The organism is Reyranella sp. CPCC 100927, assembly GCF_007859315.1.
In the GTDB taxonomy this organism is placed as follows: domain Bacteria; phylum Pseudomonadota; class Alphaproteobacteria; order Reyranellales; family Reyranellaceae; genus Vineibacter.
Window position 1 is genome coordinate 1 of sequence record NZ_VOHA01000036.1, and the last position, 53,965, is coordinate 53,965.

43 protein-coding genes are annotated in these 53,965 nt (G+C 67.2%); 11 read left to right on the forward strand and 32 right to left on the reverse strand.

The window, feature by feature from the left end:
* The first annotated feature begins 205 nt into the window (after positions 1-205).
* A complete protein-coding gene (locus FQU96_RS40020; RefSeq protein WP_146547036.1) occupies positions 206-1,342 on the forward strand; it encodes a M20/M25/M40 family metallo-hydrolase in 1,137 nt (378 codons plus the stop codon).
* Between the two features lie 176 nt (positions 1,343-1,518).
* Here the strand turns inward: FQU96_RS40020 and FQU96_RS40025 are convergent, their stop codons facing one another.
* Positions 1,519-7,650: an autotransporter-associated beta strand repeat-containing protein gene (locus tag FQU96_RS40025; protein ID WP_146547037.1), complete on the reverse strand. Its 6,132-nt coding sequence runs from the start codon at positions 7,648-7,650 to the stop codon at positions 1,519-1,521.
* Between the two features lie 201 nt (positions 7,651-7,851).
* Between FQU96_RS40025 and FQU96_RS40030 the strand changes: the two genes are divergently transcribed.
* A complete protein-coding gene (locus FQU96_RS40030) occupies positions 7,852-8,382 on the forward strand; it encodes an RNA 2'-phosphotransferase (RefSeq protein ID WP_146547038.1) in 531 nt (176 codons plus the stop codon).
* 389 nt (positions 8,383-8,771) lie between these two features.
* A complete protein-coding gene (locus tag FQU96_RS40035) occupies positions 8,772-10,409 on the forward strand; it encodes a PAS domain-containing sensor histidine kinase (RefSeq protein ID WP_146547039.1) in 1,638 nt (545 codons plus the stop codon).
* Between the two features lie 181 nt (positions 10,410-10,590).
* Here FQU96_RS40035 and FQU96_RS40040 read toward each other — a convergent pair whose 3' ends face one another.
* The 3 genes from FQU96_RS40040 to FQU96_RS40050 all read right to left on the reverse strand — a co-directional run bounded on the left by FQU96_RS40040 (position 10,591) and on the right by FQU96_RS40050 (position 13,137).
* Complete coding sequence (locus FQU96_RS40040) at positions 10,591-11,376, reverse strand: ImpA family type VI secretion system protein (RefSeq protein WP_146547040.1); 786 nt, start codon at positions 11,374-11,376, stop codon at positions 10,591-10,593.
* 161 nt (positions 11,377-11,537) lie between these two features.
* Entirely contained in the window at positions 11,538-12,515 is a 978-nt protein-coding gene (locus tag FQU96_RS40045) for a helix-turn-helix domain-containing protein (protein ID WP_178131117.1), read from the reverse strand.
* Between the two features lie 151 nt (positions 12,516-12,666).
* Positions 12,667-13,137: a GNAT family N-acetyltransferase gene (locus FQU96_RS40050; protein ID WP_255468859.1), complete on the reverse strand. Its 471-nt coding sequence runs from the start codon at positions 13,135-13,137 to the stop codon at positions 12,667-12,669.
* A 411-nt stretch (positions 13,138-13,548) separates the two neighbouring features.
* On the opposite strand from FQU96_RS40050, the gene FQU96_RS40055 reads away from it, so the two are divergent.
* Entirely contained in the window at positions 13,549-14,370 is an 822-nt protein-coding gene (locus FQU96_RS40055) for a hypothetical protein (RefSeq protein ID WP_146547043.1), read from the forward strand.
* A gap of 36 nt (positions 14,371-14,406) precedes the next feature.
* Here the strand turns inward: FQU96_RS40055 and FQU96_RS40060 are convergent, their stop codons facing one another.
* The 13 genes from FQU96_RS40060 to FQU96_RS40115 all read right to left on the reverse strand — a co-directional run bounded on the left by FQU96_RS40060 (position 14,407) and on the right by FQU96_RS40115 (position 26,306).
* Entirely contained in the window at positions 14,407-14,763 is a 357-nt protein-coding gene (locus tag FQU96_RS40060) for a hypothetical protein (RefSeq protein ID WP_146547044.1), read from the reverse strand.
* Positions 14,764-15,439: 676 nt separating this feature from the next.
* Positions 15,440-16,570: a CaiB/BaiF CoA-transferase family protein gene (locus FQU96_RS40065; RefSeq protein WP_218575068.1), complete on the reverse strand. Its 1,131-nt coding sequence runs from the start codon at positions 16,568-16,570 to the stop codon at positions 15,440-15,442.
* A gap of 183 nt (positions 16,571-16,753) precedes the next feature.
* The gene (locus FQU96_RS40070; protein ID WP_146547045.1) at positions 16,754-17,920 is read right to left on the reverse strand and encodes an acyl-CoA dehydrogenase family protein; all 1,167 of its coding nucleotides are present in this window, start codon (positions 17,918-17,920) and stop codon (positions 16,754-16,756) included.
* 18 nt (positions 17,921-17,938) lie between these two features.
* Positions 17,939-18,274, reverse strand: a complete 336-nt coding sequence (locus FQU96_RS40075) for a hypothetical protein (protein ID WP_146547046.1) — start codon at positions 18,272-18,274, stop codon at positions 17,939-17,941.
* A 162-nt stretch (positions 18,275-18,436) separates the two neighbouring features.
* Positions 18,437-19,198: an enoyl-CoA hydratase/isomerase family protein gene (locus FQU96_RS40080; protein ID WP_178131119.1), complete on the reverse strand. Its 762-nt coding sequence runs from the start codon at positions 19,196-19,198 to the stop codon at positions 18,437-18,439.
* 180 nt (positions 19,199-19,378) lie between these two features.
* Positions 19,379-20,182: an alpha/beta fold hydrolase gene (locus tag FQU96_RS40085; RefSeq protein WP_146547048.1), complete on the reverse strand. Its 804-nt coding sequence runs from the start codon at positions 20,180-20,182 to the stop codon at positions 19,379-19,381.
* A gap of 6 nt (positions 20,183-20,188) precedes the next feature.
* The gene (locus FQU96_RS40090) at positions 20,189-21,160 is read right to left on the reverse strand and encodes a tripartite tricarboxylate transporter substrate binding protein (protein WP_146547049.1); all 972 of its coding nucleotides are present in this window, start codon (positions 21,158-21,160) and stop codon (positions 20,189-20,191) included.
* A 225-nt stretch (positions 21,161-21,385) separates the two neighbouring features.
* Complete coding sequence (gene msrP / locus FQU96_RS40095) at positions 21,386-22,348, reverse strand: protein-methionine-sulfoxide reductase catalytic subunit MsrP (RefSeq protein ID WP_146547050.1); 963 nt, start codon at positions 22,346-22,348, stop codon at positions 21,386-21,388.
* Between the two features lie 72 nt (positions 22,349-22,420).
* Positions 22,421-22,945, reverse strand: a complete 525-nt coding sequence (locus tag FQU96_RS40100) for a DUF962 domain-containing protein (RefSeq protein ID WP_146547051.1) — start codon at positions 22,943-22,945, stop codon at positions 22,421-22,423.
* 115 nt (positions 22,946-23,060) lie between these two features.
* The gene (locus FQU96_RS40105; protein ID WP_146547052.1) at positions 23,061-23,291 is read right to left on the reverse strand and encodes a hypothetical protein; all 231 of its coding nucleotides are present in this window, start codon (positions 23,289-23,291) and stop codon (positions 23,061-23,063) included.
* An 81-nt stretch (positions 23,292-23,372) separates the two neighbouring features.
* Positions 23,373-23,495 (reverse strand): hypothetical protein, encoded by a 123-nt coding sequence (locus FQU96_RS42975; protein WP_255468860.1) that lies wholly within the window; start codon positions 23,493-23,495, stop codon positions 23,373-23,375.
* Positions 23,496-23,618: 123 nt separating this feature from the next.
* Entirely contained in the window at positions 23,619-24,125 is a 507-nt protein-coding gene (locus FQU96_RS40110) for a cupin (RefSeq protein WP_146547053.1), read from the reverse strand.
* A gap of 99 nt (positions 24,126-24,224) precedes the next feature.
* Positions 24,225-26,306 carry an elongation factor G gene (locus tag FQU96_RS40115; RefSeq protein WP_146547054.1) on the reverse strand — a complete coding sequence of 694 codons (2,082 nt, stop codon included), beginning with the start codon at positions 26,304-26,306 and terminating at the stop codon, positions 24,225-24,227.
* A 337-nt stretch (positions 26,307-26,643) separates the two neighbouring features.
* Here FQU96_RS40115 and FQU96_RS40120 point away from each other — a divergent pair, with 337 nt between their 5' ends.
* On the forward strand, positions 26,644-27,573 hold the full coding sequence (locus FQU96_RS40120; RefSeq protein ID WP_178131121.1) for a formylglycine-generating enzyme family protein: 930 nt from the start codon (positions 26,644-26,646) through the stop codon (positions 27,571-27,573).
* A 157-nt stretch (positions 27,574-27,730) separates the two neighbouring features.
* Here the strand turns inward: FQU96_RS40120 and FQU96_RS40125 are convergent, their stop codons facing one another.
* The gene (locus FQU96_RS40125) at positions 27,731-28,933 is read right to left on the reverse strand and encodes a pyridoxal phosphate-dependent aminotransferase (RefSeq protein ID WP_146547056.1); all 1,203 of its coding nucleotides are present in this window, start codon (positions 28,931-28,933) and stop codon (positions 27,731-27,733) included.
* 129 nt (positions 28,934-29,062) lie between these two features.
* Positions 29,063-29,788 carry a peptidase gene (locus FQU96_RS40130; RefSeq protein WP_146547057.1) on the reverse strand — a complete coding sequence of 242 codons (726 nt, stop codon included), beginning with the start codon at positions 29,786-29,788 and terminating at the stop codon, positions 29,063-29,065.
* Positions 29,789-29,966: 178 nt separating this feature from the next.
* On the opposite strand from FQU96_RS40130, the gene FQU96_RS40135 reads away from it, so the two are divergent.
* Positions 29,967-30,383 carry a hypothetical protein gene (locus FQU96_RS40135; protein WP_146547058.1) on the forward strand — a complete coding sequence of 139 codons (417 nt, stop codon included), beginning with the start codon at positions 29,967-29,969 and terminating at the stop codon, positions 30,381-30,383.
* Positions 30,384-30,390: 7 nt separating this feature from the next.
* On the opposite strand, the gene FQU96_RS40140 is transcribed toward FQU96_RS40135, so the two are convergent.
* Genes FQU96_RS40140 through FQU96_RS40150 form a run of 3 tightly spaced genes read right to left on the reverse strand, consistent with a single transcriptional unit; the run spans position 30,391 to position 33,620 of the window.
* Positions 30,391-31,209: a transglutaminase family protein gene (locus FQU96_RS40140; RefSeq protein ID WP_146547059.1), complete on the reverse strand. Its 819-nt coding sequence runs from the start codon at positions 31,207-31,209 to the stop codon at positions 30,391-30,393.
* 14 nt (positions 31,210-31,223) lie between these two features.
* Positions 31,224-32,153 carry an alpha-E domain-containing protein gene (locus FQU96_RS40145; protein WP_146547060.1) on the reverse strand — a complete coding sequence of 310 codons (930 nt, stop codon included), beginning with the start codon at positions 32,151-32,153 and terminating at the stop codon, positions 31,224-31,226.
* 24 nt (positions 32,154-32,177) lie between these two features.
* Entirely contained in the window at positions 32,178-33,620 is a 1,443-nt protein-coding gene (locus FQU96_RS40150; protein ID WP_146547061.1) for a circularly permuted type 2 ATP-grasp protein, read from the reverse strand.
* Between the two features lie 154 nt (positions 33,621-33,774).
* On the opposite strand from FQU96_RS40150, the gene FQU96_RS40155 reads away from it, so the two are divergent.
* On the forward strand, positions 33,775-34,770 hold the full coding sequence (locus tag FQU96_RS40155; RefSeq protein WP_178131123.1) for a tripartite tricarboxylate transporter substrate binding protein: 996 nt from the start codon (positions 33,775-33,777) through the stop codon (positions 34,768-34,770).
* A 12-nt stretch (positions 34,771-34,782) separates the two neighbouring features.
* Here FQU96_RS40155 and FQU96_RS40160 read toward each other — a convergent pair whose 3' ends face one another.
* Positions 34,783-35,631 (reverse strand): metallophosphoesterase, encoded by an 849-nt coding sequence (locus FQU96_RS40160; protein ID WP_146547063.1) that lies wholly within the window; start codon positions 35,629-35,631, stop codon positions 34,783-34,785.
* A 127-nt stretch (positions 35,632-35,758) separates the two neighbouring features.
* Here FQU96_RS40160 and FQU96_RS40165 point away from each other — a divergent pair, with 127 nt between their 5' ends.
* Positions 35,759-36,748 (forward strand): zinc-dependent alcohol dehydrogenase family protein, encoded by a 990-nt coding sequence (locus FQU96_RS40165; RefSeq protein ID WP_146547064.1) that lies wholly within the window; start codon positions 35,759-35,761, stop codon positions 36,746-36,748.
* Positions 36,749-36,753: 5 nt separating this feature from the next.
* Here the strand turns inward: FQU96_RS40165 and FQU96_RS40170 are convergent, their stop codons facing one another.
* Both FQU96_RS40170 and FQU96_RS40175 read right to left on the reverse strand, forming a co-directional pair.
* On the reverse strand, positions 36,754-37,893 hold the full coding sequence (locus FQU96_RS40170; protein ID WP_146547065.1) for a helix-turn-helix transcriptional regulator: 1,140 nt from the start codon (positions 37,891-37,893) through the stop codon (positions 36,754-36,756).
* A gap of 22 nt (positions 37,894-37,915) precedes the next feature.
* Positions 37,916-39,052, reverse strand: a complete 1,137-nt coding sequence (locus tag FQU96_RS40175) for a helix-turn-helix transcriptional regulator (protein WP_146547066.1) — start codon at positions 39,050-39,052, stop codon at positions 37,916-37,918.
* Between the two features lie 313 nt (positions 39,053-39,365).
* Here FQU96_RS40175 and FQU96_RS40180 point away from each other — a divergent pair, with 313 nt between their 5' ends.
* The gene (locus tag FQU96_RS40180) at positions 39,366-40,469 is read left to right on the forward strand and encodes a helix-turn-helix transcriptional regulator (RefSeq protein ID WP_178131125.1); all 1,104 of its coding nucleotides are present in this window, start codon (positions 39,366-39,368) and stop codon (positions 40,467-40,469) included.
* Here the strand turns inward: FQU96_RS40180 and FQU96_RS40185 are convergent.
* The 3 genes from FQU96_RS40185 to FQU96_RS40195 all read right to left on the reverse strand — a co-directional run bounded on the left by FQU96_RS40185 (position 40,426) and on the right by FQU96_RS40195 (position 47,267).
* Positions 40,426-41,316, reverse strand: coding sequence for a transglutaminase family protein (locus FQU96_RS40185; RefSeq protein ID WP_146547068.1), 891 nt, complete (start codon positions 41,314-41,316; stop codon positions 40,426-40,428). The genes FQU96_RS40180 and FQU96_RS40185 overlap by 44 nt on opposite strands.
* 8 nt (positions 41,317-41,324) lie before the next feature.
* Complete coding sequence (locus FQU96_RS40190; RefSeq protein WP_146547069.1) at positions 41,325-43,829, reverse strand: circularly permuted type 2 ATP-grasp protein; 2,505 nt, start codon at positions 43,827-43,829, stop codon at positions 41,325-41,327.
* An 81-nt stretch (positions 43,830-43,910) separates the two neighbouring features.
* Positions 43,911-47,267 carry a DUF2126 domain-containing protein gene (locus FQU96_RS40195; RefSeq protein WP_146547070.1) on the reverse strand — a complete coding sequence of 1,119 codons (3,357 nt, stop codon included), beginning with the start codon at positions 47,265-47,267 and terminating at the stop codon, positions 43,911-43,913.
* 111 nt (positions 47,268-47,378) lie between these two features.
* Here FQU96_RS40195 and FQU96_RS40200 point away from each other — a divergent pair, with 111 nt between their 5' ends.
* Positions 47,379-47,753, forward strand: coding sequence for a nuclear transport factor 2 family protein (locus FQU96_RS40200; RefSeq protein WP_146547071.1), 375 nt, complete (start codon positions 47,379-47,381; stop codon positions 47,751-47,753).
* 6 nt (positions 47,754-47,759) lie between these two features.
* On the opposite strand, the gene FQU96_RS40205 is transcribed toward FQU96_RS40200, so the two are convergent.
* The 3 genes from FQU96_RS40205 to FQU96_RS40215 all read right to left on the reverse strand — a co-directional run bounded on the left by FQU96_RS40205 (position 47,760) and on the right by FQU96_RS40215 (position 49,699).
* On the reverse strand, positions 47,760-48,239 hold the full coding sequence (locus tag FQU96_RS40205; protein ID WP_146547072.1) for a DUF3429 domain-containing protein: 480 nt from the start codon (positions 48,237-48,239) through the stop codon (positions 47,760-47,762).
* Between the two features lie 17 nt (positions 48,240-48,256).
* Positions 48,257-48,721 carry a peptidylprolyl isomerase gene (locus FQU96_RS40210; protein WP_218575069.1) on the reverse strand — a complete coding sequence of 155 codons (465 nt, stop codon included), beginning with the start codon at positions 48,719-48,721 and terminating at the stop codon, positions 48,257-48,259.
* Between the two features lie 162 nt (positions 48,722-48,883).
* Positions 48,884-49,699 (reverse strand): energy transducer TonB, encoded by an 816-nt coding sequence (locus FQU96_RS40215; protein WP_146547074.1) that lies wholly within the window; start codon positions 49,697-49,699, stop codon positions 48,884-48,886.
* A 275-nt stretch (positions 49,700-49,974) separates the two neighbouring features.
* Between FQU96_RS40215 and FQU96_RS40220 the strand changes: the two genes are divergently transcribed.
* A complete protein-coding gene (locus FQU96_RS40220) occupies positions 49,975-51,813 on the forward strand; it encodes an ATPase, T2SS/T4P/T4SS family (RefSeq protein WP_146547075.1) in 1,839 nt (612 codons plus the stop codon).
* A 3-nt stretch (positions 51,814-51,816) separates the two neighbouring features.
* Here FQU96_RS40220 and FQU96_RS40225 read toward each other — a convergent pair whose 3' ends face one another.
* Positions 51,817-53,448 carry a peptidoglycan DD-metalloendopeptidase family protein gene (locus tag FQU96_RS40225; protein ID WP_146547076.1) on the reverse strand — a complete coding sequence of 544 codons (1,632 nt, stop codon included), beginning with the start codon at positions 53,446-53,448 and terminating at the stop codon, positions 51,817-51,819.
* Positions 53,449-53,965 lie beyond the last annotated feature (517 nt).

The following is a 53,965-nucleotide window of genomic DNA, read 5'->3' on the forward strand; positions in this document are numbered from 1 at the left end:
GCGAGAAAACTGTCACCCATGTGCTGAGTACAATCTGTTACCCATGTGCTGCGGTCGCACTAAGGCCGGAGGGGGGCCCGACGAGATCTTTGTAATAAAGACCACGTCGGCTCCCCTCCGCCCACCGACGTTTCGACGCCAAGCGTCGAAACGTCGTTGCGGGGCACCTCCCCACTGCGTGGGGAGGACAATCTAAAGGACCACCATGACAACACCACGCAACGCGTTCGACCCCGAGGATATTCTTGCCGGCATCCTGCGCTGGGTCCGCGTCGAAAGCCCGACCTACGATCGGGCTGCCGTGAACCGCATGATGGACGTGGCCGCCGCCGACATGCGTGACCTGGGCGCCGCGATCGAACGCATCCCCGGCATCGACGGCTACGGCGACTGCCTGCGCGCCACGGTCGGCGGCGCGCGCGACGGCCCGGGCGTCCTGGTGCTGGGCCACTTGGACACGGTGCATCCCGTCGGCACCATCGACGGCAGGCTGCCGGTGCGGCGCGACGGCGATCGCGTCTATGGCCCCGGCATCTTCGACATGAAGGGCGGCATGTACCTGGCCGTGCATGCGCTGAAGGAAACCTTGCGCCAGCGCGGCAAGCCCACCCTGCCGGTCACCTTCCTGTTCATCGCCGACGAGGAGGTCGGCAGTCCCACCACGCGGGCCATGATCGAGGCCGAGGCGCGGCGCCATCGCTACGTGCTGGTGCCCGAGCCGTCGCGCGGCGGCACCGCGGTGACCGGGCGCCACGCCTTTCAGCGCTTCTGGGTCACCGTTCACGGCCGGCCGGCGCATGCCGGCGCCACCCTGCGCCAGGGATCGAGCGCCATCAGCGCCATGGCACGCCTGATCCAGACGATCGAGGCGATGAGCGACTTCGAGCGCGGCGAGACCTATGCCGTGGGCGTGGTGCAGGGCGGCCAGTGGGTGAACGTGGTGCCGATCGAGTGCCGGGCCCAGGTGCTCTGCGTGTCGCCCACGGAAGACAGCGTCGAGCGGGTCCATCGCAACATGCTGGCGCTCGCCGGCGAGTCGGACGGCGTGCGGGTCGCCGTCGAACCCGGCCCGGTGCGGCCGTTGTTTCGCGCCCATGACGGCACCTTGGCGCTCTACGACCAGGCGCGTCGCCTGGCGGCCGATATCGGCTTCGACCTGCGGCACGGCCAGTTCGGCGGCGGCAGCGACGGCAACTTCACCGGCGCGCTCGGCATCGCCACGCTCGACGGTTTGGGCGTCGACGGCGGCGGCGCCCACACGCACGAGGAACACCTGCTGGTCCCCTCGCTGGCCCCGCACACGCGCCTGCTGGCCAGCCTGTTCGAAACCCTGGGCAATTAGTTCTCTATCCCGCTGTGCGGGAGAGGGAGGGGCCATTGCGCATCGGGATCAAGGACGAGATTTCCCTGGGAGCGCGGGCAGCCTGCCCTGAGCTTGCCGAAGGGTCCCGCCCGCTCATGTCAGGCGAAAGCAAAGCTTTCGCTTTGATGCGGGCGGACGCCCGCGCTCCCGGAAAGTCAGAACCTGTAGGTGAGGTTGCCCTTGAAAGCGTGGTCGTGGGCGCCTGAGGCGAGGATGCCTGAGTAGGCGGCACCGACGGTGAAGGCCTTGCCGACCTTGAGATCGAAGCCGGCCTCGACGACGACGGCGTTGCGCGCGATCGGCACGCCCTCGACGCCGAACGACGCGCCGCCGGCGAACGCCAGGCGCGCCGCTGGTGTCACATCGCCGAAGGCATGGCGCCAGCCCAAGGTGCCGCGCAAGGTGAGCGTCTTGTTGTCGCCGTTCCATACCTGAGCCGCGGCGCGAACGCCGAGTGTCGAGAACAGGTTGCTGTCGCTGCCGCCGCGGGCGCGCAGCGCTGCGATGCCGCCGCGCTCGCCGAAGCGGTTGGTGCTGAGATGGACCCACGCAAGGTTGGCGAACGGCTCCACCGCGACGTCCCCCAGCGCCAACGCATAGCCGACATCGCCGAAGACCTGCGTGGTGCGCGCCTTGTAGTCGGCACGGGCGGCGTCGGCGACACCGGGGAAGGCGATGCTGCGCGAGCTGTCGATGGAGTGCCACGTGTGCGACGCACCGAGGCGCAGGCCGATCGGCCCGAATTGGGCGCCGCCGTAGAGGGCGAGGTGATAGGAGTCGATGGTGGCGCGTGAAGAGCGGCCGTCGACGTCGATGGTCGAGCGGCTGTATCCGGTGGCGAGACCGACGGTCCAGGTCTCGGCGATCCTGGTGTCGGCGCCGATGAAGAAGCCGCCTGTCGTGCGCTTGGCGGAAGCGGCGTTGCCGTCGCCGGAGGTACGGGCGATGGCGCCGAAGCCCTGGAACCAGGCGGTGATGGCGGTGCCGTCCTGCGGCCGCTGGCTCTGGTCGGTGGCCTGGGCCAGGGCGGCGAACTGCGGCGCGGCCCCCGTCGAAGACATGCCGGACAGCCGCGTGCGTGTGACGACCGCATCGCGCAGGTAGTGGCTGTCCTCGATCAACGCGCTCCTGGTCGAAGCGTGGACCTCGCCGGAGATCGCGTTGAAGGCCTGCCGCGCCGATGCGGCATCGGTGAGGCTGGCGATGGCATCGTAGAGCGCATTGCCGGCACCGAGGCTCCCGGCGCCATTGGCGGCGGCGCACTGGTTGGCCGAACCGGCAAGACTGCAGAACGTGACGCCATTGCGCGTGACGAGCAGGAAGACGTTGTTGAGATCGTAGGCCAGCGTCAGGTCGATGAAAGGCAGGTTCTGGGTGAAGCCGGTGAAGGTGCCGGTGACGCCGGCATCGGCGGTGAGGATGGTGTAGCGCGTGCCGGGTGTGTAGCTGCCGGTGGCCTTGATCACCGACACTGTACCGCCGGTGATCGTCGCGGTGCCGGTGGCGTGCAGCAGGTCGCTGCCGCCAGCGGGTTCGATCTCGACCTCGTAGGTCGTGCCAGGTGCGAAGCTGACGTTGCCGGCGACGTTGAGCGTGCCGATGGAGTTGCCGGGCGCCACCGTGCCACCGGTGGCGACGATGCCGCCCACGGCGCCGGTGCCGGCCAGCGTGCCGGCGGTGACGCTGACGATGGAGCTGGCGATGGCGCCGTTCACCGTGAGGCGGCCGGCGGTCAGTGTCGTGGCGCCGCTGTAGGTACTGGTGCCGGTGAGCGTGAGCGTGCCGGTGCCGGCTTTCACCAGGCCGCCGGTGCCGCCGATGGCACCGGCAAAAATGGTGTCCGTGCTCGAGGCCATCGTCAGCATGTTGGCGCCCAGGGTCACGATCGATCCGCTGACGCCGCCCAGGTTCTGCACGGTCTGATCGGTGCCCAGCGCGAGTGTGGCGCCCGATGCGCTGAGCGTGACCGAACGGCTGGTCGCGATCGCGTCCGTGGTGGCCAGCAGCAGGGTACCGCCGGCGATGGTGGTGGCACCGGTGTAGGTGTTGGTGCCGCCCAGTGCCTGAAGGCCGGTGCCTGTTTTGACCAGGCCGCCGCTGCCGGTGATCACACCGCTGAAGATCGAGTTGGCGGTGTTCACGGTCAGCGTGTTGGCGCCCAGCACCACGGTGCCGCCGGCACTGCCGGAGAGTGACTGCACGGTCTGATCGCCGGCGGCGGTGATATCGAACGTGGCCCCTGCGAGAATGACCACCCCCCTGCTCAGGGCGATGGAGCCGCCAGGTCCCAGCGCCAGGGTGCCGCCGGAGACGTTGGTGACGCCGGTGTGGGTGTTGGCGCCAGTGAGCGTCTGCGTGGCGGCGCCGTCCTTGAACAGGACGCCGCCGCCGGAGAAGATTCCGGCGAAGGTGGTGTCGGTGGTGGACGTGATGATGAGGTTGCCGCCCAGCACGACGCTGGAGCCGGCGACGCCGGCAAGGTTACGCACGAACGAATTGCCGGCGGCGGCGATGTCGAGCGTGGCGCCGGATGCGCTGAGCGTCACGGCACTGCTGGCGGCGATGGAACCGCCGGTGCCGATGCGCAGGGTGCCGGCGCTGACGGTGGTGGCGCCGGTGTAGGTGTTGGCGCCGGTCAGCACCAGGGTGCCGCCGCCGATCTTGTTGAGGCCCGTGGCGGTGCCGTCGGCGATGATCGAGCCGATGGTGGCGGTGATGCTGCTGTCGACCGTGATGGTGCCCGCCGTGCCGCTGGCGGGCGCCAGCGTCAGGTTGCTGCCGCTCACCACATAGCCGTTGGTCGAGAACTGCAGGGTGTCGAACGCCTGCGGTCCGCCGACGGTGACGGCGCCGCCGGCGGCGCCGGCGAAGACGGCGACCGAACCGGCCCAGGTGCTGTTGATGCCGGCCTGGCCGGGCTGGCCGGTCCAGTTGGTACCGGCGCCGTTCCAGGTGCCGGCGCCGCCGTCGACATTGCCGTTGCCGGTGCTGTCGCCGCCGTCCCAGAACTGCAGCTGCTGGCCGGCGCCGATGACGGCGAGGTTGACCTGGTTGGGAATGCTCGTCTGCAGCTGCTGGTTCACGACCGTGAAGCCGCCGGTGCCGGTCACCGTGGTGCTGGCGAAGGAACCCGACAGCGTGCCGCCGTAGTTGAACAGGCGATAGTAGCCGCCGGCGGCGGCCTGCGCCTGCAGGGCGCCGCCCAGGGTGAGGTTGTTGGTGACGATGACGAGGTCGTTGCTGGCGCCGCCGACGATACCCGGTGCGTTGAGCTCGAAGACCGACGTCGAGCCGCCGTTGAGCGTCAGCGTGCCGACGGTGAGCGTGCCGGGGCTGGCGCCGGCCGACAGCGTGCCGTTGACGGTGACCCCGCCGGCGATGGTGCCGCCGCCGCTCAGCGTGCCGCTTTCGCCGACCGTGACCGCGCCGCCCAAGGCGCCGTCGACCCGCAATGTGCCGCTGGCGACCGTCGTTGAACCTGCGAATGCGCTGCTGTCGGCGGTCAGCACGGTGGTGCCGGTGCCGATCTGGCGCAGCGCGCCGTTGCCGCTGATGGCGCCGTCGAACGTGTAGAGGCCCGAGCGATAGATCGCGAGCGTGCCGTTGTTGACGATGCCGCCGGTGATCGCGCCCGTGGCGCCGCCGTTGCCCAGCTGCAGGGCGCCGCGGTTGAAGATCTGGGTGCCGCCGCTGTAGGTGTTGTCGGCGGTGAGGACCGTGGTGCCGGCGGCCTGGATCAAGTCCCCAGCGCCGGAGATCACGCCGTCCAGGACCAGCCCGCCGGCCCGGTTGATGAAGAGTCTGCCATTGTTGATCACATTGCCGGTGATCGCGCCCGTCGCGCCGCCGCTGCCCAGCTGCAGGACACCGGCGCTGATGGTGGTGCCGCCGGTATAGGTGTTGTTGGCGGTGAGGATCGTGGTGCCGGGGCCGGCCTGGTGCAGCGCACCGCTGCCGAAGATCACGCCGTCCAGGACCACGCCGTTCCGGTTGATGGCGAGCACGCCATTGTTGATTACATTGCCGGTGATCGAGCCCGTGGCGCCGCCGTTGCCCAGCTGCAAGGTGCCGGCGCTGATGGTGGTGCCGCCGCTGTAGGTGTTGGCGCCGGTGAGCGTGAGCGTGCCGGTGCCTGATTTGATCAGGTCGCCGCCGGCACCGCTGATGACACCGGCGAAGGTGGTGTTCGTGCTCGACACGACCGTCAGCGCGTTGCTGCCCAGCGTCACGCTCGACCCGGCGACGCCACCGAGGTTCCGCACCGTCGTGTCGCTGCCCGCCGCGAGCGTGGCGCCTGACGCGCTCAGCGTGACCGAACTGCTGGTCGCGATCGCGTCCGTGGCGGCCAGCAGCAGGGTGCCGCCGGTGATGGTGGTGGCGCCGGTGTAGGTGTTGGTGCCGGTCAGTCCCTGAAGGCCGGCGCCTGATTTGACCAGGCCGCCGGTGCCGGTGATCGTGCCGGAGAAGTTCGCGCTGTCGGCGCCTGTGGTGAGCGTGTTGGCGCCCAGGGCGACGGTGGCGCCGGCTTCACCACCCAGAACGCGGAGCGTCTGGTCGCCGCCGCCGGCGATGTCGAGCGTGGCGCCGGCGTTGAGGGCGACGAACGCGCTCGGGGCAATGGAGCCGCCGGATCCCAGCGCCAGGGTGCCGCTGGTGATGAAGGTCGCGCCGGTATAGGTACTGGCGCCGGTCAGGGTCAGCCTGCCGGCGCCGGTCTTGCGCAGTTCGGCGCTGCCGGAGATCGTACCGGCGAAGGCCGTGTCGGTGGTGGAGGCCACGGTGAGGTTGCTGCCCAGCACGACGCTGGTGCCGGCGACGCCGGCGAGGTTCCGTACGGTCTGATCATTGCCCGGTGCGATGTCGAGCGTGGCGCCCGATGCGCTGAGCGTCACGGCACTGCTGGCGGCGATGGTGCCGCCGACGCCGATGCGCAGCGTGCCGCCGCTGATGACGGTGGCGCCGGTATAGGTGTTGGCGCCGGTCAGCACCAGGGTGCCGGCGCCCAGCTTGGCGAGGCCACCGGTGCCCGACAGCACCTGGCCCGCCGTGAAACTGTTGGCCGGATCGGCGATGTCGAAGCCGCCGCCGCCGGGGCCCCAGGTGATCGTGCGCGGGGTCGACGTGAAGCCGGTGCCGGTGACCCGCAGCGTGCCGCCGTCGAACGAGAGACCGCCGGCGGCATCTCCCAGGGCGGTGTCGGCGAGCACGGCAAGGGTGCCGCCGTTCAGGACCGTGCCGCCGGTATAGGTGTTGGCCGCCAGCAGCGTGGTCGTGCCGCTGAAGACGCGCACGGTGGCGCCGCCGTTGATCTGCGGCACGAAGATGTAGGCGGCGCTCGTGTGATTGAAGTTGATCTCGCTGCCGGGGCTGCCGCCAGAGATGCCCGTGATGTTGAGGGTGCCGGGCGCGACCGCCGCGTCGCCGGGCGCGGCGCCGATGTTGATGAAGCCCCTGGGCGTACCGCCGCTGGGGCCGATTTCGATAGAGCCGGCGCCGGCGTTGACCGTCACCGTGCCACCGTTGGCCACGGTCAGCCTGCCGGTGGCGCTGAGGCCTGCGCCAAGGAACAAATTCTGTCCCACCACAAGGCTCGATCCCGTGCCGCTGACCGTCGCGCTGCCGTCGGCGTCCTGGTCGAAGCCGAGGAGGAGCCGCCCGGTGAACGTTACCGTACCGCCATTGAGGACATTGATCGTGCCGTTACCATTGCCCCGGCTGACGTCTGCGTCCGACGATGTGAACTGCGATCCTGGTCCGGTCACGGTCAGCGTTCCCGTCGACCCGCCGGTGGCGATTGAAAGTCGACCACCAACCGAGACAACCCCCCCATTGCTGATCGTGAGAGAACCGGTTCCGGGTTGGCCGATACCCAAGTTGCCGAAGAGGATATCCGTGATCGTCCACCGCGAGCCGGCGCCGTCCACGACGGCGGCGCCGACAGTGCCAAAGCTGTCTCCAATTGTGGCGTTCCTCGAGGTCAACGTGCCGCCGTTGCGAATGGTGAGCATGCTCGTGCTGGCACTGCTCACGTTCACACCGGAGGCGGCTGCCGCGATCGCGTCGATGATCGCGCTGCCACCGTTGTCCACCCGGACGAAACTGCCCGCTGTCGGTACCGCCCCGGTGCTCCAGTTCGCAGGGTCCTGCCAGGCCCCTTCACCCGGATTGACCCAGTTGACGACTTGGGCGGCGGCGGGAAGAGGCAGGGCGAGGGTGCTCAGCAGCGCCCATTTGAAAATGTGATGCTCGAAACGACGCGACCCGCAATGATTCACCAGCAGCCCCATGACGCGACACTCATCATTGAACGTCCAAATTAATTGGATCGACCTTACACATTTGGCGGTGGTGTGAATGCAGGTGCAGACAAGAGAATGAACCGGAATCGGAGTGAATCATTCCGCAAATGGCGGACAAGCACACCGGCTGTTCAGCACCTGCACAGCGCCGGCTTGTCTGGGCAGGGCGCCGCTGTCAGAACGTCGGCGATGTCAAAGGAAATCAGCAAATTTCTCAGCTACGTCTTGCGGCATGCGCCCGAGACGATCGATCTGCGTCTTGACGCCAACGGCTGGGCCGATGTCGGCGCGCTCCTGGCCAAGGCCAAGAAGGCCGGCCGGCGCATCGATCTCGAAACGCTGCGCGCGGTCGTGGCGGAGAACGACAAGCAGCGGTTCACGTTGTCCGCGGACGGCCGCCGTATTCGTGCCGCGCAAGGCCACTCGATCGTGGTCGATCTCGGGCTGGCGCCGGCCGAGCCACCGGCCCTGCTGTACCACGGCACGGCGACTCGAAACCTCGATGCGATCTTTGCCGAAGGATTGCAGCCCGGCCGGCGGCAAAAGGTGCATCTGTCCATCGACGGCGAAATGGCCGCCAAGGTCGGCCAGCGTCACGGCAAGCCGACAGTCCTCAAGGTGGATGCCGGCCGCATGCACGCCGACGGCCTGCACTTCTGGCGTGCGGACAACGGCGTATGGCTCACCGATCACGTGCCGGCCAGGTACCTCTCGTTTTGACGGTTCTCGAGTGCCGGTTTTGGGCGGGCGGAACATGTGCTGTACGGCAAGCGTGAGCTTGGCCGTACGATGCGGGCGCTCGTAGCCCTGATTGGTAACGAGCCCCGGCCATGGGGCCACCGGTCATCCCCGATGTCCACCGAACGATCCACGGAAGCCTGGCAACTTCTTGGCTTGCATCACCGTTCTGCGCTCCCGGTGGCCGCGAAAAAACCTGAGCGTGGCCCTGATGGCATGCGGCGCGCTGGGGCCTCGTGCCGCCATAAGGTCGGCTTCACGCCTATCGGAACTCGGTCAAGCTGACGACGTAATACTTTTCTCGATAAGATCAGCAGGGTAATGGACCTGCGTCGCGGGACGACAGGGACGAGCGTTCCAGAAAGGCTGCCATGTCGGACTCCGGCTCCTCACGCGACCACACGACCGAGGACGCCGCGCGCGACAATCTTGACGAGGCGAGCCTGAGCCGGCGGGATCGCCAGTTCGAACTGCTGGTCAGTGGCGTTACCGACTATGCGCTCTACATGATCGATCCGAACGGGATCGTCGCGACATGGAATGCCGGTGCCCAGCGCATCAAGGGCTACGATGCCAACGAGGTCATCGGGCAGCATTTCTCGCGGTTCTACTCGGATGGTGACCGCGCCGCCGGCCTGCCCGGGAAGGCCCTGGCTGTCGCGCGCGCGAGTGGGCGCTATGAGGCGGAAGGCTGGCGCGTACGCAAGGACGGCGCGTTCTTCTGGGCCAGTGTCATCATTGACGCGATATACGATGGCGATGCCTTTGTGGGCTTCGCCAAGATCACGCGCGACATCACCGAGCGGCACGAGGCGCAGCAGGCGATGGAACGCGTGCAACGCCAACTGGCGCAGTCCCAGAAGATGGATGCCATCGGTCAGCTTACTGGCGGCGTCGCCCACGATTTCAACAACCTGCTGATGGCGCTAGGCGGTCATGCCGCAACGCTGAAACGGCTCGTGGGCAGTGATCCCAAGGGACGCCGTGCGGTCGAGGCGATCGAGCTTGCAACCAAGCGGGGTGCGTCGCTCACGCGCCAGCTGCTGTCGTTCGCGCGGCGCCAGCGGGTCAATCCGACGGCGATCGAGATCCCTGACCTGTTCGATTCATTGTCCGACGTGCTCGCCAGCGGCATCGGCCGCAATATCACACTGCGCGTCACCGTCCCACCGGGGACATGGCCGGTGAAGGTCGATCCCGGCGAGCTCGAGACGGCACTGGTCAACATCATCATCAATGCCCGCGACGCCATGCCTGACGGTGGTGTCATTGACGTGGTGGCCCGGAACGTGGCGGTTCCACCCGACCGCCCGCTGAAATCGCTGCCCGAGGGGACGGACCTGTTGGGCAGTTTCGTGGCGCTTGCGATCGCCGATACCGGTACGGGCGTGCCGGAAGATGTCCTGCCGCGGATCTTCGAGCCCTTCTTCTCGACCAAGCCCGTCGGCAAGGGCACCGGCCTGGGCCTCGCCCAGGTGCATGGTTTCTGCCACCAGGCAGGCGGCACGGTGACGATCGAGAGCACGCTCGGCGCGGGCACCACGGTAACGCTCTATCTGCCGCGGGCACAGATGGTGGCCGAGGGGGATGCCGATACCCCGCGTGGTGCCGCCCGCCGCGTGGGGACGGTCCTGCTGGTCGAGGACAACCCCGAGGTGGCGACGGCAACGGCCGGCCTGCTGGAGCAGCTCGGCTATGATGTGCGCGCGGTCGCCAATGCCGAGGACGCGCTGCTGGTGCTCGACACGTCTGCTGCCATCGACCTTGTCCTCAGCGACATCGTCATGCCCGGCAAGTATGACGGATTGGCGCTGGCGCGGACCGTGCGCAAGAGTCGCCCGGGCGTGCCAGTCGTCCTGATGACGGGCTACAGCGAAGCCACGCTGGCGGCGGCCGACCAGTTCGCCGTGCTGCAGAAGCCCTTCGACATGGGAAGCCTGAGCCGCGCCATCGAGGACCAGCGGAAGCGCTCTGGCGCCGGTGTGTTTGGGACATCACCGTCGTCCTGAGCGAAGCGAAGGACCTTGCGGTGGATCATTTAAAAGAATGGCGACGCTGGCGATCACCAGCGTCGCAAGTGCTGATATCGATACCGCAAGGTCCTTCGCTGCGCTCAGGACGACGTCGGCGTGAAGCGCTCCAGCGCTATCGTCAGCGCCGGTATCGCGGACGGCGACTGCACTGTGTGGTTCAACACGGCACGCGTTCCTGGACGACATCCCGGATGCGCTCAAGGGTCTCCCGAACAGGATATAGATCGTAGCCCATCCATCCGAAGCGTTCATCGACCTTGGATATCAAGGTTTTCCAGGCGGAGAGCGCAACCTCGACCTGCTCCGCCATCGATTGCCGTGAATCGACGTCCGCCATTGCCGCGCCATACAGGGAATCAAGGCCGCTCAGGCTGGTCGCCCCCTCCATGGCTCGCCAGTCATTGAGTGATACCCACCGGCCGCCATTCAGGCGGAACAACGGCAACAGATACAGCGGCTGAACAATCGTGCCGGGAAGCGTGGCCAGACCGGGCCGCTTGATCATCGTTTCAAGTGCCTTATAGCGATGGGAGTCCCATCCGTTGGGGTCGTTCTCGCTCTCTGCGGGGAAGCCGTTGTGCCAGTATTGGTCCAGCAGTTCGCAGATCAACATGGCGCCCGAGGCAAGACCGGTGAGTCCGTCGAGACGAACCAGCGCCTCCGTCAGCCAGGCGGCGATCTCGAAATCCTTCGTTTGTTCGGCCAGGCACGTCACGCACAGCCGCTTCACCTCGCGCCAATCGTCGATCGCGGTATCGCTGGCCAGGATGCCATCGTGCTCGGCTTGCCGCTCGGCGGCGCGCGCTGACCCGCGGACGAAACGAAGCTGCCGGTACGGCGAGCTTTCATCGTCATCAAGGCGCATGTCGACGCCGGCGCCATCACCCTTGCCAAGGGGACGCAGCAGTGCGGCGACATCGATCGATTCCGGTCGGTCCTTCATGGCGACGCAGGCTACGCTCGTGATGGCTGCCCGCGCATCACCCGATCAGGTGATGCCGCGTATCGCGACCTCGATGAGCAGTCGCGGACAAATCCCGGCCAGCATCGGGAGCTGCGCGCGGGTGCTCCGACCGCTCATATCGGCACCGAACCGCGCTGGCGTTACCGCCGCCGCAGTGTTTGCGACGGGCGTTCGCCGAACAGCGCGCGGTAGCCCGCAGCGAAGCGGCCCATGTGCTCGAAGCCCCAGCGCGCCGCAACGATGGTGAGGTGGTCATCAGGACCGGCGAGCAACTCGCGGCGCACCTGTTCGTAGCGCGCCTTGCGCACATAGGCGAGCGGCGCCAAGCCGGTCGCTAACCGGAAATGGGCGTAAAGCGTACGGCCCGGCACGGCGGCGGCCGCCGCGAGCTGTTCGGCCGTGATCGGCCGGTGCAGGTTGGCGTGAATATAGTCGAGGGCGCGCCGCACGCTGCGTGGCGATATCGCGGTGCGCCGGTGCAGCAGGGCGCTGTAGTTGTGCGGCTGGCCGCAGACCAGCCCTGTCAGCACGAGCTGCTCGAATTGCGTCGCCGCCAGTGGATTGGCCAGCAGGGCGTTGCTGTCATCGAGTTCCTCGACAGCGAGCATCACCCAGCGCCGCAGGCTGCGCCCGGCGCCACTGGCAAGGTTCAGCACCGGATCGAACCGAACCTTCTCGACGATGGCTTCGCCCATCATGGCGTTGAGATGCCGGATGAGCGCGTCGCCGGCGAAGTACATCATCAGGCGTTGCGAGTCGGCGGCCGAGCGGATCACCTGGTCGCAGAGCGGCGAGCCGACGACTCCTTGCATATCGGCGCAGAGGACCTCGGTCCGGCCCATCACCGAGACCGACCGGCCCGCCAGGGGGAACTGGACCCGGTAGTCGGTGCGCGCCGGATTCGTCGTGGCGATCGCTTCGGTGCCGTAGCGCACATAGCAAAGGTGGATGCTGGGCAGGTCGACCGCATTGACCCGCATGCCGCCCTCACCGTCACGGTGGTGCGGCAGGGTGAGGTTGAAGCCCTTGCGGGCCAACAGGTCTGCGGCACCGGCTGCGTCGCTGCAGTACAGCTCCGGATGACGGTGCAGGGGACTACGGTCGACGGGTGCTTGCATCGTCGGCTCCGCACGTTGAACGCAGAAAGGTTCTCTTGTCAGCTCATCCTGCAATCGACCCCAGTTGACGCCTACTGAGGAGAGTCCCGTTGGATGTGGTAGAGCCGCCTGCTGAAGCAAGCCGCGCGTCGGCTCCCGACCCGTGGCGGACCTACCGGTTTTGCCCACGCCATTCCGAGCGAAGCAACTCATACCAAACTTCCCCTTCTTCGGTGCCCGGGATGCGGGTGGGAAAGTCCGGGAATTCCGTGCGGACGTGTCTCATTCCGATTTTTTCCATCGCGCGGCGCGAGCCATGGTTTACGGCCATGGTGCAGGCGATGACCTTGTCGTATCCGGCGTTGGCGAACCCCCAGTTGACAAGAGCCATGGCGCCTTCCGACGCCAATCCCTGTCCCCAATCCTCGCGGCGCAGGCGGTATCCGATCTCGGCGAGAGTCTCCGTCTCCGGAAACAAGCAGAACCATCCGACAAACGTGTTCGTCGCGGTTCGCCGCGCCGTCCAAACATAGGGTTCCGATCCTCTCGGCATGAGGAACGTTACGTCCTTCGGGTCCGTCCTCTCATGGTCGACCGCGCCGCCATTCAGGAGCGTGAGGGTTGCTGTTCGTAATTCAGTCACTCCACATATCCAGGTGGCGAGTGTGGGAGGTCGGCCGCTCCCGGCAGCGTAGCCGGCGATCGATGCTGCGGCCGTACGCCATCGATGGCGTGTGAAGGCGTCGCGCCACACATGCCTTCGTGGGGAAGAAACAAAAAACGCGGTCCCTCTGGCCCAATGTCGCATTTATACAATTATCCCAGCCTGCCTTCCAATAAAATTGGCCGTTCACTCATGATTTCATGAGGACGGCATGCGCATCACCGGCGAGGTCATCGAGACCGGCAACACGTGTTGGCGCTTCAAGAACCGCGCGTGTCGCGCGCTCGCCCAGCCGCGGGGTCCGCTTACCCCGATTGACAGATTGCCGGCTGCCGTACGCAGGAGGCTTTGCGTCGTCTTTTCAAGTCGAACTCTTTATGGAGGGGAACCATGGCAGAGTTGAACGGTAAAGAAGCGCTCCGAATCGCGATCGGGTTGTTTCGAGCGAGTGCCGATTCGAAGTCGACGGACGGGGCACCAGTTCTGACGAAGCTGGAGGAGGCAGCCAAGCTCGGGAAGATCGTCTTTGAGAACCTGGGCGGTCTGGAAGGGGACACCAATCTCACAACCGGCGTGATTCGGATGAGCGAATATTTGATCGCCGAACCAGCGAAGCTTTCGATCTGGCTGGTGCATGAGGGGTTCCATGCGGCTGCCAAGCGGGGATCGCTTGAAATTGACGAAGAGATCGAGAGCCGCAGCTTGCAGGCGCGCTACTGGCAATCGTTGATGGCTGGCGTCAGCTTTGAAGGCAAGAAGTACACGGTCAAGAGCGGGATGCTGCTGGAGATGCATTACAAGAACCGAATTCTGGACTGGGTTCTTACGATGCCGGACTACACGAATACCAAAGGGTTTCTGACTGCGCGCTGGATCATTGCGCACATCCAGCATTGGGGCGGGCCGGCCAACCGGGAAAAGAATACACGGCAGATGTACATCGCGGAGCTGATGAAGCCTCCGAGTCTGACGGAGCTGGCCCCAGGAGCGAGGGCACTGTTCGACATTCTGCGTTCGGCACCGCTCGCTGAAGCGCGAGACCTGATCACGTTTGTGGGCGGAGGTGATTTCGCGAAGGGGCGGAAGATGATCGCGGAGCGGATTGGAAAGGTGTGGGGCGGCAGCGCGGTCATCGAGCATTTCACGAACGATGTGGTCGCCTGGCAGAAGATGACCGCCATCGACCTTGGGATGGTTCCGCGGGCTCGTTGAGAGTTTCTCATCTCGAGGAAGGCGCCGCAGGTGTCTTCAGCCTTGCCGCTTGAAGGAGAAGGCCAGGGGGCCGAACGGCGTATTTTGGCGGCGTAGGCTGCCGTCCTCGCTGTCCTCGAGGATGGCGCGCGCGGCGGCTTCGGTGTCCGTCATGGCGAGGATCTCGCGCCATGCCGCAATGTTTTCGGCATTGCTCATCCCGCGGTCCTCCCAGTAGCGCAGAGTCGACAGGGCTTCCGCGGAGGCGGCCTCGGCCGTGGCCGGATCACGCAGGGCGGCGACGGCGCGCGCGTGCATTCGCAAGATCTCCTGATCCCGCTCTCTGCGCGCCTGACGCGCGGCAGCCCGGGCGGCCAGGATGTCCTCGGCGTGATCCGGTTTCTCCGTGCTCATTGTCGTGCCCCGTCGACCATGCCGTCAGCTAGCACAATCCCGGACCGGGCTGTCGAGTGGCTTGGGGGAGCAGTGGCGTGGAAAATCTGGGCCGGCCTTGCCGGGATGGGGGGATAGAAGGGAAGGCCGGCCCAGAGAAACGAGTCCGATGAATGCACCGACGCCCGTGCCACGCCGCGTCGGGCCGGGACATTGTGCGCCGGATCGGCAAAATACTTCAAGATCGAATCATTTGTTGGCTAATTAATAAGCAGGAGAGGGGCTCGGCGCCGACGGCAGGACGGTGCGGCGCAAAAAGACAACTTTGTTCCGCTTGTCGTTTACCGAGAACACCGTATATCGCGCTCAGTCAGCCTTCCCGCCGCCGGGGATTTCGGGCGTGCCGCGCGACCGAAGCCGCCGCTTCGGCCGTCGAGGCAGATCGCCGGCCGGGCGCTTAAGCGGCAGGGCCGCCGCCGGGCTCCATCGGACGGGCGTCATCGCCGGTTGCTGTCGTCAAGCAACACCGCATCCACAATCGTCCATCAGGTGGCGCCATGATCGTTCGGGACTTTCTGGCCGTAACTGGCCGCTTTCTGCCGGCGATTGGCCGCGCGCGGCAGCGTCGGCCAGGCCGTTGATATCGAACCCCGTTCCGGCTTTCTGGCCGTATCTGCCCTTTCTGCCGGGCTTGCTCTCATCGGTCGCTGCGTTCGGGATTGTGTTCGCCGATCCGCGGTGCCCGGGAGTCGTCGCCGGCGCGCTGGCCGTCGAACGAGATCGGCAGGCCATGGAACAGGGTCGGTGCGTCGGCGAACGGCTTGCTGAACATCGCCAGCGCCGCCACCTGCGCCAGCGCCATCACGTCGGGTACGCTGTTGAGCGGGCCATTGGGGACGCCGAGCTTGTCCAGCCGCGCGCTCCAGGTCGCCCGCGTCTCGCCCTTCATGATGTCGCCGATCATGCCCAGCAGCAGCGGCCGGTGCTGCATGCGCAGCGCATTGGTGAGGAACCGCGGATCGTCGGGCCATTCGGGATGACCCAGCACTTCGGCGAACTTGCGCCACAACCGGTCATTGCCGGGGCAGATCATCAGCGGCCCGTCGCTGCATTCGAAGGCCTGATAGGGCGTCAGCGACGGATGGCCGGTGCCCTGGCGCGGCGCTACCGTGCCGGTGGTGGTGTAGCCCGCGATGTGGTTGGACGCCCACATCAGGCCGGTCTCGAACAGCGAGGTGTTGACGATGCAGCCCTGGCCGGTCTGCGCCTTGCGCCACAGCGCGGCCAGGACGCCGATCGCGGTCCACATGCCGGTGCTGAGATCGATGATCGACACCCCGACGCGGGCCGGCGGCCCGCCGGGATCGCCGTTCAGCGAGATCAGGCCGGCCACGGCCTGGATGATCGGCTCGTAGCCCGGCCGCTGCGCCCAGGGTCCGGTGTGGCCGAAGGCGCCGAGGTCGGCATAGATCAGGTGCGGGAAGCGCTGCGCCAGGCTGGCGCCGTCGATGCCGAACTTGGGCGGCACGTCGGCGCGCAGGTTGTGCACGAACACGTCGGCCTGGCCGATGCGCTCGATCAGCGCCTGGCGCTGGGCGGCGTCGGCGAGGTCGACGGTGATCGACTGCTTGCCGCGGTTGAGCGCGATGAAGCCCGTGGCGTCGCCCTCGATGAACGGCGGTCCCCATTTGCGCGCGTCGTCGCCCTCGGGACGCTCGACCTTCACCACGTCGGCGCCCAGGAAGGCCAGGATCTGCCCGCAGTAGGGCCCGGCCAGGTTCTGCCCGAACTCGACCACCTTCACGCCGCTCAGGATGCCGGGGATCATGGTCAATTCTTTCCTTTGATGTTGGGGGCGACGACAAGAAGATTTCACCACGGAGGCACAGAGAACACAGAGGCCACAGAGAGGAAAGCGTCGCACGCCGGCGGCGTGCAAAAATCTCTCTGTGATCTCTGTGTTCTCTGTGCCTCCGTGGTGAACTCTTCAAGCGATCTCGATCGATGGGGATTACCGCACGCTGGTGCCCAGGACCTCGCGGGCGATCAGCATGCGCTGCACTTCGCTGGGGCCTTCACCGACGCGGCGGATGCGCATCTCGCGGTACCAGCGCTCCAGCGGCAGGTCCTTGGTCATGCCCATGCCGCCGTGGATCTGCATCGAGCGGTCGACCACGCGCCAGCCGCCTTCCGAGGCGGTGAGCTTGGCGATCGCCGCCTCGGTGCGGAAGGGGATGCCGCGGCGCGCCTTCTCGGCCGCCTGCAGGGTGAACAGGCGCGCCGTGCGGATGTCGAGCTCGTTGTCGACCAGCATCCACTGGATGGCCTGGCGGTCCGACAGCCGCGCGCCAAAGGTCTCGCGCATCTTGGACCACTCGATCGCCATCTCATGCGCGGCGATGGCGACGCCGATGCAGCCGGCGGCGTAGGGGATGCGCTGGCGCGTGAGGCGATCGTTGGCCACCGCGAAGCCCTTGTTGACCTCGCCCAGCACCTGGTGATCCGACACCCAGCAATCCTTGAACTCGAGCTCCGTGGCGTAGCTCGACGAGCGCAGGGTGTGCACCACGCGCCGCACGTGGAAGCCCGGCGTGTCGTTGTCGACGATGAAGCAGGTGATGCCGCCGCGGCCCTTGCTGGCATCGGTGCGCGCGAACACGATGCCGTACTGCGCCCGATCGGCACCGGAGATGAAGATCTTGCTGCCGTTGATCACCCAGCCGTTGTCCTTGCGCTCGGCCTTGGTGCGGATGGCGCGGGCCGGATCGCTGCCGCCCGACGGCTCGGTGAGCCCGAAGAATGCTTTCTTCTCGCCGCGCAGGGTGGGGAAGAGGTAGCGCTCCTTCTGATCGTCATTGGCCTCGAACAGTTGGGCCAGGCCGGCGCCGCCGAAGGTGCCGTAGCAGGGTGCGTAGAGGCCGGCGCGGTGCTGCGCCATCTCGATCGCGAGCAACGTGCGGGTCACGATGTCGATGTCGGGGCCGCCGAACTCGGGCGGGATGTCGATGCCGTACAGCCCCATCGCCTTGGTCTTCTCGACCAGGCGGGCATGATCCTTGGGATCGAGTTCCGAGGCGTCGGGATCGAGCTTGGCCTCCAGCGGCAGGATCTCCTCGCGCACGAAGCGGCGCACGTTGTCGATCAGCATCTGCTGTTCGTCGGAGGGGTCGAAATCCATGGCGTTGTCCTCCGATCGTCAGCGCGGGCTCAGCCGACCCAGCCGCGGTGGCGGATTGGCGGCGTTGTCGCGCGGCAGGCTGCCGGTGTCGGCCTGGTGCAGCATCAGCAGCTCCTGGTAGCGGGTCGTGTACTGCATGTTGATCTCGACGCGGAACGTATGGCCCTGCGGCCGCGCGGCAAGCTCCTGTTCCAGCGCGCTGCGCAGACCGAAGCGCGCGTGGCCGCCGGCATAGCCGATGTGCACGATCGTTCCGTCGGCATCGGCAATCTGATAGACGCCCAGCTGGCCCGGCAGCCGCGCCACGGCCTCCGCCGTCAGGGGTATCCACGGTTTGTCAGGACGCAGCTGCATGGGGGTTCCTTGGCTTTTAGGACCGCGGGCGTCCACGCCCGCATTCGCTCGAAGCAAAGCGGAGAGCGAAAGAGTGTCGGCGCGGTCGCGCAACAAGCGAAAGCGAAGCTTTCGCTGGAGATGCGCGCGTGGACGCGCGCGGTCCAAAAATCGAAAACACCCTCACCGTCCCTTGAACACGGCGGTGCGTTTCTCCAGGCGCGCCTTCATGCCTTCCTGCGCGTCCTGGCTTTTCATGGCCGCGCCCACCAGCGCATCGATATCGTCGTGCGCGATGCCGTCGCGGAACTGCAGCTGGCGCACGGTCAGGCCTTTCATGGCGCGCAGCGACAGCGGCGCGTTGGCGGCCAGGCGGTCGATGACCTTCTGCGCTGCGGCATCGAGTTCGGCCGCCGGCACGCAGCGGGCGATCAGGCCCAGCGCGTGCAGGCGGGGCGCCGGCAGCGGATCGCCCAGCAGCAGCATCTCGCGCGTCGTCACCGGGCCCAGCACTTCCATCAGCTTCTTGGCCAGGAACCAGTTCGGCGCCAGCCCGACCTGGGCCAGCGACATGCCGAAGCGCGCCGCGTCGCTGGCGACCACCAGGTCGCAGTGCAGGGCGAGCTCGTTGCCGCCGGCGATGGCGTCGCCCTGGACGACGGCGACGACGGGCAGCGGGTTGGTCTCGATCGCATGCAGCATGTCCTCGATGCCGCTCGCCTCGCCGCTGCCGATGGTCTCGCGCCGTTCGGACATGTCGAGGCCGGCGCAGAACACGCGGCCCTTGCCGCGGATGACGATAACCCGGTCGTCGGCAGCGGCGGGCGCCGTGAGGGCGGCCTTCAGGTCGCGCAGCAGCTCGCTGTCCAGCGCATTGCGCTTATCGGGCCTGTTCAGCCAGACGGTCGTGACCGGTCCGCTCTTCTCGACAATGACCTTGCTCACCGGCGTCCTCCATCCCGCATCGTGATTCGATGTTCGAACCATGAAGGCACACGGCAGCAGGAGCGTCGAGCCGCTTCATGCAAGGCGGATATGACGAACTGGCCATTCGCACGGTGGACGCCCGCGCCGGCAGCGAACCGTGCTCATGCCAGGGCGAAGAGCCGTCGGGCCCGAAGGTGCCTATCCGGCGGCGAGGAAGCGGTCGATCAAACCGGCGACAAGGCCGGATGCGGTCACGTGGGCGACATGGCCATGGCCGCTCAGCGTGCTGACCGTGGCGGACGGCAGTGCCGTCGACAGCGCCTGTGTCGCCGCGGCGAGGTTGGCGGACGTCTCCGTGCCGAGCAATAGCTGCGTTGGTGCCTTGATCGCAACGTAGCGGCTGACGTCGGCGGGCAGCGCGTCGATGGCGCGCAACTCGCGCACCCAGACCGGGGCCAGCGCGACCCGCGCGGCCCAGTCCGGTGCGCGGCGCATCGCGGCGACGGCGCTGTCGGGCATGCGCACGATCCTGCTGAGCGCCAGGGTCAGGGCTTCGTCGAGTGCGCCGGCGTCGACCAGCGCCGCGTAGGACGCCAAGGCATCACCGGCGACAGGGCCGTCGACCGGCAGCGGCGGCTCGTAGAGCACGACCCGTGCGGCGGACACGACACCGGCGGCCAGGCCTTCGAGAACGCACGTCGCGCCGAACGAGTGTCCGATCACGATCTCCGCGCCTGCAGCCGCCATGACGGCGCCGATGTCGTCCGCCTCGCGTCCGATGGCGTAGGCATCGTTGCCGGCACCACTCAAGCCGCGGCCACGCCGATCAACAAGGTACACCGCGTAGCGATCGGCGAGCGCCTCAGCCACCGCCCGCCACGCCTCTCCCGTCGAGCTGCTGCCGTGCACCACCACGACTGGGGGACCCGATCCGACGATCCTGGCGCCGATCGGCGTGCCGTCCGCCGATGTGACTGTGATCGTGCGCGCCATGACCGTCATGCTGGATCACTCCGGCTGGATGCCGGCGGCCTGGATCGTCTTGCGCCAGCGCTCGATCTCGCTCTTGGTGAAGGCGGCGAATTCCTGCGGCGACATCAGCACGACGTCGGCGGCGCCGGCGGTCATCAGGTCGCGCGTGGCGGCGTCGGCGGTGATCTCGCGCAGCTTGGCGTAGATCGCCTCGACGACGGGCGCCGGCGTCTTGGCCGGCGCGTAGATCGCCTGCCACCAGGTGAGCTCGTAGCCCGGTACGCCGGCCTCGATCATGGTGGGCAGGTCGGGCGCCGCCTTGGTGCGCTCGCGGCTGGTCACCGCCAGCGCCCGCACCTTGCCAGCCTTGATCTGCGGCAGGGCGTTCTGTGGGTCGGAGAACATCAGCTGCACGGTACCGGCGATCAGGTCCTGCATCGCCGGCGGGCTGCTCTTGTAGGGCACATGCACGATGTTGACGCCGGTGAGCTGCTTGTAGAGCTCGGCCGACATGCGCTGCGAGGAACTGCCCTCGCTGAAGTTCAGCTTGCCGGGATTGGCCTTGGCGTAGGCCGTGAGCTCGGCGATCGACTTCACCGGCAGGTCGGGATGCACCAGCACGATGTTGGCGCCGAGCACGACGGTGGTGACGGCCTCGAAGTCCTTGACCGGGTCATAACTGAGATTCTTGATCAGCCACGGGTTGGCGGCGTGCGTCGTGTTGGTGGCGACCAGCAGGGTGTGGCCGTCAGGCGCGGCGCGCGCGACATCGCTCGCCGCCAGCATGCCGCCGGCGCCGGGCTTGTTGTCGACCACCACCGGCTGGTTCCAGGCGGCTTGCAGCTTGGCCGCGAGCGCGCGCGACACGATGTCGGTGGCGCTGCCGGCGGCAAACGGCACCACCAGCCGCATCGGCTTGCTGGGCGCCCAGGCCGCCTGGGCTCGCGCGGCTGTGGGCAAGGCGGAGAGAGCGGCAGTACCCAGCAGAGCAGTGCGGCGTGTGAGCATGATCGACAACCTCCCTGTTTGCGGGCAGTCGATCACGCACCATGGACCAAGGCAAGGCTGGAGGGAGAGCGTTCAGTTCCTCTCCCGCGAGCGGGAGAGGAAGGGGCCCATTGCGCGCAGCGCAATGGGAAGGTGAGGGGCCAAGGACGCGGTGCCGTGCGTGGCGCCCTCACCCGCCGGACGCTTCGCGTCCGTCGACCTCTCCCGCCTGCGGCAGAGGTGAAATCACATGAACAGCTTCTCGCCCTTCATATCCTTGTAGAGACCGGCGACGAATTCGCCGTAGCCGTTGTAGAGCTGGGTGGGGATGCGCTCGTCGCTGCCCAGCAGCTTCTCGCTGGCCTGGCTCCAGCGCGGGTGCGGTACTTCCGGGTTGATGTTAGCCCAGAAGCCGTACTCTTCCTTGATCAGCGCCTCCCAGAACGAGACCGGCCGCTTGTCGCTGAAGGTGAAGCGCACGATCGACTTCACGTGCTTGAAGCCGTACTTCCACGGTGTCGCCAGGCGCAACGGGGCGCCGTTCTGCGGCACGATCGGTTTGCCATAGAGCCCGGTGGCGATGAACGACAGCTCGTGCGTCGCCTCGGCCATGGTGAGCCCGTCGGTGTAGGGCCAGGGATAGTAGAACTCGCGCTGGCCGGGGAAGACCGAGGGGTTGGACGCGGTCTGCATCACCAGGTACTTGGCGTCCGCCTTCGGCTGCGCCAGGTCGACCAGCGCCTTCAGCGGGAAGCCGCTGTAGGGCACCGCCATCGACCAGGTCTCGACGCAACGATGGCGATAGAGCCGCTCCTCCAGCGGCATCTTGGCCAGCAGGTCGTCGAAGCCCAGCTCGATCGGCTTGTCGATCAGCCCGTCGATCTTCACCATCCAGGGCCGCAGCTTCATGCGCTTCTGGGCATCGCGCCAGATCGTCTTGTGCGAGCCGAACTCGTAGAAATTGTTGTAGGTGGTGGCGAGCTTCTCGGCCGTCACCGGCCGGTCGAGCGTGTATTTGGCGTTCTTCGCCACCGGATAGAGCTTGGCCGACGGATCGGCCTCCTGCCCCAGCGCGCTCGCGAACGGCAGGGCGCCGCCGATCGTGGCCAGACCCATGCCGCGCAGCATCGCGCGTCGGTTCATGTAAAGCGCCTCCGACGTTGCGGTGCTCTCCGGCAATTCCCAGCCGCGTCTACGCTTGATCAGCATGGCCCCAAACCTCGTCCGTCTCGCGGCACTTCCGCAGCGACCTACCTGCGGGGGAAACGTGCTCTCTACAAGTCACCTCGGCGTGACGAGTCCGCGAGGTGTCGCCGTGGCCGATGCCATCGCATCGTGCAGATCCCGGCGCCAGCCCAGCGCCACCATCGTCTCGGCGACCAGGAACATCGGTCCGATGAAGCCTTGGAACAAATTGTCGATCAGGGCCGGCCGCTTGCCTTCGTAATGGTGGCCGAGGAACTGCAGGACCCAGCCGCCGACGAACAGCACGGCAAAGGCGATCCAGGTGTTGGTCGGTCCGAGCTGGCGCGCCAGCCATTCCGCCGCCAGCCAGAACAGGACCATGACGAGGCCCATCGCCAGGCCGACACCGACGTCGAGCGCGACCCAGCCCAATACAGCCAGCGCGCCCACGATCAGGGCACCGGTGATCACGGTATCGCCGGCCGGGATGCGCCACAGCGCGAGCACCAGCAGCAGCGAAAAGACGATGACGGGGATGCCGATGAAGTGCGTCGCCTTGTTGCGCGGATCACGGTGGACCGCAGCGTAGCTGGCAAGCTGGCGGGTGAAGAAGGAGCTCATGATTGGCCTCCCTTTCGGGGGGCCTACAGTAGCGCGCTGTCGCAACGGGTGCCACTGCCTGGGAGCGCGGGCGCTCGCCCGCGCCCCCAGGCGCATGATTGGCGATACGAGACCCTTAGGTACGCGTCCCGGTCATCTCCTGGATCCTGGGCCAGATCGTGTCTTTCCAGCCGCCGTTGCCGGTGGCGGTCAGCACGATTTTCTGGTTCTGGGCGATGATGAACCGCGGCGTGACATTGCCGCGCTGCGCGCCCTCGTCGCTCATCAGGAATTCCGTGAGGATCCAGCGCGCCTCGGCCGGCCAGGATTCCTCCTTGAGGATCAGCGAGCCGTTGGCAGGATGCACGACGTGGTAGTCAAGTTTCTTGAATGCGTCGGAAGCCTTGAAACCGGGTTCGGACTGGGCACGCCAGATCTTGCAGCCGCCTCAAAGCTCGTGGCCGACGAAGGTCACCGAGATCCGGGACCCCTGGGCGCGGGTCGGTACGACCAGCGCCGGCGCCACCGCGAGGGACAAGCCACCCGCGACCAGCAATCGGCGATAGAGCATGCAACCTCCTTGAATGTCACGACTCTCCACGGCCGTGGTGTGGCACAGGACCGGCTGCTTCTGAAAGTGCCCTCACCGCATCGTGACACCTTGGGAGCGCGGGCATCCCGCCGGTGCCAGCCTCTAGCTGGTCCGCCACAACGACAACAACGGGCCGCTCCTGCCGGCAACCGGGTCGCAGGCGGGAAACGGCGCACGGGCGATACGGGCGACCGTGTCGGCCGTTGCCGGATCGCGGCTCACGTCGGTGTTCTGGCCCGGCGGGTAACCGCCGACCACCAACAGGTCGCGCGTGGCATCCAGGCGGCAGTGGCCGGTGCCCGCCGGCAGCAGGGCGACGTCGCCAGCCTCGACCTCGATCTCGCTGCCGCCGGGACCACCCAACAGCAGGCGCGCGCTGCCCTGGGCAAAGCCCAGCACCTCATGCGCGTCGGGATGATAATGGTGATAGGCATAGACGCCGTTGCGCCATTGCGCGGGCCAGCCGTTCTTCTCGAACAAGGCCTCGAACGCGCGCGCCGCGTCGGCTGCGCTGCCGGCTGGCACCACGCGGCGGTACAGCAGCACCGGCAAACGCGGGTTGTTCGGCACCCAGCCGTTGGCATCGAGGTACAGCGTTTCTGGCGACATATTCTCCCTTCCCCGCTTGCGGGGAAGGTGGTCCGGAAGGGGAGCCGACGTGGTGCGCATCACAAAGACCTCGCTGACTCCCCTCGGCCGATCAGCGTATCACCGCCCCGCGGCGGCGCGGCGCTTGCCTTCCTCGGCGACCTTCTCGGCGGCGCGGCCGGCCATCTCCTGCAGATGGTCGAACTCGGCATGGTACGTGCCGACGCCCTGGGTGGCCGAGCGGATCTCGATGATCAGGTCGCCGATCTCCGACTCCGGCATCAGTGCCACCACCTCGTCCCAGCCCGGCCAGCCGGGCCGCGCGTCGAAGCCCAGCAGCTGGCCGCGGCGGCCCGACACCAGGCGCTGGATGCGCGAGGTCGCGTCGCTGGGCGCTGCGATCGTCACCTTCAGGATGGGCTCGAGCAGCACCGGATCGCACTTGGGCATGGCCTCGACCATGGCCACGCGCGCCGCCTGCTTGAACGACATCTCCGAGCTGTCGACCGTGTGGTACTGGCCGTCGAACAGGGTGACCGAGAGGTCGACCACCGGCTGGCCCAGCGGGCCCTGCTTGAGATAGTCGACGACGCCCATCTCGACGGCGGGGATGAAGTTGCGCGGCACCACGCCGCCCACGATCTTGTCGATGAATTTGAAGCCCTCGCCGCGGCCCAGCGGCTGGATCTCGATCTTGACGTCGCCGAACTGGCCGTGGCCGCCGGTCTGCCGCTTGTAGCGGCCGTGCTGCTGGGCGCCTTTGCGGATCGTCTCCTTGTAGGCGACGCGGGGCGGACTGCTGTCGACCGGCACGTTGTAGCGTGTGGCGAGCTTCTCCAGCGCCACGCGCAGGTGCATCTCGCCCTGGCCGCGGATCAGGAATTCGCCGGTGTCATCGCGATGGCCGGCCGACAGCGATGGATCCTCCTCGATGATCTTGTGCAACGCCGTCGACAGCTTCACCTCATCGCTGCGGTTCTTGGGCATGATGGCCAACCCGTACACCGGCAGCTCGGCAGCGGTGTGGTCGGGTGCTTCCACCGTGCCGGACGCCGACAGGATCTGTCCGGCCGACAGGGCCTCGACCTTGGCCAGGGCGACCAGGTCGCCCTGCTTGGCCTGCGCCAGCTTGTCCAGCCGCTGGCCGAACATGCGGAACATGCCGCCGATGCGGGTCGAGCCCAGGGTCTGGCCTTCCGATACCGTGCCCGCCCAGACGCGGCTCAGCGACAACTTGCCGGCATGCGCCTGGTGCGAGACCTTGAAGCATTCGGCGATGCTGGCGCCGTTGACCTCGATGCCGCGGCGCTTGGCGGTCTCGGGTGCGAAGGGCGTGTCGTGACGCAGCGCCTTGAGCAGACGGCGCACGCCGCTCTCGTGCTCGCCGGCACCCAGCAGCACCGGTGCGATCAGGTCGGCGCCGAACTCGTCGTGCAGGTCGCGGTAGATCAGCGACTTCTCGGGCGCCACGTCCTCGATCAGCTGTTCCAGCAAGGTGTCGTCGAACTCGGCCAAGGTCTCCAGCATCTCGCGGCGCGCATCGTTCTCGCGCGGCAGCAATTCGGCCGGCATCTCGATCAGGTCGGAGGCGGAGCCCTGCTTGTAGCGATAGGCGCGTTCGCTCACCAGGTCGACGTAGCCCTGGATCTCCTCGCTGCCGTCGGTGTTGGTCTTGCGGATCGGCACCTGGCGCAGCACCAGCTTGCGCTCCGACACCGACTGCAGGGCGGCCAGCAGATCGCGCACGCGCGCGTGCGCCGTATCCATCTTGTTGACGAAGAACAGGTGCGGCACATGGCGCGCTTCCAGCGCCCGCAGCAGCGGCGCCAGCACCGCCACGCGGTCGGGCACCGGCTCGCACACGATCACCGCGGCGTCGCACACGGCCAGCGCCGCCAGCGTGTCATGCTGGAATTCGATCGAACCCGGGCAGTCGATGAAGGTCCACGAGTCACCGAAATAGGTGCAGGACGCGACATTGAGCTCGGTGCCCATGCCGAGCTTGCGCGCCTCGGGCGCGCCGTCGCCGACCGAGGCGCCGTCGCGCGGCCGGCCGCGGCGGTTGATCGCGCCGGTCGCGAACAGCAGCGTTTCCAGCAGCGTGGTTTTTCCGGAGAGGTAGGGTCCGCACAGGGCGACGACGCGGTTGGCGCCGCCGCCCGCGCGTTCCGCGCCCGTTGATACGATCGTGGTGTCTGCCATGATTAAGTTCCTCCCGCGCGCCCGAACCCTTTTGGCTCGTCGTGTCTCCCCGGTCGGCGACCGGGCGGGAGAGAGGCCTCGCGGCCCTTCCGTTGCGCCCCGCGTCCGTGCGCGTCGGGATCGACGACACGTACCGCCATCACACCGGCGCGCCGCAAACGCGGACAGCACCCGCAACGCCGACAACAGGGCAACTGACGACACAAGCGTCCACCCGTCCGGCCCGCCGAGTCAATGGCAACTGGGGAAAATGGCAGCGAAACGATCACCGAGTAGGCCGGCGACGCCGGCCGCCATCTCAGGTACCATGGCGGGGGTGACACCGTTCGGGGAGGCCATGTTGCGTTGGGCGCCGCTTGTTCTTTCAATCCTCATCGCGAGCCCGGCCTGGGCGCAACCGACCTCCACATCGACCGTTCGCGACTGCCCGACCTGCCCGGAGATGGTGCCCGTCCGCGGCGGTACCTTCGTGATGGGCGCCGCGCCGGGCGAGGAGGAACGCGATGGCGTGCCGCCCCACGTGCGCGGCCGCTCGCAGCCGCAGCGACAGGTCGTCATCGCGCCGTTCCTGATCGGTCGCTTCGAGGTGACCGTGGATGAGTTCACCGAGTACCAGCGCGCGACCGGTCATCGTATCGACGCGGCGTGCTGGTCCGAAGGCATCGACGGCAAGCGCCGGCAGTATCCCGGTATCACCTGGCGCAATCCCGGTTTCCCGCAGACCGGCCGCGATCCTGTGGTGTGCGTGAACTGGTTCGAGGCGCGCGGTTATGCCGGCTGGCTGTCGCAGCGTACCGGCAAGCGCTACCGGCTGCCGAGCGAGGCGGAATGGGAGTATGCCGCGCGCGCCGGCAGCGCCGGGTCACGCCCGTTCGCGTCAGACCCCCAGACTCTCTGCCGGCACATCAACTTCGGCGACCTGGCGCTGGCCGACGCCTACAAGCATCGGCGCGACACCGCACGTTATGGCGTCTGCAATGACGGCTATGCCTTCACGTCGCCGGTCGGTGCCTTCCCGCCCAACGCGTTCGGGTTGCACGACATGCTGGGCAATGCCTGGGAGTGGACGGAGGACTGCTGGCATCCGACCTACGACGGCGCGCCGATCGACCACAAGCCGCGCTATACCGGCGACTGCGAGAAGCGCTCGGTGCGGGGCGGCGGCTGGTTCAACGATCCCTGGCGCTCGCGGTCGGCCTTCCGCTTCCGCGACTCCAACGGCCACAACGGCAACATGCTCGGCTTCCGCCTGGTCCGGGATCCTTGACGCAACTCCTCTCCCGCAAGCGGGAGAGGAAGGGGCCCATTGCGCGTAGCGCAATGGGAAGGTGAGGGGATCAGGACGAGGCGCCGAGTATGGGGGCCCTCACCCGCCGGGCGCTACGCGCCCGTCGACCTCTCCCGCTTGCGGGAGAGGTGAAAAACTACGTCAGCGCGGCGCAGGCGCGCTGGATGCGCCGGCCGGCCTCTTCCACCAGGTCGGTGGCCGTGGCGTAGGAGATGCGGAAGTTCGGGCCCAGGCCGAAGGCTGAACCCTGCACCACCGACAAACCTTCGCTCTCCAGCAGGTAGTTCGCGAAGTCGGTGTCGTTGGCGATGGTCTTGCCGTCGGGCGTCTTCTTGCCGATCAGGCCGGCACACGACGGATAGACGTAGAACGCGCCCTCCGGCCGCGAGCACTTGATGCCCTTGGCCTGGTTCAGCATCGACACGATCAGGTCGCGCCGTTGCTTGAAGACCGTGTTGTTCTTCGGGATGAAGTCGGTCGGTCCGTTGAGCGCCGCCGTCGCCGCCGCCTGGCTGATCGAACTGGCGCTCGACGTGCTCTGCGACTGGACGGTCGACATCGCCGTGATCAGCTTCTGCGGCCCGGCACCGTAGCCGATACGCCAGCCGGTCATGCAATAGGCTTTCGACACGCCGTTCATGGTCAGGGTGCGCTCGTAGAGCTTGGGCTCGACCTCGGCCGGCGTGTGGAACTCGAAGTCGTCGTAGACGAGCTTCTCGTACATGTCGTCGGTCAGCACCCAGACGTGCGGGTGTTTCAGCAGCACGTCGCAGATCGCCCGCATGTCGGCGTAGCTGTAGCCGGCGCCTGTCGGGTTGCTGGGCGAGTTCAGGATCACCCACTTGGTCTTGGGCGTGATCGCGCGCTCGAGATCCTCGGGCTGCAGCTTGAAGCCGTTGGACTCCGGGCAGTTCACGATCACCGGCGTGCCGTCGGCGACCAGCACCATCTCCGGGTACGAGACCCAGTAGGGCGCCGGCACGATCACCTCGTCGCCGGCGTCGAGCGTGGCCAGCATGGCGTTGAAGATGATCTGCTTGCCGCCGCTGCCGACGACGACCTGGCCCGGCGCGTACTCCAGTCCATGATCGCGCTTGAGCTTGCCGCAGATCGCCTGGCGCAACGCCGGGGTGCCGGGGACGGCGGTGTACTTGGTGTCGTTCTCGCGGATCGCCTTGTAGGCGGCTTCCTTGATGTGCTCGGGGGTCGGGAAATCGGGCTCGCCCGCCGCCAGGCCGATCACGTCTTTACCGGCCGCTTTCATCTCCAGGAATTTGCCCTGCGCGGCAGTCGTGGGAGATGGCTTGATGCGGCTGAGGCGTTCGGCGATGAAGGCCATGGTTGCGGGTCCGTTGGAAATGCGTCCGGCACTGCCCCGGACGGGCGCCCACAAGGGCGGCGCAACCTAACGATGGCCCCCGCCCGATGCAAGGCAGCCCGCAGTGCAAAATTGTATGGGCACAATGCGTCACCACGGCACGTCGGGCAGGCGCTGGTGGGCCTCGCGCAGGGAGCGCGACCAGCCGTCGCGGATGGTGCGGAAATAGGGATCATCGCCGTCGATGGTGCGGCGGATCTCCGGCGTGAAGGCGTCGCGGCGATAGACCAACAGGTCGAGCGGCAGGCCGACCGACAGGTTGGAGCGCAAGGTGCTGTCCATCGACACCAGCGCCAGCTTGGCGGCAGCCCGCAGGTCTGTCTCCCAGCCCAGCGCCCGGTCGAGGATCGGCTTGCCGTACTTGTGCTCGCCGATCTGCAGGAAGGGCGTACGGTCGCTGGCCTGGATGAAGTTGCCGGCAGCATAGATCTCGAACAGCCGGTGCTCGTCACCCTTGATCTGGCCGCCCAGCAGGAAGCTGACGTTGAACGATGCGGCGTTCATCTCCTCCAGTGCCTTGCCGTGGATGCGGTAGACCAGCCGGATCGCCTCGCCGACCAGCTGCGCGGCATGGAACATCGAGGGCACGTCGGTGAGCTTGCGGGCGTCGGGTTCGAGGCCGGCCTCGAGGTGATTGACGATGGTCTGCGTAACGCCGAGGTAGCCGGCGCTCAACAGCACCAGCAGCCGCTCGCCCGGCCGCTCCCATACCGTCATCTTGCGGAAGGTGGCGATGTTGTCGACGCCGGCGCTGGTGCGCGAGTCCGACAGCATCACCAGTCCGTCCTTGAGACACATGCCGACGCAGTAAGTCATCGTGGTTTCCGGCTCGCTCCAATGCCGGGACTATGGCCCAGCCCTCGGCCCTTTGTCTTGCCGCGCGCCGCATGCGCTTGCAACCGGCCGGCCATTGGCGGACCATGCGCGGGCGGGAACAACCGGGGACGTCAGTCTGCCGGATCGGCAGGCCGACACAGCGCAAGCGGGGCCTGACATGCGTGGCAAACACTCGACGGCCGGCAGGGTGCGATGGGCTGCCGTCCTGGCGTCGGTGGCGGCGATCTGCTGGGGGCCATCAGGCGCGGCGCAGGCCCAGATGGGCGAGACGGCGTGGCTGGCCACGTCGTCGTTCGGCCACGATGCGCTGGCCAACTGCCTGGCCAAGGCCATGTGGCGCGAGTTCGTCACCGCGCCGGTGGTGTCGGCGCCGCCCAAGCGCTCGGCCTACGTCAACCTGTGGCCGCGGGTCCAGCCGCAGCCGGTGGATCCGGTGGCGAGCTTCCAGGTCGAGCCGCAGCCGGATGGCGCCATGCGCATCGGCTGGCGCCGCCTGACCAATACACCGGCCGGTGCCAACTGGGATGGCGCCGCCCGCACGGCCGCCAGCCGCTGCGCCGCGAACCCGGGCTAGCAGGGCCTCAGCCGATTCGTTTAACCGTCGCTTCGACGGTCATCTCGGCCTCGCCGCCAGGACCGATGCGGCGGCCGGTCACGGGCGCGGCTTCGGTGTAGTCGAGACCCACCGCCAGCTTCAGGTAGTCGTGCGTCGTGGAGGCGCTGTTGGCCGGATCGAAACCGACCCAGCCCAGCCCCGTCACCAGTGCTTCGGCCCACGCCGGGCAGGGCGAGCCGACCTTGTTGCCGTCGTCGGTGCGCAGGTAGCCGCTGGCATAGCGCGCCGGCACGCCCAGCCGCCGGCAGCAGGCGACGAAGATCTGCGCCAGGTCCTGGCATACCCCTTCGCCGCGGTCGAACGCGCTCAGCGCATCGGTCCTCACGTCCGACACGCCGACCTTGTAGGTGATGCGATCGTGTACGCGGCGCATCAGCTCGTGCAGCATCGGGACATGGTCGGCGGTGTCGGTGGTGCGGGGAACCAGGTCGGCGATCAGCGGGTCGAAGCGCGCATCGTGGCGGCCCAGGCCGTGGTTGCGCAGCCAGAACGTCGCCGGCAGCGGCTCGCGCTCGGCATAGTGCAGCCAGCTGTCGTCGCCCACCCATTCGTAGACGCCCTCGACGGCGATCGCGACCTCGCTGTGGCGCTGCGCCACCGAGAACGTGGTCACGGTGTTGCCGTGGCCGTCACGCCATTCGGCCCGTCGCCCCGGCCCCCGCACCGACCATGACACCAGCCGCTGGCCGGCGGCGGGCCGCGGCACCAGCCGCGTGTCATGGATCGAATGCCGCGCCGGTTCGGCGAAGCGAAAGCGGGTGACGTGGTTGACGGCGACGCGCATGCAGGTCTTGCACCTCAATCGAACAGGAACTGGCGGCCGATGTCCTCGCTCAGTTGCGCCATGCGCAAGCCGAGGTCTTCGAGGTAGGGGCGCAGGCCGGTGGCGAACACGTCCTCGATGCGGGCGTAGCGGACGTGGGCATGCAGGGCGCCGGCCTGACGGTCGGCCTCGCCGCGCGTGCCATAGGTCTCGGACAGCTCGCGCATGCTGAGATCGACCTGCCACAGGCAATGGTGCACCGATCGCGGCAGGTCGCGGCGCAGAACCATCAGCTCGGCCACCCGCGCGGCCTCGATGCGGCTGTGATAGATGCGCCGGTATGTGCGCACGGCGCCGACGCAGGCCAGGATCTCCGACCATTCGTAATAGTCGGTGCTGCCGTGCCGGGGATCGCCGTCCGGGCACAGGCGATGGAACTTCACGTCCAGCACGCGCGTGGTGTTGTCCGCCCGCTCCAGGTAGCTGCCCAACTGCAGAAAGCAGTAGGCATCGTCGCGCAGCAGGGTCGACTGCGCGGCGCCGGCGATCATGGTGGTCTGCTTCTTGACCAGTTCCAGCAGGGCGCCGCGATCGACCATGGCCCGCGGCAGCCGGGTTTGAGCCGCCACATCCAGCCACAACGCGTTGAGGCTCTCCCAGACGTCGACGGTGAGGTTGTTGCGCTCGGCCCGGGCATTGTTGCGGGCCGCCCGCACGGTGTTGACCAGGCTCGACGGATTGCTGTCGTCGAGCGTCATGAAGTCGAGCAGGTCGGCCAGCGCGCCTTGCGGGTAGCGGGCAAGGAATTCGGTGCGCAGGGAATAGACGTCGGCGACCACGCCGGCCTCGGCCGTGCCGGATTGCAGCGCCATGCGCTGTGTCGATTCCAGGACGCGTGCCGTATTCTTCGCCCGGTGCAGGTAGCGGCCCATCCAGTACAGATTCTTGGCCGTGCTACTCAGCATGGGCGTTTCCCCTCACCCTTACTTTCATGATGTGGCATCGCCGCGGGCGCCCAGGACCCAGGTATCCTTGGTGCCGCCGCCCTGGCTCGAGTTCACCACCAGCGAGCCTTCCTTCAGCGCCACGCGCGTCAGCCCTCCGGGGGTGATGAACACCTCGCCGCTGCGGCGCGACAGGATGAAGGGCCTCAGATCGACGTGGCGCGGCGCCACACCCTGGTCGACGAAGGTGGGGCAGGTGCTGAGTGCCAGGGTTGGCTGCGCGATATAGGCATCGGGCCGGGCCTTCAGCAGGGCGCGGAACTCCTCGATCTCGGTCTTGGTCGAGGTCGGCCCCACCAGCATGCCCTTGCCGCCCGAGCCGTGGACCTCCTTGACCACGATCTCGGGCAGGTGCTCGAGGATGTACGTGAAGTCGTCGGCCTTATCGCCACGCCAGGTCGGTACGTTGCGCAGGATCGGCTCCTCGCTGAGATAGAAGCGGATCATGTCGGGCACGTAGAGGTAGGTCGACTTGTCGTCGGCCACGCCGTTGCCGATGGCGTTGACGACGTTGACCCGGCCCATGCGCAGCGCACCTACCAGGCCCGGCACGCCGAGGAAGGAGTCGGGCCGGAAGGCCAGCGGGTCGAGGAACGAGTCGTCGATGCGCCGGTAGATCACGTCGACGCGCTGAGGACCGCGCGGCGTGCGCATGAAGACACGGCCCTCATCGACGAACAGGTCGGTACCCTCGACCAGCTCGATGCCCATCTCGTCGGCCAGGAAGGCGTGCTCGAAATAGGCACTGTTGTAGTGGCCCGGCGTCAGCAGCACGACATTGGGCTCGCCGTCGTCGCTGAACGACACCGAGCGCAAGGTGTTCAGCAATTCCTCGGTGTAGCTGGCGACCGGCCGCACGGCCATGCGCGAGAACAACTCGGGCGCCAGCCGCATCATCACCTCGCGGTTCTCCAGCACGTAGGAGATGCCCGATGGCGTGCGGACGTTGTCCTCCAGGACATAGAACTCCTGCTCGCCGACCCGCACCATGTCGATGCCGGCGATATGCACGTGGATGTCGCCCGGCAGCTTCAGGTCCTGGGCCAGCGGCGCGAACTCGCCGTTCAGCAGCAGCTGGGCCTCGGGGATGATGCCGGCACGGCAGATCTCGCGGGCGCCGTAGGCATCGGCCAGGAAGGCGTTCAGCGCCCGCACCCGCTGCGACAGGCCGCGTTCAAGGAACGCCCACTCGTCGGCCGCGATCACCCGGGGAATGATGTCGAACGGGATCGTGGTCTCATGCCCACCGACGGCGCCGTAGGCGCCGAAAGTAATGCCAGCACGATGATAAAAGGCGTCGACCTCGCGGCGCTTGGCCTCGATGGTCTCCATGGGTGTGTTCTGCAGCCAGCGGTCAATGGCTCGGTAGGGGGCGCGCACACCCTCGGGAGCGCTGCGCATTTCATCGAACGCTGCCATCGCCGCCATATCGGTCCTGTCTCCGTGCTCCCGTTCGACTGCCTGTACAGCTTACAAGCAAATTCCTTGCCGGCGGAAGACCACATCTGCACGATGCAATGGCCGACAGGCAGCAAGCGCGTACGCCGACAGAATGCGCGCAGGGTTTCAGGGAGGACAGGATATGCGCTCTATTCGCCGTCGTCCGTTCATCGCCGGCGCTGCGGCGCTGGCCGGTTCCGGGCTCGTTGCGGCGCCGTCCGTCGGCCAGGGGCAGGGGGCCTGGCCCGCCAAGCCGATCACCATCGTGGTGAATTTCGCACCCGGCGGTCTCACCGACGGGATCGCCCGCGTGTTCGGCGAATACGCGTCCAAGAAACTGAGCCAGCAGATCATCATCGACAACAAGCCGGGCGCCGGCGGCAACATCGGCGCGGCCCTGGTGTCGCGCGCCGCGCCGGATGGCTACACGTTCCTGCATACCGTGTCAGGGACGCTGGTGCAGAACCGCGTACTCTACAGCAACCTCGGCTTTGATCCCGATAAGGATTTCGTGCCGGTGTCCGCCACGTCGTCAGGCGAACTGCCGGTGGCCGTGCACAAGTCGCTGCCGGTCAAGACGGTTGCCGAACTGATCGACTACGCCCGCAAGAACAAGGTCAGCTTCGGTTCGTGGGCGCCAGGGTCCGGTGCCCACATCGTGTGCGCCAAGTTGAATGAACTCTACGGCATCAAGATGGAGATCGTGCACTATCGCGGCGAAGGCCCGATGTGGCAGGACATGGGTTCCGGATCACTGCAGGCGGCCATGGGTAGCTACCAGGCACTGCGGCCGCTGCTGACCAACGGCACGATCCGGCTGATCGCGCTGCCGGCACCGCGCCGCAACACCAAGTTCCCGGATCTGCCAACAATGGCCGAGCAGGGCTTCACGCACGACGCCTTCAACCTGTTCGGCTGGCTTGGCCTCTTTGCGCCGACCGGAACATCCCTGGAGATCGTCAAGCGGCTGTCGGCCTTGTGGGTCGAAGCGGCCGACTCGGAGGGCGGCCGCAAGATGTACGATACCTTCGGCCTTCACGAAAAGCCGCTCACCCACGAGGCGATGGCGGCCGACTACGAGCGGCTCAAGGCCCGCATGATCCCGTTGGTGCGCGACCTGGGCGTGAAGCTGGAGTGAGGCGCGTCCCGCCTACGCCGCTTGCGGCGGACAGGCCGGCATGTCGCGCAGGAACTTGTAGCGGCCGTGGCCCTTGATCGCGGCGAGATCGAATTCGACCAGGCCCGGCGGCCGCAGAAGGTCGACGACCGGTTCCGGCCCGGCGAAGTCGATAGCGAGCATGCCCGGCCGTGGATCGCCGCCCAGCGGATGGTTGGTCATGAAGGCGGTCGACGGGGCCCACACGTGCCGCAAGCCATCGACGGTACGGTCGCGGTACTGATGCAGATGGCCGCTGACGACCATCGAGACATCCGCAGTGCGGAGTTTCTCCATCAGGGCCTGCCGCGGCGGCAGATTGAGGCTGCCGGCGGTCGGCTCGACCTCATCTGCCGACTCGAGGAACAGCGGCTTGTGCAGGAAGAGTGCGATGCGCCGTCCTGCCGCGCTGGCAAAAGCCGTGTCGAGCCATGCATCCTGGACGGCCTCGGCGGCCAGGCCGGAGCCGAACAGCTGGGCGTTCACACCGACCAGGCGCCATGCATCGAGATCGAGCGACCAGCAGTCCGTGCCGAAGGCCGCGTTCCAGCGCGACAGTCGCGGCTCATCGATGAGCTGCTCGGCGTCCTGTCCGGGCGGTTCGTCGCCCACGTCATGGTTGCCCGGCAGTGCCAGGGTATGCGGCGCCAGCCGCCGCAACGCCGCAGCGGCGAATGCGATCTCGCCGTCGCTGTCGGGACCGTTGATGCAGAGGTCGCCAGTGACGATGACGGCCGCGGGCGCCATCGCGTTCGCTGCGTCCCGAGCCAGAGCCCAGTTGTCCCAGAAGAAGCCGTGGGTCGGTGACAGGTGCAGGTCCGACAGAACCAGAATCCGGGTCATGTGCGTGATCCTCAAGCAGTCGTCGCCCGATGCAAAGAGTGTCTATGGCGCCGAGGTGACAATCGAATAACCTCGCCATGACACTTCAACGACGCGCTGGGCGTGACGCCGGCAAGTGGAGGACAGAATGAAGCGTGTATTGCTTGATAGCTACGGCGTGCCGGAGCAGGTCGCGCGCTGCGCCGAGGTGCCCGATGTGGGAGCGCCGGGGCCGGGCGAGGTGGTGTTCGACGTGCTGCTGTTTCCCATCAACCCGGCCGATGTCTGGTTCTGCAAGGGCAGCTATCGATTGAAACCGCCGCTGCCGTCGACGCCCGGGGCCGAATGCATCGGGCGGGTGACGGCGGTCGGTGCCGGCGTTTCGCATGTCAAGGCCGGCGACCTGGTCATCAATCTGCAGCGCGAAAACTGGGCCCAGAAGCGCCGGGTGAGCGGCGACGACGTCATCGCCGTGCCAGCCGGACTCGATCTGAAGCAGGCCGCCATGCTGCGCATCAATCCGCCGACGGCACTTCTGATGCTGACGGACCTGGCGACCCTGAAGCCGGGCGACTGGGTGGCACAAAACGTCGCCAACTCGGCGGTGGGCCGCTTGGTGATCCCGCTCGCCAAGGCGCGTGGATTGCGAACCGTGAACATCGTACGCCGCGAGTCGCTGCTCGCCGACCTCAAGGCGTTGGGTGCCGATGCCTGTGTCGTCGATGGCCCGGACCTCGCCGAGCGTGTGGCGGCGGCAACCGGCGGTGCGCCGGTGCGGCTGGGGCTCGATGCGGTATCCGGCGCCGCGACGGCGCGGCTGGCTGCCTGCGTCGCCGATGGCGGCGTGGTCTGCAATTACGGCGCCATGAGCGGCGAGGATCCCACAGTGGGGCGCGGCGAGTTGATCTATCGCGGATTGACGCTCACCGGCTTCATGCTGGGCCGCTTCATGGCCAAGCGCAGCCTGGCCCAAATCCGCGACATCTACGCCGATCTCGGCCGCCAGCTGATGGATGGCAAGCTCGCGGCGCCGGTCGAGAAGATCTATGCCATCGACGACATCAAGGCCGCCCTGAAACGGGCCCAGGAAGGCGAGCGGTCCGGCAAGATCCTGGTGGCGCCCAACGGTCCGATCTGAGCGACCTAGATCGGCCGCGAGTGGCCGCCGGCCAATCCGCGGATGGCGGCCAGCATGCCGGCGAGTTCAACCTGGCCGGCTGCGCCCGTCTTGGCAAAGACGCGGCGCAGATGGGTCTTGACGGTATTGGACGACAGGCTGAGACGGGCCGCGGTCTCGCCCACCGAGCGGCCGCGCGCCGTGAGCAGCGCGACGCGCGCCTCGGCTGGGGTGAGACCGTAGGCACTGATGATCCAATCCAGCGGAACTTCCGCCGCGGCCGCCGGATCGAACACGAAGATCATCGTCTGTGCGTCGCGCATGTGCGGTTCGGCGAACAGGCTGATGTCGGGACCGTGCACCGGCGACACGACGATCGTCACCAGACGCCCGTCGGCCGGATGCGGCAGGCCCATGGTCGCCGTCGGCGTGCCGTGGCGGGCCCCCTGGATCAGGGCGTCGAACTGGTGGGCGTGCGGCGCCGATGCGCACAGCAGGGTGCGATCCTGCATGCGCAGAGGGCCGCCCGCGGACATCATGGCGTGGGCGGCCGCATTGGCGAACAGGACAGCATCCGTCGCGTCGAGCAGGACGACGCCGCCCGTGAACTGATCCAGGACACGGCTTTCTGCCCGTCGCAGTGCGCGATAGCCGTCGATCCGGAATCCCAGACGCAGCGAGCGGGACATATGCGGCGCCAGGCGGGCGAGCAGATGGTAGTCCGCCTCTCCGAATCGTCCCCGGTCTTCGTTCCGTTGCAGGCGGAAGGCGGCGATGAGTGTCCGCGTCGCCGCAATCGGGACCACGACGTCATGGGCCGCCTGTTCCTGTGAAGACCGCCCCTCGTCAAGGAAGCCGGCGGATGTGAAGAGCTCATAAGGGACCGCAGCGTCGGAAAAGGCCACGGCGCCGGTTGCCGGGTGCGCACCCGTGCGCGTCCAGGGGCTGAGCGGTGACATCCCAGCCTCGACCGCGTCCGTGCCGTCCAGTGGCCGGGTCGCGATGCAGATCATGTTGAAACCAGACGACCGCGCGTGCAGGACACCGTGGTCGCTGCCGGTCATGTCCACGAGCCGCAGCAGCGTGGCGATCCAGAGGTTGCCGTCGGTGGCGGCATCGTAGATCAGGTCCAGCAGGGCCGGTGGCGGGTCATTCGGTGGGCCCATCGCAGCGCTCGCGGATGGATCGCTAGGCCGACAGCGCCATGCCGAGCGATGCGATCAGCTCTGACAATTTTCCTTGCCCGCTGACGCCGGTCTTCGCGAAGACACGGGCGAGATGCGATTTGACCGTGTTGGGCGACAGGTTGAGGCGCTGCGCGGCATGGAAAGCGCCGCCATAGGATGCCGTGGCGACAGCCACGTCGGCTTCCGCCGGAGTCATCCGGTAGGTGTCCATCAGCCAGGACGCGGGGACCGCCATCTTGGCGACAGGATCCGAGATGAACAGGATCACCGCGGCATCCTTCATGTGGGCGTCGGCAAAGCGCCCCAGATCCTCGCCCCGCACCGACGAGGCCAGAACCGTGACCACGCGGCCGTCATCCGGGCAGGGGACGCCGATGGCCGTCATCGGCACGTGGTGCAATGTCGCCTGCACGAGGTGGTCAAGTCGACGGGTGTGCGACGGGGAACTGTGCGCCACGCGTCCGCCTCCCAGTCGCAACGGTTTATCCTCGCCGTCGAGCGCGCGGGCGGCAGCGTTGCTGTAGACAATGCGGGCCTGACGGTCGAGCAGGACGATGCCGACCGCCAGCCTGTCGAGCGTTCGGTACTCGCCGTTGCGCAGTGCCCGATAAGCCTCGATGCGGAAGCCCAGCCGCACCGAGCGACGCAGGTGCGGGAACAGGGCCTCGATCAGGCGAAGCTCGCGGTTGTCGTACGGACCCTGGCGCGGCCCTCGGTTCATGCTCAGGCCGGCACCGAGGCCGGGGTTCGGCGTCAGCGACAGGCCGATCATGGCGCTATGTCCCAGGCCCTGGGGCCGCAGCACCTCGTCATAGAAGGCGGTGCGTCGCAGATCCGCCAGCGGCAGGATCTGGTCCGACGGGATGGCGCGGCCGACCGGGTTGTTGGACCACATGTAATGTGTCCACGGATTGAGCACATGCCGTTCCTTGAGGGCGCGGACAGCGGCGGCGTCACCGCCGTAGTTGTGCTCGAAATAAATGGTGTGCGTCGTGTCCGACTGGAACAGCAGAACCCCGGCGGCACTGTTGGTCAGGCCGGCGACCTCGCGAAAGATCGAGGGCCACAGCCGGCTGTCGGCTGCGGCGTCATAGATCAGGTCCAGCAGCGCCTCAGGGGGATCGTGCTCGATGCGCATCCCGTGCCTCCCCGAACATGCCGATGCCCTGGTGCATGGCGGGTTTTGGTCATGACGTATTGTGGCGACGCCGATGCGGCAGTGCCTCACCCGATCGGGTGAAAAATCGCCGTCGTTCAGTTCGCATCGACTGCACGCCGGCCGCGAATGCGCGGCGGACCATCATCGCATGCGGCGGCGCGCCTCACCCGATCGGGTGATGTCTTGCGGCTCCAGCGCTGTCATCGTGGATCTCCCGCACATGCGAGGGGATATTTTGCGCGATAGCGATGAAATATCATCAGCCTTGCTGGACCGGATATACGACGCCGCCATGGATCCGCATCTGTGGGACTCGGCAATCCAGCAGATCGCGACACTGACTCACAGCAGCGGCGGCATCCTGATGGGGCAGTCGGGACTGCACGAGGCCCTCTACTTCACGCATCACACCAATGTCAGCGAGGAGTCCATCCGCCAACTCGGCAGCCGTCATGTCCTCAACCCGTGGACCCAGTACATGTGGACGACCAGTCCAGTCGGCGTCGCCGTGCCGACGGACCGTATCCTGCCGGCCGCTGACCTGCGTCGAACAGCCTTCTTCGACGAGGTCCTGCGGCCCAGCGATGTCAGTCATAGCCTCATGATCGGGCTGACGCAGAAAACGGAATTCGGCGTCGGCGTCAGCCTGAACCGCCCCTTCCGTCAGGGTCCCTATGGTGAGGCCGAGCAGCGGTTGCTAACGGCCTTAGCGCCGCATCTGCGGCGGTCGGTTCAACTCGGGTTTCGCGTCGATGCCTACAAGGCCTTGCAGCACCAAGCCTATGAATCGTTGGATCGCCTCGCTATCGGTGTGATCCTGCTCGATCGTCGCGGCAAGATCGTTTTCGCCAACGCAGCAGCGCTGGCATTGGATGATGCGCGGGGGCCGTTGCGTCTGGGGCGGAGGAGCGTATCGCACACGTCATCGCTACATACCCGGCGTATCGAGGCATTGGTGCAAAAGAGCCTGCAGGGCACACCAATGGCGGCCATCAGCGTGCCGCGCTCCGACGACAGCTATCCCCTGACCATCCTGGCCACCCCCATGCGCGGTCGGGATGTCGACCGGCTGGCCGCTGCCTCGTTGAAGGATGCCGCGGTGCTGCTGTTCATCGTGGATCCCGCCAGCAAAGTCGGCGTCTCGCCGCGGCTGTTGATGGAGGCGCATGGGCTGACCCACGCCGAGGCGAACGTCGCGGTCGCCATGTCGGCGCACGGCACCATCCCCGACACGGCGCGTGCGCTGGGTGTGTCGCCCAACACCGTCAAGACACATCTGCGAAACGTCTTCTCGAAGCTCGGGATCGGCCATCAGGCCGAGCTGGCGCGCCTGATAGGCTTGCTGCGCGTGGTCAATCAGCCGGCGCCGCCTGCATCGGCCGCAGTTCGACGTTGACGCCGTAATGATGCGCACCGCCGCCCAGGATCATGCCGCGGACGGGGCTGACGTCGGAGAAATCGCGACCCCAGGCGACGATCACATGCTCGTCGCGCGCGATCAGGTCGTTGGTCGGATCGAGGTGGACCCAGCCGGCTTCGGGGCCGCACCACACCGCGATCCAGGCATGGCTGGCGTCGGCACCGCGTAGCTCGGCGCCGCCGGCGCGCGGGTAGGTCCGGATGTAGCCCGAGACATAGCCGGCGGCGAGACCCAGGGCACGCAGCGCCGCGATCCCGACATGGGCGAAGTCCTGGCAGACTCCCAGCCGGCGGGCGAACACCTCGTCAAGGGGCGTCGAGACGTCGGTAGCGCCCGGTGTGTAGGTGAAGTCGGTTCGGATGCGGTGGATCAGATCCACGGCGCCGGCGAGGATCGGCCGCCCGGCCGGAAACGACGGCAGGGCATAGGCTGCAGCCTCGGGGCCGATCATGACCAGGGGCGAGGGATGTGTGAACTCGGCGGCTGTCACGGATGCGGGAAAGGCGCTCGCGAGCGTGGCGGCCACGGTCTCCCAGGGCGGCGTCGTGTCCGGATCAGGTGGTATCGGCAGTGCGACGTCGACATGCGAGCGCATCTCGATGATGAGCACGGTGTGGGCCTGGTCGATGCGAAACGAGTCGACCAGATTACCGAAGTGGTCCGTGTGCAGCGCGTGCGCGTTCGGTGGCGGATCAACCAGCAGGGTGCAGTCGGTGACAGCCTGACCGGGAAAGGCGCGCGGCCGCAGGTGCGCGATATGCTGCGCCAGATCGACCGTCGCGGCGTAGCGGTACGAAGTACGATGCGAGACGATGTAACGCATGGGCGAACTCACACCACCGGCAAGCCCAGCATGCGGGATGCCGGTACGAGTGAGAAGTAGTTGCGGGTGAGGTCGTCCGACAGCTGCCCCAGTGCCTGCTCCAGCCGGTCGAGCGCATGGCGCAACTGGGCCAGGGCCAGGCCTTCGTGTCGCCAGGCGCGCTCATCGCGTGCGAACATCATCACGGCATCGCGCAATTCGCCGACATGCGGCTCGGCCGCAAAATCAACCGTGCTGCCGGTGGTGCGGCCAAGCTCGGCGAGATGGTGATGAATCGCCTGAAGCTGGAACGCAACCGCGCGCGGATTGCTGTCATCGAGTAGGACCAGGTCGAGCGCCGGCGCCGGTTCGAGCGCGCCGAGATAGCGTGTGCGGTAGGTGATGGTCGAGTCGCACAGTTCGAGCGCCAGGCGCATGGCCGACTCCCACACCAGCGGCGTGTAGGAAAAGGGCGACAGCGCGCCGCGACAGGTGAAGTGGCTGCGCTCCAGGCGGCGACCGATATCAAGGAAACGCCAGCCCGCACCGCGCGTGACATTCTCCTGCGACAGCCCGGCGAAGGTGGCAACGAAGCGGATCAGATCATCGAGCGCCGCGAGCTGCCGGTCGACGTCACCGCGCGCGGCCGCCAGTCTGCGGTTCATGGCGCCCAGCAACGCATCCAGCGCCGCGATCATGTCGGCCGACAGACGATCACGTGTCGATGCCGCCAGTCGCTTGATGGCACGCAGCGTTTCGGCGATCGGCCGACCGTCGGCGGTGAACCGCGTCAGCGTCTGCGTCAGCAGCATGCTGTCGGGCGGCGCCAGGGCTTCCTGAGCACCGATCAGGCCCATGTCGCTCAGTGCCCGTGTGAGCTGGCGCAGTTCGGTCTGATCGCGGGGGCCCATCGGCCCGAGCGCGACCCGCGATAGGGCGGCCCGGGTCAATCGCGCGGTATTGTCGAGACGTTCGGTGTAGCGGCCGAGCCAGAACAGGTTGTCGGCGATACGGCTCTGCAGATCGACGCCTCGTTGGACGGCCAGTCGTTGGAAGCGGGCCGACGATGGGATGACGACGTCGGCATCGTCTTCGGCCAACACCCAGATGTCGCGCAACTGGCCATCCAGGCGGCCAGGCAGCGCCAGCGGGTCGCTGGCCGGTGTGCGCGCAAAGCCACCGGGCATCAGGGTGTAGTCGCCGTCACGCGCCACGACGAACAGGCGCAGGATCAATGGATCGGGACGCAGACCCTCGCCGCTCCAGGATGGCGCGACCGACGGTACCACGCGGCGCTGTGCCAGCCAGGCGGAAGGCTGAGCCCGTACGTTGTCGTAAAGCGCACGCCTGTCGGCGTCGGGAACGGAAGGCGCCGGCCGTCCGGAAGGGGCAGCCTCGAAGGCGGGCCGGAAGACCAGCGAGTCGAAATGCGCCAGCGCGTGATCCAGCGCCGGCTTCTCGCCCAGCCACCAGACGTCCAGCGCCGGCAGTCGCAGATCCTCGCCCAGCAGGTGGCGCGCCAGTCCCGGCAGGAAGGGTGCCAGCGCCGGTGCCTCCACCACGCCGCTGCCCAGCGCATTCGCCACCGTCACCTTGCCGCTGCGGGCGGCGCCCAGCAGTCCGGTGACGCCCAGCGTCGAATCGGCGCGCAGTTCCAGCGGATCGCAATAGGCACTGTCCAGCCGGCGCAGCAGCACATCGACATGCTTCAGTCCTTCGAGTGTCTTGAGCGCGACACCGTCGGCACGCACCGTGAGGTCGGCACCCTCGACCAGGGTCATGCCCAGGGCGCGGGCCAGGAACACCTGTTCGACGTAGGTCTGTGCGTAGGGGCCTGGTGTCAGCAGCGCGATCAGCGGATTGCCACGGCCGCCAGTCGCCAACTCGGCCAAGGTCTCCTGCCACTGTTCGTAGAACGGGCCGATGTCGCGCACGGCGACGGCGCGGAAGGCCTCGGGCAGTGCGCGCGCCAGCGTGCGGCGGATGTGCAGCGCATAACCTGCGCCTGCCGGCGCCTGGGTATGGTCGGCCAGCACGGCCCATGATCCGTCCGGCATGTGGACGACGTCGGCGGCATAGGTCACCAGGTGGCGCACCGGCGATGACGAATCCGGACTGTGACAGGGACGCAGGAATTGTGGGTTGGCGTGCAGCAGCGCCGGCGGCAGGACGCGCTCAGCCAGCAGGCGTTGCGGGCCGTAGATGTCAGCCAGTACCGCGTCCAGCACGCGAGCGCGTTGCGTCAGGCCGTCTTCCAGCAGGCGCCAGTCCGAGGGTGACACCACCAGGGGAAGGCCCTCCAGGGTCCAGGCTTCGACCGGCGGTGCACCATCAGGCGTGGCGATCCCGGTGGCGCCGCCTTCGACCAGCTGCAGGCGGGCCCGCTCGACGCGCCCGGCAAAGCCGGTGCCGGGCAGAGATCGCACGACGCTGAGCAGGGCCTGCCAGTGGTAGCGGATCGTCCCCTGGCCCGTGACCAACTCATCATAGGCGCCCTTGGTGGGGGACGCCTCCGGGGTGCGCAGGGCCTTCATGTCGCCGAAACGGTGGTGGACGGAGGGGCAGAATCGCACAGGTGGACCGCGGGGTCCACCTTGCGTGCGCGAGCGGTCCGTTCAGGCGCGGCGCAGATCCAGCGTCAGCGGATGGTCGGGATTGTCGAGCGGGCGGGGTCTTGCCATCGCACCCGTGGTGTGGCCGATCGGCGCGAAGCGGATGCGGCGGCGGGCCTCCGCCTCGTTGGCATTCACCGGGAAGCGGTCGTAGCTGCGACCGCCGGGATGCACGACATGGTAGGTGCAGCCGCCGATCGAGCGGCCGCTCCAGGAGTCGTAGATGTCGAAGATCAACGGGGCATGCACGCCGATCGTGGGATGCAGCGCGTTGGGCGGTTGCCAGGCGCGATAGCGCACACCGGCGACATATTCACCTGGTGTGCCCGTCGCGCGCAGCGGCACGGCATGGCCGCCGCAGGCGACGACATGGCGGCTGTCGTTGAGGCCGCGCAGCTTGACCTGCAGCCGCTCCAGCGATGAATCGACAAAGCGTGCCGTGCCGCCGGCCGTCCCTTCCTCACCCAGCACGTGCCAGGGCTCGAGCGCATGGCGCAATTCCAGTTCGATGCCGCGATGGGCGATGGCGCCGATCTCGGGGAAGCGGAACTCGAAGTGCGGCAGGAACCAATCGGGCTCGATGTCGTAGCCGACGTGCCGCAGGTCCTCGATGACGTCCCCGAAATCCTGCCAGATGAAGTGCGGCAGCATGAAGTCATCGTGCAATCGTGTACCCCAACGGGTCGGTTTCTTGTCGTAGGGCTGGCGCCAGAAGCTGGCCAGCAGGCCGCGCAGCAGCAACTGCTGGGCCACGCTCATGCGCGGATGTGGCGGCATCTCGAACGCACGCAGTTCCAGCAGGCCGCGGCGGCCCGAGGCGTTGTCGGGGGCAAAAAGCTTGTCGATGCAGAATTCGGCACGGTGCGTGTTGCCGGTGACGTCGACCAACAGGTTGCGGAACAGGCGGTCAACCAGCCAAGGGGCCGTTTCCCGGCCGCTTTCAATCTGGCGGAAGGCGATCTCGAGTTCAAACAGTGCATCGTTGCGCGCTTCATCGACCCGCGGATGCTGGCTGGTGGGGCCGATGAAGAGGCCGGAGAACAGATAGCTGAGCGACGGATGATTCAGCCAATAGCCCAGCAGGCTCTTCAGCAGATCGGGGCGGCGCAGCAGTGGCGATTGCGCCGGCGATTCACCGCCGAGGGTGACGTGGTTGCCGCCGCCGGTGCCGGTATGACGGCCATCGACCATGAACTTCTGCGCACCCAGCCGCACATTGCGCGCCTCCTCGTAGACGATCTCGGTCTTGTCCACGATGTCGCGCCAGGTGGCTGACGGGTGGATGTTGACCTCGATGACGCCGGGATCGGGCGTCACCGAGAATTGCGACAGACGCGCATCGAACGGCGGCTGATAGCCCTCAATGAAGACCGGACAGCCCAGCTCCTCGGCGGTGTTTTCGACGGCAGCGACCAGATGCAGATAGTCCTCGGCATCCTCCGTCGGCGGCATGAACACGTGCAGGTGTCCGTTGCGCGGCTCGAACGACATGGCGGTGCGCATGATCCAGCCGGCCGACTGCCCCTTGGCTGGCATGCCGCCGGTTCCGGGTTCGGGCGTACGACCATTGTCGCCGAGCGCCAATGATGAGGCTTGCGACCGGTCATCGCCGCCGGCCATCGTCGGCGATTGCAGGCGCGTCACGGCCGCGCGGCGCAATGCGTCCAGCGGCGGGAAGGGCGCCTGCGGTACCAATGGATCGGGGTCATAGAAGTAGGTCTGGTCGTCGGCCGTGGCCCAGGGCAGCGAATCGAGCGGCAGGCGATAGCCGATCGGCGAGTCGCCGGGGATCAGATAGAGCCTTTGCGGCCGTACGAACCACGGCCCGCTGCGCCAGCGGCGGCCGCGCCCATGGTCGCGTTGGATCGGCAGCACATGGCCGACGACGCTCTCCAGGCCCTGCTCGAAGACGCGCGCGAGCCGGGCGCGTTCGAGCGGGTCCTTCAGGTTGGAGTCGGCGGGGTCGACGTTCACCGGCAGACGCCGCTCGCGCCACAGGTAGTACCAAGTGTCCTCGAATGCCGGCAGCGCGAAGCCCGGATCGATCTGCAGCCGCTCGGCCAGGATGTGTGCGAAACGACCGGCAAGGATCGCGTCGGCTCCGTTGGGCTTTTCTTCATGGGCGATCAGGCGCGGGTCGCGCCAGATCGGCTCACCGTCCTTGCGCCAGAACGCCGTCAGCGCCCAGCGCGGCAGCTGCTCGCCCGGGTACCACTTGCCCTGTCCGTAGTGCAGCAGCGATCCGCTGCCGAAACGGCGCACCAGCCGTCGGAACAGGTTGCCGGCGATACGGCGCTTGTTAGCGCCCAGTGCTTCGGTATTCCATTCGGCGCCATCCATGTCGTCGACCGACACGAAGGTCGGCTCGCCGCCCATGGTCAGGCCCATGCGGCTGCTGGCCAAGTCGCGATCGATCGTATCGCCCAGCGCGACGATGCGGCGCCATGTTTCGTCGGCGTAGGGCTTGGTGGTGCGCGGTGTCTCGCGGACCCGTGCCACCGACATGGTGAAGGCGAAGTCGACGTCCGCTTTGCCGACCAGGCCTTCGACCGGCGCCGCGCTTTGCGGTTCCGGCGTGGCAGCGAGCGGAATGTGGCCTTCGCCTGCCATCAGGCCGGAGGTTGGATCGAGGCCGATCCAGCCGGCGCCGGGAAGATAGACCTCGCACCAGGCGTGAAGGTCCGTGAAGTCCTGGGCCGGGCCTTCCGGTCCGTCCAACGGTTTCTCATCCGCCGTGAGCTGGACCAGGTAGCCCGAAACGAACCGCGCGGCGAAGCCGAGATGCCGCAAGATGTTCACCAGCAACCAGCCGGTGTCGCGACATGATCCTTTGCCCAGCTCCAGCGTGTCCTCGAAGGTCTGGATGCCGGGCTCCATGCGGATGACGTAACCGATATCCTGCTGCAGCCGGCGGTTCAGCGCGACGAGGAAATCGACGCTGCGCTTGGGCGATCGGTCGACACGCGCCAGCCAGGCGGCCAGCCGTGGACCCGGCGGTGACGTCTTGCGAAACGGTGCCAGGTCCGCCGACAGGGTCGGGTCGTACTGGAACGGATATTCCTCAGCGTCGGGGGCGAGAAAAAAGTCGAACGGATTGATCACCGCCATGTCGGCGACCAGGTCGACCGTGACCTCGAAGCGCGACGCCGGCTCAGGAAACACGAGCCGTGCGAGATAGTTGCCCTGCGGATCCTGTTGCCAGTTGATGAAGTGTCCGGCGGGCTCGACTTTCAGCGCATAGGACAGGATCGGCGTTCGGCAGTGCGGCGCGGGACGTAGACGCACGATCTGCGGGCCCAGTGTCACCGGTCGGTCATAAACGTACGTGGTCCGGTGATGTAGCGCGACGTGGATGCTCATGGCCTGGCGCACTCTCCCATCCCTTGTTTCACTGCGCGTCCCCCTTGTTGTCCCTCTTGCAGCAAGTTTCGCGCCACCGCTATTGTCCGCGGGCATTGAATGGAGGGAAACATGCAATCGGAAATCGCTGAAGTCGAAAAGACTCTTCATACGTATTTCGATGGCCTCTACGAAGGCGACACCAAGAAGCTGGGCGAGGCGTTTCATCCGGCCTCGCATCTCTACAGCGTGACCAACGACGGCACGGCCGGCGACCTGCCGCGGGCCGACTGGTTCAAGGCCGTGGAAAGCCGGCCCTCGGCCAAGTCCAAGGGCGACGAACGGCGCGATCGCATCGTGTCGATCGATTTCAGCGGACCGACCACGGCGTTCGCCAAGGTCGAGTGCCAGCTGCCGCCGCGTTACTACACGGACTACCTGACCCTGCTGAAGATCGATGGTCGTTGGCAGGTGATCGCCAAGGCGTTCCACTTCGTCACGAAGTAGGCCTGGTCAGATCGGGCCGAACTGGCGTGCGGCCAGCAGGCTGACCAGCATCACGCCTGTCAGCGGCCAGCGCAGGCGTGGATACCAGGGTGCAACCCAACCGCGACGGGCTGCGGTGATGTCGTAGGCCAGCACAAGAAGCAGGGTCGCGGCCATCATCGTCAGCCCGTTGCGTTCACCCAGCGCCAGGGCGAGCCACGCCAGCAACGGCGCGATGGCGGCAGCAGCCAGTCGCGCGCCGGGCAGCGGCGCCTCGCGCAGCGCCGCACCGGCGTGGATGGCGCCAAGGAACGAGATCACGCAGGCGCTGTAGCTGATCAGCGCGACGTAACCGTAAAGCCGCTGGGTGGGACTTGATGCCAGCGTCGCAGCGGCGGCCGCTGCGACGAACGGGATCAGGCTGGCGACCCCCAGCAGCAAGGCCGCCAGGGGGATGCGCCGGTCTGTCGGTGGCGCGGCGCGGGGCTGGTCGACCGGACGCGCCATGGTCGGGTGCTGCGCGGCTATTCCTTCACGTCGGCGGCGACCCGGACCTTCAGCATCTTGTCGGGGTTCTGCGGCGGCTCGCCCTTCTTGATCTTGTCGACGAACTCCATGCCCGACACGACCTTGCCCCAGACGGTGTACTTGCCGTCGAGGAAGTCGGCCTTGTCGAAGCAGATGAAGAACTGGCTGCGGGCACTGTTGGGATCGTTGGTGCGCGCCATGGACATGGTGCCGCGCACATGCGGCTCCTTGGAGAATTCGGCCGGCAGCCGATCGCCCATGCCGCCGGTGCCGGTGCCCTCGGGGTCGCCCGTCTGGGCCATGAAGCCGGCGATGACGCGGTGGAACACGACGCCGTCGTACTTGCCTTCGCGGGCCAGCTTCTTGATCTGCGCGACATGCTTGGGCGCCAGATCGGGCCGCATCTGGATGACGACGCGGCCATCCTTGAGGTCGATGTAGAGCGTGTTTTCCTTGTCCATCGGAGCCACCGTCTTGCTTTGAGCGAAACTGTTCGCGCTCACGGCAAGGAGCGCGACGAGGGCCGTCAGCAATGTGGTCCAGCGCATGCGTATCCCCTGGCGATGATCGAACGCGGCGGACCATGGCGGAACTGGCCGGCGGGTGCAAGCGTGGGCAATGCGTCATTCTAACCGGAAGCTGAACGGGACCTCGACCAGGATGGCGTGCCGCAGCACGATGCCGGGCGGCGGCCGCGGCGGGCGGAACCGCAAGCTGCGCGCCGACTGCAGCGCGGCGGTATCCAGGCTGGCATGGCCGCTGGACTTTTTCAGGCGCGTGCTGCGCAGGGCGCCGCTGGGATCAAGCTCGATCTCGATCAGCACGTCGCCCTGCTCGCCCCTGGCGCGGGCCTCGGCCGGGTAAGCCGGCTGGCGGGGATCGTGTCGTGCGCCTGCGGTGACCACCAGAGGCGACAACCGCGCCGCGGGTTCGGCCGGCGTGGTTTGAGGTGCTGGCGGCGTCGGCAGGCGCGGCGACCACAGCGCGAACGGATCCGGCGTGGACGGTGGCGCCGTCCGGGCATCGGCAGCGGTGGTCGGGGGTGAGCCGGGGGTAATCGAGAAGCCGCCGTCGTGGAACGGCAGCGCCGGTGGTGCCTGCGGTGCGGGGCTGTTGGCGTCGGCCTGCGGGCCGGGCGCCGATGGTGGCGGGACTGGCGGCACGGCGGTTTCTGCCGGTGGGACCGGTCTTGGCCCTGGTGGCCTGTCCGGTTCCGGGGGTGGCGCCGCCTTCGGGGGCGGGACCAGCGGCGGTGGGTCGACGAGGGAGACCTCGATTTCGGTGACATCGGGCGTCGGTCGTGTTGCCGGGCTGGTCATGCCGATGATCATCGCCACGACCGTCGCGTGCAGCCCGAGGGCAATCGCCAGGCTGCCGCTCCAGCGCAGACGCTCCCGGGCAATCACGCCGGGTCGGCCGGCGGGCAGCAGTCGACGCATTTCCCACAGCCTGTGTCGCGGTCGCCAATCTCAATCACACACCGCTTGAATACGCTGCCGCAACCACCTGGGGAATGGTGGGTTCAGTGGTTTCGCGATAAATTAACGTTACACCTCAATGACCTACCGTAAACGATTCACCGCCCGTGACTTTTGCCGTGATATGTCTAACCCACGGAAATTTATTACTTTTTTCATGTCAATTGTAGCTCACGCAAGGTATTCTCAGTTCACTTTGAACCAATGAACGTCTGGCGCTGTCCCCGGAATTCACGATGCGTCCTCATGGTGTCTCGGAACTTCGGGCGATCCTCGCGCGGCCGCTGGCGGCGCCGGCTGACGGGGCAACGGGCGGCGGCTACAGCGCCATCTTCCCCGAACCGTCCGACAACGACCGCGGCCGGCAGCTTGAAGAAACCTGGGCATCTCTGGTTGCGCAATTGCGTGAGCCGGTCGACTCGACGTTGCGTGGCGGCATGTCGGCCGGAGACATCGCCTATCGCCTGGGGGAACTGGTCCACGGCTATTTCCGGACCCGCGGCGTGACATTGACCAGTTTCGAACTGCGTCGCATCGTGGTGGCGCTGCTCGACAATTATCGCCAAGGTTGGCCGGTGCTGACCGATTCCACGACCGCGATGGCTGCCGCCTTCGCGGGCACACCGCCAGCGGAGGCCCTGGTTGCCTTCGACCGTGATGCCGCGCAACAGCCCCCGTCGGGCGCCGGCTGGAATGGCGACGCGCCCTCGGCGGCGCGCGGACCATCTGTTGCGCTGCCCGACCTGCCCTCGCCGCTGGTGTCGGTTGTGCCGCGATCCGAAGCGCCAAAGTCGCCGGATCGGGCCACTGCCCCCGATGCTGCGGCGGCAGCGCAGCCTGGACCACCGGCACCGGCGGTGGTGAGTGTCAGCGCCGCCCTGGCCGTGGTTGTGCCGATCGTCGAACAGCAGCGTGCCAGTGCGCCGCGCCCGCCGGCACCGCGTCGTGACATCCTGCAATGGCTGCGCGGTGTGGTCACGTCGGCGCTGGCGGGGGCGTCCATCACGGTTGCGCCGACCGATCACGACGCGCTGGAACAGCAGGCTTTCGACGAACTGTTCGGCCTGGGTCCGCTGGAAGCAGTACTGCGGGACGAGACGGTGTCGGCGATTTTCGTCAACGGGCCGGGGTCGGTATTCGTCGACCGCCGTGGCCGGCTCGAACCGGCGCGCCTGGCGTTCGGTGATGCAGGTCAGTTCGACAGGATCGTCGCGCGGTTGGCCGAGCGGGCCGGCGTCCCGGCCACCGGCGAGCGTGAACCGCTGATCGACCGCCGCCTGGACGACGGTACCCGGGTGATCATCACGGCGCCGCCGCTGGCGCCCGCCGGCCCCTATCTTGTCATCAGCCGGCCGGTGACCCGCACCGTTACCCTCGATTCGCTGGTCGCCGAGGGCGTGCTGTCGCCGCAGATGGCAAGCGTGTTGCGCCTGGCCGTGCGCAGCCGGTTGAATCTGCTGGTCAGTGGTGCGCCGGGTACGGGCAAGACCGCCTTGCTGGCAGCCCTGGCGCGCGTGGCTGCAGGCGAGAGTCGCATCATCACGATCGAGCGTGGCGCCGAACTGCAGTTGAACGCGCCGCATCACATCCCGCTGATCGTTGCGGGCAGTGCCGGTATCGCGCCCTCGAGTGCGTTTGCCGCAGCGCTGGCGCTGAGGCCGGATCGCCTGCTGGTCGACAGTGTCACCGAGGCTGTGGTGCCCGGCATCGCCGACGCCGCCTGGATGGGCACTGACGGGATGACCGCGAGCCTCGGTGCAACGGCACCGCAGGATGCCCTCGAGCGGCTGGAAGCCCAGTTGCGCGTCAGTGATGCGGCGTTGTCGCCGACAGAGGTGCGGCGGCGGCTGGCGCGCAGCTTTGAACTCATCGTGCATCTGGAACGGCTGCCCGACGGTATGCGCCGTGCGCGACATCTGAGCGATGTCATTGTCGAGGGCGATGCCGTTGTCAGCCGCGATCTGTTCGCGTTCGATCCGGCGGCCGGGCGGTTCGTGCCGACCGGCGTGCGCCCGGCATTTTTGCCGCGCGTGGCGCGCGTGGGCCTGCAGCAGGCGTTGCTCGACGTGCTGTGAGCGCTAGCGCGCGGCGATCAGTTCGGCGCCGTCGCGGGCGCGGTCGGTCTTGTTCACGACAGCACGGAAACGCTCGAGGTCCTTGCCGGCGAGGCCGGCGCGCTGCGTGGCGCGCGCCGAGAGCGGGTTGACCGGTCTGCCTTTCTGGTGGAGCTCGTAGTGCAGGTGCGGGCCGGTCGACATGCCGGTGCTGCCGACGAATCCTACGACCTGGCCCTGATGAACGCGCGCACCGGGACGGATGCCGGGGGCGTAGCGCGCCATGTGCGCGTATCCGGTGGCGATGCCGCCGCCATGATCGATCTTCACCCAGTTGCCGTAGCCGCCGTAGGGGCCGGCGGCCACCACGGTGCCGGCGCCGGCGGCCAGGATCGGCGTGCCGTACGCGGCCGCGAAGTCGACGCCGGTATGCATCGCCGTGAAGCCCATGATCGGATGACTGCGCATGCCGAAGCCCGAGGACAGGCGGTTCAGGCCCATGGGCGTGCGCAGCAGCGACTTCACCACGCTTTGTCCGTTGCCGTAGTAGAAAAACTCGGCGCCGCGCGCGGGCTTGAAGCGATAGACATTGTAGGTGTTCTTGCCGCCGCCGGTCGTCAGCTGGGCCCACAGCACACGACCGGGGCTGACCAGGCGGCCATCGGTTGTGTAGGCTTGCTCGATCAGCACCGCGAAGCGGTCGCCACCCTTGACGTCGTATTGCAGGTTCACGTCCCAGGAGAAGGCGCGCAGCATCTCGGCCAACACGGACGGTGGAATGCCGGCGGCATCGGCACTGCCGCGCAGCGAGCCTTTGACGACGCCCGAGGCGCGCACCAGCTTGGGCACCACCTCGAAGGTGCGCTGGCGGGCGCTGAAGGTGCCCTCGGCGCTGCGCTCGAGCGTGATCTCGCGGCGCGCTTCGGGGCGAATGACCAGGGCTTGAAGCGTCGGCTTGCCGTCGCTTTCCTGCGGCGCCTGCACCTGCAGCGTGATGGTTTCGCCGACGGGCAGGCGGGCGCCCTTCAGCACGGGCTTCAATGCGGCAGCGGCCTTGCGGATCTCGTCGGGGGCGAAATCCATGTCGCGCAGGACGCTTTCCAGCGTGTCGCCCTTTTCGATGCGGACAGTCGTTTCGTAACGATCCATCGACTCCGGTTTGTCGTCGTCATCGCTGCGCGGCGGCGTGGCGTCGGCGGTCTGCGGGCCAGGGGTGTCGGTTGGTGTCGCGGTGGGCGCCGTATCGGACTGCGGGGTGTCGGCGCGAGCGACGGCAGGCGCGCCGCCGCTGTCGGGAGGCATGCCCGCCGTGTCCGGCGCTTCTGTCGGCGATGGTGCTGCAGATGCCGATGGTACGGGCTGATCGTCTGCGGTGGGGGAATCGGCTGTGGTCGTGAGCGAATGGGAGTTGAGAATGACCCAGCCCAGAATGGCCAGCAGCGCCGCACCGCCCAGACCTGCGCTCAATTTCAGCCAGGCAGGAATGGCCCGGGCTGGCGGCTCGAGCGCAACGAGCGTGGGTGGCGCGGGTGTATCCTTTGATCCGGCTTCCGCCGGAAGCGACGCGGCCTGCACAGGTTCGGCCGACGAGACGCGCTGGTCCGATGGCGTGCTGGGAGTCGCAAGGGTTTCGGAGGAATCCGGTTGATCGAGCATCCGCACATCCCTGGGGGGCAGGAGGGGATCGGACGGCGCGTCTCATTTCGTGGCCCTTGGTGGGATCGGATGGGTGGCCATTCGATCGACTATCCCAGGGATATGAGCCGTCGCCGTCGGGCGGCGTGATCGCGGGAGGTGTTGTACACAACCTGCCCACAAATCCGCCGACCTCTAGGTATTGTTGCTAAAATCGTCGAATCTCGCAATAACAACAATAGGTTCGGTCTGGCGCCTCAGTTTTCGACAGGGCAGTCAACAAGTTGTCAAAAAGCCCGTTGACAGGGCCCAGGGGTACGCGTACAAGCCCGCCTCCCGCGAACGACGGGGCGTCTTCGAAACCGCAGCGTAACGGCGGTGCCGCGAAGTGCGCTCTGGAAGGTCGCGGTAGGGCTTCGGCCCACGCTTTATGGACAGGTCTGAGGAAGGGAAACGCTGGCGGCGGTGTAAGAGCCTGGGCTGGGGCAGAGATGTTCTGGTCTTGGTGTTGGACACTGTCGCGAGCGAGGACGCAGGT

Excerpts from the sequence above, each read along its gene's own strand:
- FQU96_RS40200 (WP_146547071.1), top strand. The coding sequence starts at position 47,379 with ATGCAATCGGAAATCGCTGAAGTCGAAAAGACTCTTCATACGTATTTC.
- FQU96_RS40150 (WP_146547061.1), bottom strand. The coding sequence starts at position 33,620 with ATGGCGGCGATGGCAGCGTTCGATGAAATGCGCAGCGCTCCCGAGGGT.
- FQU96_RS40025 (WP_146547037.1), bottom strand. The coding sequence starts at position 7,650 with ATGGGGCTGCTGGTGAATCATTGCGGGTCGCGTCGTTTCGAGCATCAC.
- FQU96_RS40060 (WP_146547044.1), bottom strand. The coding sequence starts at position 14,763 with ATGAGCACGGAGAAACCGGATCACGCCGAGGACATCCTGGCCGCCCGG.
- FQU96_RS40090 (WP_146547049.1), bottom strand. The coding sequence starts at position 21,160 with ATGCTCACACGCCGCACTGCTCTGCTGGGTACTGCCGCTCTCTCCGCC.
- FQU96_RS40040 (WP_146547040.1), bottom strand. The coding sequence starts at position 11,376 with ATGAAGGACCGACCGGAATCGATCGATGTCGCCGCACTGCTGCGTCCC.
- FQU96_RS40145 (WP_146547060.1), bottom strand. The coding sequence starts at position 32,153 with ATGCTGAGTAGCACGGCCAAGAATCTGTACTGGATGGGCCGCTACCTG.
- FQU96_RS40205 (WP_146547072.1), bottom strand. The coding sequence starts at position 48,239 with ATGGCGCGTCCGGTCGACCAGCCCCGCGCCGCGCCACCGACAGACCGG.
- FQU96_RS40195 (WP_146547070.1), bottom strand. The coding sequence starts at position 47,267 with ATGAGCATCCACGTCGCGCTACATCACCGGACCACGTACGTTTATGAC.
- FQU96_RS40220 (WP_146547075.1), top strand. The coding sequence starts at position 49,975 with ATGCGTCCTCATGGTGTCTCGGAACTTCGGGCGATCCTCGCGCGGCCG.
- FQU96_RS40210 (WP_218575069.1), bottom strand. The coding sequence starts at position 48,721 with ATGGACAAGGAAAACACGCTCTACATCGACCTCAAGGATGGCCGCGTC.
- FQU96_RS40020 (WP_146547036.1), top strand. The coding sequence starts at position 206 with ATGACAACACCACGCAACGCGTTCGACCCCGAGGATATTCTTGCCGGC.
- FQU96_RS40160 (WP_146547063.1), bottom strand. The coding sequence starts at position 35,631 with ATGACCCGGATTCTGGTTCTGTCGGACCTGCACCTGTCACCGACCCAC.
- FQU96_RS40225 (WP_146547076.1), bottom strand. The coding sequence starts at position 53,448 with ATGCTCGATCAACCGGATTCCTCCGAAACCCTTGCGACTCCCAGCACG.
- FQU96_RS40170 (WP_146547065.1), bottom strand. The coding sequence starts at position 37,893 with ATGGGCCCACCGAATGACCCGCCACCGGCCCTGCTGGACCTGATCTAC.
- FQU96_RS40155 (WP_178131123.1), top strand. The coding sequence starts at position 33,775 with ATGCGCTCTATTCGCCGTCGTCCGTTCATCGCCGGCGCTGCGGCGCTG.
- FQU96_RS40185 (WP_146547068.1), bottom strand. The coding sequence starts at position 41,316 with ATGCGTTACATCGTCTCGCATCGTACTTCGTACCGCTACGCCGCGACG.
- FQU96_RS40120 (WP_178131121.1), top strand. The coding sequence starts at position 26,644 with ATGTTGCGTTGGGCGCCGCTTGTTCTTTCAATCCTCATCGCGAGCCCG.
- FQU96_RS40175 (WP_146547066.1), bottom strand. The coding sequence starts at position 39,052 with ATGCGCATCGAGCACGATCCCCCTGAGGCGCTGCTGGACCTGATCTAT.
- FQU96_RS40030 (WP_146547038.1), top strand. The coding sequence starts at position 7,852 with ATGTCAAAGGAAATCAGCAAATTTCTCAGCTACGTCTTGCGGCATGCG.
- FQU96_RS40055 (WP_146547043.1), top strand. The coding sequence starts at position 13,549 with ATGGCAGAGTTGAACGGTAAAGAAGCGCTCCGAATCGCGATCGGGTTG.
- FQU96_RS40045 (WP_178131117.1), bottom strand. The coding sequence starts at position 12,515 with ATGCAAGCACCCGTCGACCGTAGTCCCCTGCACCGTCATCCGGAGCTG.
- FQU96_RS40100 (WP_146547051.1), bottom strand. The coding sequence starts at position 22,945 with ATGAGCTCCTTCTTCACCCGCCAGCTTGCCAGCTACGCTGCGGTCCAC.
- FQU96_RS40140 (WP_146547059.1), bottom strand. The coding sequence starts at position 31,209 with ATGCGCGTCGCCGTCAACCACGTCACCCGCTTTCGCTTCGCCGAACCG.
- FQU96_RS40085 (WP_146547048.1), bottom strand. The coding sequence starts at position 20,182 with ATGACGGTCATGGCGCGCACGATCACAGTCACATCGGCGGACGGCACG.
- FQU96_RS40130 (WP_146547057.1), bottom strand. The coding sequence starts at position 29,788 with ATGACTTACTGCGTCGGCATGTGTCTCAAGGACGGACTGGTGATGCTG.
- FQU96_RS42975 (WP_255468860.1), bottom strand. The coding sequence starts at position 23,495 with ATGCTCTATCGCCGATTGCTGGTCGCGGGTGGCTTGTCCCTCGCGGTG.
- FQU96_RS40070 (WP_146547045.1), bottom strand. The coding sequence starts at position 17,920 with ATGGATTTCGACCCCTCCGACGAACAGCAGATGCTGATCGACAACGTG.
- FQU96_RS40215 (WP_146547074.1), bottom strand. The coding sequence starts at position 49,699 with ATGCGTCGACTGCTGCCCGCCGGCCGACCCGGCGTGATTGCCCGGGAG.
- FQU96_RS40065 (WP_218575068.1), bottom strand. The coding sequence starts at position 16,570 with ATGATCCCCGGCATCCTGAGCGGCGTGAAGGTGGTCGAGTTCGGGCAG.
- FQU96_RS40190 (WP_146547069.1), bottom strand. The coding sequence starts at position 43,829 with ATGAAGGCCCTGCGCACCCCGGAGGCGTCCCCCACCAAGGGCGCCTAT.
- FQU96_RS40165 (WP_146547064.1), top strand. The coding sequence starts at position 35,759 with ATGAAGCGTGTATTGCTTGATAGCTACGGCGTGCCGGAGCAGGTCGCG.
- FQU96_RS40110 (WP_146547053.1), bottom strand. The coding sequence starts at position 24,125 with ATGTCGCCAGAAACGCTGTACCTCGATGCCAACGGCTGGGTGCCGAAC.
- FQU96_RS40180 (WP_178131125.1), top strand. The coding sequence starts at position 39,366 with ATGGATCCGCATCTGTGGGACTCGGCAATCCAGCAGATCGCGACACTG.
- FQU96_RS40075 (WP_146547046.1), bottom strand. The coding sequence starts at position 18,274 with ATGCAGCTGCGTCCTGACAAACCGTGGATACCCCTGACGGCGGAGGCC.
- FQU96_RS40115 (WP_146547054.1), bottom strand. The coding sequence starts at position 26,306 with ATGGCAGACACCACGATCGTATCAACGGGCGCGGAACGCGCGGGCGGC.
- FQU96_RS40035 (WP_146547039.1), top strand. The coding sequence starts at position 8,772 with ATGTCGGACTCCGGCTCCTCACGCGACCACACGACCGAGGACGCCGCG.
- FQU96_RS40135 (WP_146547058.1), top strand. The coding sequence starts at position 29,967 with ATGCGTGGCAAACACTCGACGGCCGGCAGGGTGCGATGGGCTGCCGTC.
- FQU96_RS40125 (WP_146547056.1), bottom strand. The coding sequence starts at position 28,933 with ATGGCCTTCATCGCCGAACGCCTCAGCCGCATCAAGCCATCTCCCACG.
- msrP (WP_146547050.1), bottom strand. The coding sequence starts at position 22,348 with ATGCTGATCAAGCGTAGACGCGGCTGGGAATTGCCGGAGAGCACCGCA.